A 54590-nucleotide genomic window follows, 5' to 3' on the forward strand; every position below is an offset into this window, starting at 1 on the left:
GGGGTCAGGCCCAAATCCAATGTGGGAGCGGGCTTGCTCGCGATAGCGGCGTAGCAGTCAATGAAGATGTCAGTGATTGCCTCTCACTTCTTCAACGCATCATGCGCTTCCAGCGCCCGCAGGGAGTAGATATACGCCGCGCCGGCATTCAGCGAAACCGCAGTGGCCAGGGTGGCGGCGATCTCTTCGCGGGTGGCGCCGGCCTTGATGGCCGCATCGGTATGCACGCCGATGCAACCATCACAACGGGTCGTGATCGCCACGGCGATGGAGATCAGCTCCCGGGTCTTGGCATCCAGCACGTTGTTATCGGCCGCAGCTTCATCCAGGGCCATGTAGGCCTTGACCATTTTCGGATTGCTTTTGCCCAGGGCGCCGAAGGCAGTTTTGATGGTGGGCAGCAGCTCGGACCAGTTGATGAACATGGGGTGACTCCATAAAGAGGGGTAGTTGTTAAACCCGTTCAGTCTTGACCATAAATAGCGTCCAAGTCTGTTAATTGATGAAAAGCGCTGCCCGCCATTGGAACTCAGGGTTCGGCTCCGACCGGCAGCAGCTTCAAGGTGCTGCGGGTATTGGCCATCACTTCTATTTCGGCCAGATGCGCCTGGTAGTACAGCCCTTCGATGTAAGCCTCGGCTTGATCCGCGTAATGCGCGTCGAACGGCACGCCGCTTTGGCCGACGGGGTTGACGGTGACGCTGTGGGCCGGATCGGCGAAGTCGATAATGCGCCGGGTGGAAGGACCATAGGTCACTGGCCAGGGCGCCGGGCCGATTTTGGCCGAGAGATTGTTGGGCACTTCATGGGTGCCGGGTGCAGCAAAGGGGCCGACGTTGAAGATCCGGTCCAGCGGCTTTTGCAGGCCCAGCGGATGACCATGGGTCAGGGTGTGCGCCTTGCCCCATTGCCATTGGCTGGCATCGTCACCCAGGGTGGCCTTCAGGTGCACCAGGCTCTTGCTCCAGGCGCTCATCACTATGTCGGCACGGGTCTCCTTGCCCGGGGTGGTGCGATCGTCCCACCAGGGCGAATCCTCTGAGGCCGCCAGGCGTGGCAGCGCGGCGTCGATCACTCGGGTCGACAGCGCGGTTTCGAAGAGCCCGTCGCCCAATTCATCGTGCAGCGCGGCGTCGGCCAGGTTGAAGAGGAACTGGTTGAACAGCGTGGCGCTGATGGAGTCCAGCGGATAGTCGCCCTGCCATTGGGCCAGTTGCTCCACCCATTTGCGCTCCCGGGGGTCGCTGACCCCATTACGCAGCACCGCCAGCAAAGGCGCGAGCAGACGCGGGCCGTAGGCGGTGGTGGTACCCAGTTGCAGTTTCTGGGTGGTTTGAAGGTCCCACTTCGCTTGCTTGTCGCTGAGCTGGAGATTGAGTTGCTGGCCGCGGTCGGCGAGGTTGTAGTAGCCCGGTATCTCAATGCCGCTGGCCGGTACCGGCTGGAAGTTGGCCGAGACGATGTAGCCCCACGCCGGATTTTCTTCCTGGGGGTTGCTGCTGAACGGGTAGAACCCTTCCTTTTCCGCTTCCGGGCTGCTGCCATCGAGCATGAAACCGGGCTTCACGCCGACCGGCCGCTTGGGCAATTGCGCTGCGGCCCACCAACCGATGTCGCCCTTGGCGTTGGCCCACACCACATTCAGCCCTGGCGCGTGGATCTTGGTTGAGGCGCTGCGAGCCTTGGTCAGGGTATCGGCGCGGTTGAGCTGGTAAAAGGCGTCGAGGATCGGGTTGCGGCTTTCCAGAAAACCCCACCACATGGCGATCGGTGTCTTGCCGGCGTTGGCGCCGAGAGCATCGTTGACGATCGGGCCGTGGGGCGACTGGCGCAGCACCAGCGTCACCGGCGCCTGGCCCTTGACCGCGATCTGTTGTTCGCTGCGGGTCATGTCCACCCATTGGTCGCGATACCAGACCTGCTCGGGATTATCCGGGTTGACCCGTTCGACGATCAGGTCCAGGTCGTCGTTCTGGAGCATGGTGATGCTCCAGCCGAAGTCCTTGTTCATGCCCAGCGTCGCAAACGGCATCAATGCCTGGTAGTGCCCGTAAAGCTCGAAACCCGGCGCGGACAGATGCGCTTCGTACCACACCGATGGCGCGGAAAAGCGGATGTGCGGATCACCCGCCAGCAACGGTTTGCCGCTGTGGGTGCGGCTGCCGGAGACCGCCCAGGCGTTGCTGCCTTCGAACTGCGGCAGGCCGTGTTCGGCCAGGGCTTGTTCACTCAGGCGGGCCAGGGCGTTGAGGTCTTTCCAGTCGGCGGCGGCCAGGGGTAGGCCGCTCTTGCGAGTCTCGACCAGCACGCCCTTGGGCTGCCAGTCGAGGTCGAAAATGTTCAGGTAGTCGCTGCCCAGTTGATCGCGCACGTAAGTCAAAAGCGGCTCGGTGCGAAACGCTGCCGCAAAACTGTAGGCCATGTAGCCAGTGATGCTCACGGTATCTTCGGCGGTGAAGGGACGCTTGGGGATACCCAACACATCGAATTCCACCGGCCTGGCGTGGGTTTCCTGGTAGCGGTTGATGCCATCCAGGTACGCCTGCATCGCGATCCAGTCCGGGGATTGTGGGTCTTGTTCGGTCACATAGGTCGCGGCGCGCTCGCGGATGCGCAGGCTGCGCATCAGTTTGTCGGTGTCGAGCAGCTTCGGCCCCAGCACCTCGGCCAGTTCGCCACGGGCGAGACGGCGCATGATCTCCATTTGAAACAGCCGGTCCTGGGCATGGACATAACCCAGAGCGCGGTACAGATCGGTTTCGTTTTCAGCACGGATATGCGGCACGCCGCGCTCGTCATAGCGCACGGTCACCGAGCCCTGTAACCCCTGCAGTTGCACCGTGCCCTGGCGGGTGGGCTGCTTGCTGTAGAGGTAGCCGCCCGCGACGATGATGGCGGTGACGACCAATGACAGGAAGGCGATGAGGGTGCGTTTCATGGTGATTCCTTATTCTGGTGACAGCGGTCCCATGGTCTCGCTGTTGATTCCCTGTTTAGCATACGGCCGCTTCCCGGCGCATCGTCCGTCGGAGGGATTTTCTCCAGGCTGCTTCATGGGTCGGAGTATAAGCGGTGCAAGATATCGGGCGGCGGCTGGGCTGGCGGGGCTGGCGCCGAAAATCGCAAAGCTATCGTTGATCGGCACAACAATCACGTCTGCCGTCGTCGAAGCGCAAGGGCTGTAAGTCGGCGTGTGTCAGGGGGGGCCGGCCGCAGGAAGCTCCTGCGGCCGGTGATGGGAGGGGAGGTTTAAGCCGGTGACCGTCGAGCCATCAAAGAATGGTCCGACGGGTCATCAGCTTGGCCGGGTAGCCGGCGCCGGTTCGGTGGACGGCCCGCCCTGGGGTGGCGCTTCGCCTCGTTCGGCCAACTCCATCGTGTTGCCAGCCGCCGTATCCTTAGGCCGTACTACCACGCTCTTGACCCACTCGGCACCCAGGTTGAGCCCAGCGACCGTGGCTTGCGGAACCAGTTGAGAAGCACCTCGAGTGCCGTGATAGAGGTTCTCGCCTGCGCGCCTCCAACCGGGGGGCTGGGTATGGGGCAGGCTGTCCCGATTTGCATTCGTGAGGTTCTGCCATGGAACGTTGGCGCGTGCGGTCAGATCGTCCTTGCCGTCGTTCAACGCTTTGTTTTCCAGTGGTGCCGCTACGCTGTTGGCGAAGAACGGAAGCAGGGTCAGGCCCGAGGAGAAGAAGGTCGTGATGATCTGCTGCATTTTTTCCAGTGTCTCGGCATCTTCGCCTGGCGCGGCGGCGTCTCCCACTGCGGTGCGCATGGTAATACCTGCACCGACGCCAATGATTCGGTTGGCATAGTCACTGATATTGGCCATGTTGGTCGGGAGCACTTTGCTTGATTCGGCAAATGCCTTGGGCAGGAGCTCTTTCCATTCGCGCGTTTCGTTTTTCACCCGGTAGGTTGGGATCTTCTCGTCACCGTGGGTTTGAGAGTATTTGAACACTGCCTGACCGCCGGCCATAAGCGTGCCACCGACAGCGGACGCCAGGCTGCGGGCGCCGATGCCCGAAGCGTTCACGCTGGTGAATTGATTCAGGACTTCTCGTACCGCATGAGCCGCACCGAAAGCGATGTAACCGGTGAAGTCGCCGCTGATGGTGCCAAAGTTATTGGCGTTTTGTTTAAGCAGGAAATCGGTGCGCTTGTCTTCCTGCGTCTTGTCGAGCGCCTCGCGGTTAGGATTGGCAACCCGCCGCCCATTCATCGTCACCTCTTGCAGGGCCTTGGGGTACACCGACAGCGGATCGACCTTCTCCAGGCCACTGCCGATGGTTTTATCGACGATGGTCTGGATGATGGGGCGGGCGCTGTCGCTGACCACTTTATGGGCGGCCCCCAGGACGGCCGAGGTCCCAGCAGCGTGGGCTGCAAGGTGCGTACCGGCCAGCTCATCGTCGATTGCCGCGGTGCTGGCGCCGAAGTGAGTCGAGGAGGCGAAGCCTTGCGGGATGCCCGCATCGGCAAATACCGCCAGCCCCGTCCGGAATCCACTGTGGGTCTTGAGGTCAGCGACATAGTCCTGGCGACCGACGTTTTTGAGTGCCGTGTCCAGCACCTCGTTTTTCTTCGTCGCCTTCGTCAGCTCGCTGGGGGTGTCGTCCTCCTTGTCCACTAACTCCTCAAACTCCACCTGAACCTTGATCAGTTGGTTCAGTTCAGAGGTCGCCTGGTCTCGTTCGGGCTGGGAAAGGCTCTCGTTGTTCATCACACTGCGTGCGTGCTCGATGCGGCTTTCCATAAAGGTATTCAAGCGATCGGGCAGCTCTTGCGTCATGGCTTGCATGACGCCTTTGGCGTAGCCGCGGAAGGCTGCATGACTGCTTTGCAGTGACTTCAGGTCATCTCCCTCGGGGGTGTTGTCGATGACCTCCTGGCACAACGAATGATAGGCGCCGAGGGTGTTACCCACGCGCTCGCAATGTTTATCCCAGACGGCTGCGAAACCGCCGCTTTCTTTTCTGGCTTCCTTGCTCATGCCCAGGTATTCATTGAAATCCTTGGCGAATGCCTCGGTTTCCTCCTGGCCCGACAGCATCGGATGGGGCGCGCTGCCCAGGCCGGCCAGATGCTTGCGTACCTCTTGGTAGTGGGTGCCCGGCGCGTAGTCCAATGCCTTGCCTTCCAACGCCATGTGCGCCCGAGCGAAGCCGATAGGGTCGCTCTCGGGGTCCATTTTGCCGAGCTTTTTGATATCCGCCGTCAGACGACTCTGCAGGGTGGTGAATTTTTCCGCCGTCGCATTGCTTGCCTTACCGGCGAAATGGTAAGGCACCAATGATGCGGTGGAAGGGCGAACCTGCTCGGACAGGCGGGTGCCTATCGGTCTGATTTCATCGTCCTGTTGTTGACGCAACGCCGCCGCGCTGGTGCTTTGGCCTACTGATAAATCTGGCATGTCATGGTCTCCTAGAGCGACAGGGTGCTGGTGAGCCCTGCGCTACGCGGGGTGGGTTTGTGCTGGACGGTGCTGGCGGCCTGGCCTGGGCTGGCGCCATCGAAGAAGTAGCCGTTTCGCCAGATGAGCGCCATGTCGGCGGCACCGCCCATCACCCCGAGCAGGCGCTCGGCCGTGAGGGTTTCCAGGGGGACGTGGCCGATCAGGATCACCTGTTGGCTGTCACGGTTGTACGACAGCGAAGGGCAGAACGCCCCGCTCAGCAGGTACAGGTTGGTTTCCAGCAATCGCTGCAGGACCGCTTCGCGATTCGCCTCGGGCAGCGCCCCAAAGCTGCAGTAGATGAAAACATCCCCCTCGCCCACACCCGGCGTGTGCTTCAGGGAAAAGTCGACTTCCTTGACCGACAGGTTGGCCTGTTCGTAGAACGCTGACGGGGTTGGAATCATCGTGAGTTCGCACAGCTGATCGATCAGCTTGCAATAGGTGGGTGACGCCATGATTGACCTCGCATTGTCATCCAGGCACCGATGAGCGCCTGCTGCCCCTGATGAGTGACAACTGCGCCATTTCGGTTCCACCCCACCGCGTGGAACCGCTGGCGGGTGATCCGCCACCCAATGGCGCCACCTCATTCAAGGTTGACCGCCCATGCCCCGATCACTTGCACCTTTGCCGGCCCTGCGATTCGTCCCCAAAGGGTTGTCCATGCTGGCCATGGGGACCTTGCTATACGGATGCCAGCACCTCGAACCGCAGCTGACCATCGGCGATCGTTTCGCCAACGAGCCCTACCGTGCCCAGCCGCGCTGGCTCGAGCCGGTGCCCACGGACACGCTCATCGAGATTGGCGAGTCATCCCCGCAAAGCGGCGGCAGCCTGTGGGCACGCATGCGCCAGGGATTTTCCTTGCAGGGAAAAACCCAGGGCGTGGCGCGCATCGACGAACAGCGCCGCTGGTTGATGCAGCGCCCGGCTTTTCTCACCCAGACCGGACGCGCCGGCAGTCGTTACTTGCATTTCATCGTGGGCGAGTTGAACAAGCGCAACATGCCGCTTGAGCTGGCGTTGCTGCCGGCGATCGAGAGCGGGTTCAATCCCAATGCACATTCGCCTGCCCAGGCCATGGGACTCTGGCAGTTCATTCCAGCCACCGGTCGCCGTTACCAGTTGCAACAGCGAGGCGACTACGACGAACGTCGGGACATTCCGTCATCCACCCGGGCCGCCCTGGATTATCTCTCCTACCTCCACGAATACTTCGACGGTGACTGGCTGCTGGCGCTGGCCGCCTACAACGCCGGGGAAGGGCGGGTACGCGAGGCCATTACGCGTAATCGTGCTCGTGGCCTGGCGACCAACTATTGGAACCTGGCGTTGCCCGGTGAAACCCAGAACTACGTGCCACGGTTGCTGGCGTTATCGCAACTGGTCAATACACCCGAGCACTACGGGGTGAGCCTGGCGCCCATCGCAGACCAACCCTATTTCCAGATGGTCGCGCTGGCACAGCCGGTGGACCTGTCGCAGTTGGCGCAATTGTCGGGTGTTCATGAACGGGAGTTGCGCATGCTCAATCCAGCCGGGCGTGGCCGGGTCAGGGGACGCTTGCTGATGCCCGTGGAAGCGTCGCGCAGGCTCCTGGCGCAACCGGACATGATCGCCAAAGCGGCGCTGCCCCGCGTGAGCCCAGGCGAAGAGCAAGTGGTCGCCTCGCCGGATACGGTCGAGCCGCAGGTCGCCGAGGCGGCAGTGCCGCCTGGGGTGTGAGTGGACTGGCCGGGATGCGATTTATCTCAAAAATTAAATGTATTTGTGGCGAGGGGATTTATCCCCGTCGGTTGCGCAGCAACCCAGAACGTTGAACGCGACCAACCTGGCACACTGCTGTGGCAGGCTCCAGGGTCGCTTCGCAACCCAGCGGGGATAAATCCCCCCGTCACAAGGTTCAAATACCCTGGCGACTAGCCGGTTCTACAAACAATCCATCGCGACGTCCGCCAAACCTCGTGCGCGAGGGTCCATCAGGACGTAGGAACCAATGGTGTTGCAGGCGAAGCCGAACGCTACGCCGCGCTCGGGGTCGGCAAAACCGATGGTGCCGCCGGCGCCCATGTGGCCGAATGCATCGGTTCCCATGCCGTAACTGCCATTCGCCACGTCCGATTGGTTGAGCATGATACCCAGGCCGAAACGTGTGTGGGTCTGGAGGGTCGGGTCGTATTCAGCGCTGTGCTCGCGCAGCATTTCGTTAAGCAGGGGCGATTCCAGTAAACATCCGTCGAGCAGCCCGGCATAGAACTTCGCCAGGCTGCGCGCGTTGCCGTGGCCGTTGGCCGCTGGCTGGGTCATGCGCTTCCAGCCCGTCTCGTTACTGCGCCCCAACGCCATCGGTGGATTGGCGAAGGCCAGTGAACTCATGGCGGTGGGATCGTTGAGCACGTACTGCAGGACCCGACCAAAGGCCTCATCGTCAACTTCATCCTTCGTCCGTGCCATGTAGGCGCATCGAGCAATGGTCGCGTCGTCCAGACCCAGGTGGAAATCCAGCCCGAGCGGTGCCGCCACCCGTTGGTGGATGCTTTGCGCCGGTGTCAGGCCGTCCACCCGGCGCAGCAATTCACCCAGGATCCAGCCGAACAGCAACGGCGAATACGTCTGCTGATGTCCCGCGTCGGCCCACGGCTGCTCCTCGGCGATCAGGGCGGTCATGGTCTCCCAGTCGTAAAGGGTTTCCGGTGCCAGGGGCGTGCGCAGTGCCGGCAGCCCGGCGCGGTGGCACAGTACTTGGCGCAGGGTAATGGACGCTTTGCCTGCGTTGGCGAATTCGGGCCAGTAGCGGCAGACCGGTGCGTCCAGGTCCAGGCGCCCTTCGCCGACCAACTGCATGATCGCCACCGCCGTGAAAGGCTTGGTACACGAGAACAGGTTGAGCAAGGTGTCGCGTTGCCAATGCCTGTCCGGTTCCGGCCCGGCTATGCCAGACCACAGGTCGATCACCGTTTCCCCGTCGATCTGGATGCAAAGGGCTGCGCCGCGTTCGAAAGGGCTTTGCATCAGCCCGATAAACGCCTCTTTGACCGGCTCGAAGCGAGGGTCACAGTGGCCGTGGATGGAAAGTGCATGCGTCATGTCGGCTCCACACAAGGTTGAGGTTTCCCCTTGAGTGACGGTGGCCGGGCAAACGGTTCACCCCGTCATTCAGTGCGTCCGATGGAATCTTTTCGCCGGGCTCCGCCACTCAGGAGCAACGATGGCTACCCCCGGAGAGTATTCATGGCTTACGAGCGTACCCTTGATTTGAACAGTGACGCGTTTCGCGGCGAGGCGTATCGGCATTACGCGGCGCTGCGCCAGGCTTCTCCGGTGTTTTTCAGCCAGCCCGAAGGACAGTTGCCGATGTGGTACGTCACCGGTGCCCGGGAAGTCGAGGAGGTGTTGCTGGACAACGAGCGTTTCGCCCGCGACCCATCACGGATCAACCCGCAGTTCGCGGCGATGCTCGGTGGCGAGCAGTCCATCGCATTTCTCAATGAGCACATGCTCAACCGCGACGGGGAGCGTCATCGTCGGCTGCGTCGCCTGGTCAACAAGGCCTTCACTTTGAAAGCGGTGAACGCCATGCGACCGCGTGTCGAACAGATCGCCGAGTCGTTGTTGGACGCCGTACAGGCGGGCGGACACATGGACGTGGCAAGCCAGTATGCCTTCCCTTTGTCGATCACCGTCATCGCCGAACTGCTCGGCGTCCCCGCCCGGGACCATGGGGATTTCCGGCGCTGGTCCCATATGATCGTCCGGCAGGTGGGCCACGACCTGAGTGAGTTGCAGCGCTGCTACAGCGAATTCGCCGACTACATGCTCGCCTTGATCGACCAGCGTCGGGCACACCCGGTCGACGACCTGGTGTCGGCGCTGGCCCAGGTCGAGGAAGAGGGCAGCATGCTCAGTCGCAGTGAGCTGTGCAGCATGATCGCGTTGCTGATCATCGCCGGGCACGAGACATCGGCTTCGATGATCGGCAACGCCGTGCATACGCTCCTCCAGCACCCAGAGGCGTTGATCCGGCTGCGCGATGAGCCGGCGCTGATGGCCGACGCGGTCGAGGAGTTCTTGCGTTATGACTCGTCGGTGGAACGGGCGATGGTCCGCTTCGTCACCCGGGACACAGAGTTGTCCGGGCAGCGTTTGCAGCGTGGGCAATTGATCGTGGCGGTGGTGGGCTCGGCCAATCGTGACGAGACGCTCTGCGCCAACGCCGACACGCTCGACATCACTCGCCCGGCCTGCCCGCACATGTCGTTCGGCAAAGGCGCTCACTACTGCCTCGGGGCTTCGTTGGCCCGGCAGGAGCTGGAAATAGCATTGAATACGCTGCTTCGGCGCTGTCCGCGATTGCGATTGGCGGTTGATCCCGGCGCGATACGCTGGCGCTATGTGCCTAACTTCAGGGGGCCGGATGCGTTGCCGGTGTGCTGGTCGGTGGATTGAGGCGGGTCGTGCAAAAAATGGCATGACCCGAAACGCAGAGGATCATGCCCGATAAAAGATACGGCTCGCCCGACATTCCTGGCGAGCGAGCCGTGAACTCAGGCCAGGCTGGCCTCCATGGCCTGCGTTGGCGCCAATGCGCGGGGAGATGCCGTTTCGATGGGCAGCAGGTGCAGCCCATAGAGCACGACATCCGCACGCTTGTCAGCGAAGCGGGCGATACCCGGGAAACGTCCCCATTGCGTCGCCCCCAATCCTTGCACGCCGCGTTTACTCGCCTCGTTGTGCTCGATGATCCAGGCCACCAGCGTCTCGAAACCATATCGCCTGGCCAATACCACTGCGGCCTGGCCCAGGCGAATGCCCACGCCGCTGCCGATGTGGTCGTTGCGAACGTAGATCGACACTTCGCCGGTCAACCGGCAGGCCTGGGCACCCCAACAGAAGCGATTGACGATCAACCAGGCGACGACTTCGCCGCCGCGTTCGAGCACATAGATCGGATCGCCTTCCTTGACGAAACAGTCGACGAAGAACGTCATTTCCTTCAGGGAAAACGCTCTGAGCACGGGAGAACTGGTGCCCCCCAGAGCGCTTTCGTTGAAGATATTCGTCATCACAGGCAAGTCATCGGGGGTAAACCGGCGTACGCCGCGTGGCAGGTCGGGTCGGTTGTTCAAACGATTATGAGTCATGGCCGGGCTTCTCCATAAACGCTTCGCTTGAGTTGTTCACGAGCACGGAACAACCGTGAGCGCACGGTGCCAATGGGTACGCCCAGCCGTTCGGCGGCATCGCGGTAGCTGCTCTCGGTGTCCACGGCGGTCCACAGGGTTTCACGCATGTCCTTGGGCAGCGCGTCCATGGCCAGCAACGTGCGGTCCAGCAACCGCCGGTTATCGCACTGTTCGCTCAAGTCGATGTCATCGCTCGATTGGTTGAAATCGCTTTCGTCGAAAGTGCTCAGCGGTGGCTGCGCATAGAAGCGTCGAAAATGATTGCGGATGAGGTTCAGAGCGATGCCGCACAACCAGGTGTCCGGCTTGGCCAGGCCCTTGAATTTCTCCTGGTTGCGCCAGGCTTCCAGATACGTGAGTTGGATGATGTCGTCGGCGTCGTCTTGATTGAGCACACGCTTCTGCACAAACAGACGCAGCTTGCGCTCCTCGCCGAAGCTGGCGCCGGGTGCGCCTGGGCGGGTCGTTGAGGTTCGCGGCGGGAGCAGCATTACGTTCAGGCTGTTCATCAATAAATCCCTCTGGATGGGTTCCATGGCGTCGACCCGTATGTCGACGTTTTCCCCTTCAGCAGGACCTGTGCCAAACCGAATTTATCTATTATCTATTTGATATATAAGGATTTATATCTAGTGTTTTTGCTCTATTCGTGCAAGGACGTGCACGGCTTTCACGGACTTCACTGCATGAAATTGCACCGGTCGTGCCGTTGAAGAACGGCGCGTCAGGGGGGCCGCCGGATGTTTGAAAAAGGACGCGATCGGCAATGGAACCGAACGGCGTATCACCGCCACCCATTGAGCGTCCGAAACCACGCCCTTTGGTCATCATGAAAGTAGAAGCCCCGACAAACGCACACATTGCCGTCAATCTCGCCCAGGCCGCTTCGGCCGTCGCGGGCATCGGCAGGCCTGTGGAAGCGTCGCAGGCCGCGCAGTCCAATTCGATGGAAGAGGTCGGCATGACTTTCAGCCATCATGTGGAACGCAATACCAAGGCGCTGAGCCAGCGACGGATTCGCAGCGCCCGCAGTGAAGTGGGTCGCACGCGAGTCGAGACCCGTGAGCAACTGGAGGAGTGGTACGACCAGCTCGGCCATCCAGGCAAGCAAAGCCTGGGGGCAATGGCGGCCCAGGCTGGCGTGTTGCTCTGCGGCCAGCCGCGGCTTGAAGAGGTCGTGCAGTCCACGGGCGATGATCCGGCCCGGACCGACCTGATCTTGCAGCAAGTCTTGCTGGATGCCGAGGAGCAAGGCCGTCGCGTCGAAGCCAAGCGTGCCCGCGACTATCTGCAGCTATTGCGCGAGCGTTATGGGGCGCAGATTCAAGCCGGGATGAACATCGCCGAGGCTCTGCGTGCTTCGGGCGGCGATCCGGAACTACGCCAGGCGGTACGGCGGCTCTATTACGACACCGTCGTCCTCAAGCAGTCGTTGCCCACCATGATGCAAGCGTTGCTTGGCTTGTTCGGCGAAGCCGCGTTCGTGTCGGGACTGGACATGATGCGCCGCGCGCTGGCCGACGACATCGCCGCCCATACGCCCTCGCGCCCTACCGCCCTGCTGCGCACGCTGTTGATCGGCCTGGCCGCCTCGACGCAACTGGGCAGTGTCCTGCAAAGCTGTCGCGGTTTGCTTGAGCAACTGGCCTACAGTTGCCCGGCCAGCCAACTCACGGCCGTGTTGCTGCTGCAGCGGATGCTGGGGTTCGTCAGCAGTGGCCTGTCTTCGGCGGAGGTGCGCCGCATCGGCCGGGAGCTGGGCGGAGACCAGGAGCGCGATCAGTTGGTCTCTCTCAATGGTTTATATCCCTTGCTCAAGCGCTTGCCACTGGCACTCTGGCGTGATGCCAAAAGTCGCCAGGCCGCCCTGAAGAACCTGCTGGTGCTGCTGGATGAGCGTTCCCGTGGGGAGACCCGCGCACAGACCGCCGAACCGGTCATTGGAGCGCGCCCATGATTGCGCTGCTGAACAAGGTTGCCAGTGCGGCGGTGAGCCGTATCGAGGTGGCCGGTGCGTTCGTGGTACTCGGCATTGTGTTCATGCTGATCCTGCCGTTGCCGACATCGGTGGTCGATGCGCTGATCGCCATCAACATCTGCATTTCCTGCCTGCTGATCGTACTTTCGCTGTACCTCCCACGGCCGTTGGCGTTTTCCTCGTTTCCAGCGGTGCTGCTGCTGACCACGTTGTTCCGGCTGGCACTGTCGGTGGCGACCACTCGATTGATCCTGCTCCAAGGCGATGCCGGTCATATCGTCCAGGCGTTCGGCAACTTCGTGGTGGGAGGAAATCTTGCGGTGGGGCTGGTCATTTTCCTCATCCTGACGGTGGTCAATTTCCTGGTGATCACCAAAGGCTCCGAGCGCGTGGCCGAAGTTGCTGCGCGGTTCACACTGGACGCGCTGCCGGGCAAGCAGATGTCCATCGACAGCGACCTGCGCGCCAACCTGATCGATGTCAGCGAGGCCCGCCGCCGTCGCGAGGAACTGAACAAGGAAAGCCAATTGTTCGGGGCGATGGACGGGGCGATGAAGTTCGTCAAAGGCGATGCCATCGCCGGGCTGGTGATCGTGGTGATCAACCTCATCGGCGGCTTTTCGGTCGGCATGGTCCAGCATGATATGAGCGCGTCCGAATCGATGCACTTGTATGCCGTATTGACCATCGGCGACGGTCTGATCGCGCAGATTCCGGCCCTGCTGATCTCCCTCACCGCCGGCATGATCATCACCCGCGTGTCGCCGGAAGGACAGCCGGCCGGCAGCAGCGTTGGCAAGGAAATCGCCAAGCAATTGACCGCCGAACCCAAGGCCTGGGTGATCGCTTCGGTGGGAATGCTCGGCTTCGCCGCGTTGCCCGGCATGCCCACGCTGGTGTTCATTGTCATCGCCTTGATCACCGGCACGGCCGGCCTCCTCCAGTTGTACGGCCGTGCCCGACAGGCCCGTCAGGGCGAGCAGCCAGAGGTGGTTGTGACCCCCGAGCAGAACGGCGCCGAGGACCTGCGCAGCTTCGACCCGACCCGTGCCTATCTGTTGCAGTTTTCCAGGTCGATGGAAGGCAACCCGGCCGCCGAAGCGGCCATCCAGGCGATCCGCAAAAAACGCAATGGGCTGGTGGCGGGCTTTGGCCTGACCTTGCCGCCCTTCGAGATCGAGTACAGCGCGCTCCTGGAGGACGACGAGTTCCGTTTCTGTGTGCACGAGGTGCCGATGTTGCGGGCGACCTTCGGTGAGCGCATCGCCGTAGCGCGCGGTCCGTTGCCGTTTGAGCCGCAGGACGCGCAGGTAGGCAGTGAAGTCCGTGATGAGCATCAGTGGCTGTGGCTGGCACCCGATGATCCGCTGCTGGCGGACGAGCGAGTGGAAGCGGTGCCCGCGGGGGAGTTGCTGGTGGAGCGCATGAGCCGCGCCATGTTTGCCACGGGCCCGCAGTTCCTTGGATTGCAGGAGAGCAAGTCGATTCTCAGTTGGCTCGAAGCGGGCCAGCCAGAACTGGTTCAAGAGCTGCAAAGAACCATGCCCCTGGCCCGTTTTGCCGCGGTGCTGCAACGCCTGGCCGGAGAAGGCGTGCCGCTGCGGGCGGTGCGATTGATCGCCGAATCGTTGATCGAGCATGGGCAGCACGAGCGCGATGTCGGCGCGCTGACCGACTACGCGCGCATCGCCTTGAAGTCGCAGATCTATCACCAGTATCGCGACGAAGACGGCCTGCACGTGTGGCTGTTGACACCGGAAACCGAAGGGCTGCTGCGCGACGCGCTGCGTCAGACCCAGACGGAAACGTTTTTTGCCCTGGAAAGCGTGCATACCCGCGCCCTGGTCTTGCAGCTGCGCGAAGGTTTTCCGTTGCGGGCCAAGCGCGTGGCCGTGCTGCTGGTGGCCCAGGATCTGCGCGCGCCGCTGCGTGATTTGCTGCGCGACGAGTTCAATCACGTGCCCGTGCTCGCCTTCAGCGAGCTGCACAGCAACGCCCAGGTCACCGTGCTGGGGCGTTTTGATCTCGAGCAGGAAAACCTGCGGATCGAGGATGCCGCATGACGGGTTTTTCGCCTGGCGCCCGATGTGACGCCACGCGTAACGATGTAAATCCAGGCGCGTTCCATGGCCTGGCTGTGACAGTGGGTGAGGGCCGCCCGGACCTCGTCGTTCAACCGGATCGTGGGCGCACACCTGCCGCGCCTTGAGGAAATTGGCCATGTTCGAGCTGCGTGTATTGAGTGGTCTGCACCGAGGTGCGGCATTGCCGCTGGTAGGTGAGCGATGGGTGGTCGGGGCGGCGGAAGACGCCGACCTGGCGTTATACGATCCAGGCATTTGTGGGCGTCACGCAGCCCTCAGGCAAGTCGAGGGACAATGGCTGCTGGACGCGCTGGAGGGCGCGGTTTGCGATGGACAAGGCCAGCCCTGGGCGTCGACCGAGCCTTTGCCGAACAATGCGCCCTTTGCCATCGCTGGCGTCTGGTTGTGCCTGGCTCCGGCCGATCAGCCTTGGCCCGATGACGCCGCGCTGGATGCTGCTGCGCATCTCACGGCGGAGGAGCGCGAGGGCGGCCGGCCTGCGGCGCGGCCGTCATGGCTCAAGCGCCTGGGAATCGCCGCGGCAGTGGTCACTGTCGCTTCCAGCGCCTGGGCCTTCACCAGCCAACCGACGCCGACCGTGGCGCCCGACCCGGCGCAACCGTTAAAGCACGCCGAGGCGGCATTGAATACAGTCGAGGCGGTCCGCCTGGAGCTGGATCGGATGCTTCAGGAGCGCGACCTGGGAGCCGCCGTGCGGGTCGAGTCCCAGGACGACCGACTGGTCCTGGTGGGCGAGCTGCCGCGCCAACGCCTGGCGGTGGTGGAACGGCTGATCGAGCGCTTCCATGCTCGCTACGATACGTCGATCAGGGTCAGCACCAGTGTCAAGGAACGGTTGACGCAACTGCCGTTTCAGATCGCCCAGATTGTCGGAGGCAAACGTGGGCACGTGGTTACATCCGACGGCCGTCGGTTGTTCCTGGGCGACCAGATCGATGGCCTGCGCTTGACCGCGATCGACAGTGGCAAAGTCACTTTCGAAGGCGAGCAAAGCTACGAGGTCACCTGGTAATGACACAGGTGGCCATCGCACGATTGCACGCCTGGGAGGCTGGGCAGCGGGCACGCCTGCGCCGATTTGCGCCGGTCATGGTGCGCGGGCGTGTGCAGCGGGTCAGCGGTATCTTGATGCAATGCCGGCTGCCGGGGGCGCAGATCGGCGACCTCTGCCAGGTCGAGCGTGACGCGCGCGAGCCGTTGCTCGCCGAGATCGTCGGATTCGACCGACACGATGCCTTGCTCAGCGCCCTGGGTGGCCTGGAAGGCATCCGTGTTGGCGCGGCGGTGGAGCCGCTGGGCATGCCTCATCGGGTGACTGTCGGGCCGCAGTTGCTCGGCCAGGTGTTGGACGGTTTTGGCCGGCCCCTGTTGGAGGGCGGCGTGGGCGCGTTCGCCGGACCGCAGGTGTTGCATGCCTCGCAGGTGATTGGCGAGGCGCCCGCGCCGACAGCGCGACCACGCATTCACCGACCCCTGATCACCGGCGTGCGCGCCATCGATGGTCCGCTGACGCTCGGCGAAGGCCAACGTGTCGGGTTGTTCGCGGGTGCCGGTTGCGGCAAGACCACCTTGTTGGCGGAGATCGCTCGCAATGTGGATTGCGATGTCATCGTCTTCGGCTTGATCGGTGAACGCGGGCGCGAGCTGCGCGAATTCCTCGACCATGAACTGGACGATGAATTGCGGGCCCGTGCAGTCCTGGTGTGTGCCACGTCGGACCGTTCCAGCATGGAACGTGCCCGCGCGGCCTTCACCGCCACGGCATTGGCCGAGGGCTTCCGGGCCCGCGGCCAGCGGGTCCTGCTGCTCATCGATTCGCTGACCCGGTTTGCCCGGGCCCAACGGGAAATTGGCCTGGCCGCGGGCGAACCGTTGGGTCGCGGCGGCTTGCCCCCATCGGTGTACAGCCTGCTGCCGCGTCTGGTCGAACGGGCCGGGCTGAGCAACGAGGGCGCGATCACCGCGCTTTATACCGTGCTCATCGAACAGGATTCCATGAACGATCCGGTGGCGGACGAAGTCCGTTCGCTGCTCGACGGTCATATCGTGCTCGCGCGCAAACTCGCCGAGCGCGGCCATTACCCGGCTATCGACGTGTTGGCCAGCTTGTCGCGAACCCTGGCCAATGTCGCCGAAACCGATCATTTGCGGGCGGGTATCAATCTGCGTCGGTTGTTGTCGGCCTACGACCAGATCGAGCTGATGCTGCGCTTGGGCGAGTATCAGGCCGGCGCCGACCCCGTGACCGACCTGGCAGTGGAGTCACGCGGCGCCCTGGACGCTTTCCTGCGCCAGGACCTGCGCGAGCCTGAGCTTTTCGCGTCGACGCTCGCCCACATCCAACAGTTGACCGCCTATGTCCCGGGCTGATCTGGACGCTCTGGCGCCGGTGCGCCGACACCGCGAAGCGCAGGCCGAAAGGGCCTGGCGCCTGCAGCGCGATCTTTTGCGCGAGCATGAAGCGGCGGTCGCCGCCGCGCGGGCGCGCTGGCAGACGGCGTGCGAACAGCAGGCGGTGCAGCGCGAGGCGCTGTACGGCGAGCACCGTGGCCGTGGGCTGAGCGTTTGCGAACTCAATGCCTGGAGCACCGAGGAACGGCGCTTGATCGGCGAGCTGGCGGAGCAAGCGCGGGCGTTGCAGGCGCTCGACGAGCAGCAGGCGCAACAGGCACGGAATACCGAAGCCGCCCAGCAGCGGCTGCAAGGGCGCAGGCGTGACCTGGAAAAGCTCAGCGCCATGATGGAGTACCTGATGGAGGCCCCAAGTGATGAATGAACGCACCGTGCGCGGCGGACTCTCTCCGCATGGCCCCTCTGCGGCTGCACCCGTTCACCACACGCCGCGGGCCTATGAGCAACCAGCGGTGCAGGTGAACCGGACCAGCCGTCCGCTGGCCCGTGAGCCCATGCCTGCACTCGAGCGCGATCCTGAGGTGACGGCCGAGCGCACTGACGGCTACTGGTTTCGCCAGTGGGTGGATGCGCCACGGGGCGGTTCCGAGGACGACACGGCGGGCACCGGTTTCCTGTCAGGGCTGGTGAGCCAGGAGCGTGGCGAAGTGGAGGCTTTCGTCGATCAGCTTTCGCCACGCTTGCGCGCCACGCTCGACCAGCAATTGGATCTGTTGCTGCACCTTCCTCACCTGGGGCGGATCAGGGTGTCTGCGCAGCGTCGGGGCGAGGCGTCCGGCTGGGACATTGGCCTGAGTGGCGAAAATGAAGACGTCCAGGCGCGGCTATCGAGTCGATCCGGTCGCCTTGAGGAAGCTCTGGCCCAAAACCTGGGCCAGCCGGTGACCGTGCGTGTGGAACGCGAAGAAGGAGCAAGCGTGACATGACGATACGTGCATTGAAGCTGCCCCAGGTTTGCAGCGAAGACGTCAGCGCCCGTCGGCTATTGGGCGCGGGTGTCAGCTTGCCCTTCCAGGTGGCGGGCGAAACGGGCCTGCTGGAATTCATGCCGTGCAGCGGCGCAGCTCGAGGCACGCCCTGCGTGCTCGAGTGCGCGCATGGTGCCCTGGCTCTCGACGAGCCGGGCCCGGTATTGAGCCTGTTCGGCGAATGTCCGGTGGTCCTGCCGGCCGAGCCAGGCCTGGACGATGCCTGGTTCTGGGCTCTGTTTCATCAAAGCCTGAGCGAGTCCCTGCGCCAGGCATTCGGCTTTCTCAAACCGCTGGCCGGGCCAGCGGTCAGGGGCATTGCTTGCCGAGTCGAAGTGAACGTGGGCGTGGCTCGCGTCACGAGTCATCTGGAAATGCCCGGTGCGACGTTGCTGGGGCTGCTTCGCGCGGCGCCCTGGCAGCGCCGGACGGGGCCCTGGCGCGAGGATCATGTGCTGAACGTTCCACTGCCGTTGGGACACCTGGCGCTGACTGACGGACAACTGGCCGCGCTGCGTCCCGGTGACGTGTTGGTGCCGGAAACCGCCTTGTTCGATTCATCCGGCCAAGGCCTGATTCGCCTGGGCCGGCATTGGTTGCAGGTGCGGGTACACAGCCGTGCCGCGCCGTTGCGCCTGACCCTGCTTGCTCTGGAGGAGACCGCTATGAGCACCACCGCCGATACCGACATCCTGGTGCCCGACTGGGACGATGCCAGCCGTTACGAACCAGACATCCAGGCGCCCGAGGCCATCGACCCTCCGGCACCTGCCGATGCAGAGCCTGAAGTGCCGGAGGTGGCGATGGCCGAGTCAGGCGCGGCTCACATCGCCGAGCGTTTCGACGACCTGCCCTTGGCGCTGACGATACGCTGCGGTCACTTGAGTCTGACCTTGGGCGAGCTGCGCAACCTGGCGCCGGGGGCTGTGCTCGAGGTACAGGGCGTGGCCCCGGGCGCGGCGGCCTTGTTTCATGGCGAACGAGCCCTGGCCCAAGGCGAGCTGGTGGAGATCGATGGCCGGCTGGGCCTGCAGATCACTCGCCTGGATGTGGCTGGATGAGCTTCCAGGGGGTCGACCCCTTTCTGCTGGCGCTGTTCATCGGTGGGATTTCGTTGGTTCCCCTGTTGCTGATCATTTGCAGCGCCTTCCTGAAGATCGCCATCGTATTGACGATCACCCGCAATGCCATCGGCGTGCAGCAGGTTCCGCCCAACATGGCGCTGTATGCCATTGCGCTGGCCGCGACGCTGTTCATCATGGCGCCGGTCGGCCACGACATCGCCGCAGAGCTGAAGGAGCGGCCCTTGGATTTCAGCAGTACCGAGGCGTTGCAGGGTTCGGCCTTGAACGCGGTCAAACCGCTGCAAGCCTTCATGTCCCGCAACACCAATCCGGACATCCTCACCCACCTCCTGGAAAACACCCGGCGCATGTGGCCAAAGGAGCGCGCCGAGCAAGCCAGCCGGGACGACCTGATGCTGCTCATCCCGGCGTTCATGCTGTCGGAGCTCGAAGCCGGCTTTCAGATGGGATTCCTGATCTATATCCCGTTCATCGTCATCGACCTGATCGTGTCCAATCTGCTGCTGGCGCTCGGCATGCAGATGGTCGCGCCGATGACCATTTCCTTGCCGCTCAAGCTGCTGGTCTTCGTCCTGGTGCAAGGTTGGACGCAACTGCTCGACAGCCTTTTCTATTCCTATCTTTGAGGGCAAGCGATGGACGCGCTGACATTATTCAAGGAAGGCATGTTGCTGGTGGTCCTGCTTTCCGCGCCGCCCCTGATCGTGGCGGTGATCATTGGCGTGCTGACCTCGCTGGTGCAGGCCCTGATGCAGATCCAGGATCAGACCCTGCCTTTCGGCCTCAAGCTGGTGGCAGTGGGGCTGACCCTGCTGGTTACTGGCCGCTGGATCGGCGGAGAGTTGCTGGGACTGCTGCGCCGGGCCTTTGAAATGATGGCCAACACCTGATGACGGCCCAGGCATTCGTTCCGTACTTCGACCTGTTGCTATCGATTGCCCTCGGCATGGCGCGCATTTACCCGGTGGCCTATCTGGTCCCGGTGTTCTGCTTCCAGCACCTGCGAGGCTTGCCGCGCCATGCCGTGGTGTTCGCCTTGGCCATGTTGCCGGCGCCGGGCATCCGCCAGGCCTTGATCGATGCCCAGGTGAACTGGCTGACGCTGGGTGCTCTGATGTTCAAGGAGGTGGTGCTGGGCCTGCTGCTCGGAGTGCTGCTGGCAATGCCGTTCTGGCTGTACGAGTCGGTGGGGGCCTTGCTCGACAACCAGAGGGGTGCGCTTATCGGTGGCCAGTTGAACCCGGCACTCGGTACCGATACGACGCCCTTGGGCCACCTGTTCAAGGAAATGACGATTCTGCTGCTGGTCGCCACCCTGGGCATCGGCACACTGACGCAGGTGATCTGGGACAGCTACCTGGTGTGGTCGCCGACGGTTTGGTTGCCGTTGCCCGGCGCGGATGGCTTCGGGGTGTTTCTGGGACTGCTCGCCGAAATGTTCATGCACATGATTCTCTACGCCGCGCCTTTTATCGGCCTGTTGTTGCTGGTGGAGTTCGCCTTGGCCTTGCTCAGCTTGTACAGCCCCCAATTGCAGGTGTTCGTTCTTGCCATGCCCGCCAAGAGCCTGGTTGGGCTGGGCTTCCTGCTGTTCTACCTGCCCACGCTGTGGGACGCGATGGCGGGGCGTCTCGGGCGATACGGGGAAATCCGGCACCTGCTTCACCAACTGTTGCAGGCGCCCTGAAGGAGAGGCTCGTTCATGAGCGAGGACAGCGGCGAGAAGACCAAGCGTGCGACACCGAAGAAAATCCGCGACGCACGCAAGAAAGGCCAGGTTGGCCAAAGCCAGGACCTGAGCAGCCTGCTGGTGCTCACGGCTGTCACCGAAGTGGCTTTGACCCAGTCTGATAACAGCATGCAGGTGTTGGGAGAATTGGTTGCGTTCCCGCTGCATCGGCTGGATGTCGACTTCGTGCGTGCCTTCGAGGAAACCCTGGCCCATGCCGGTGGCGTGCTGTTGAGTTTCACCTTGATGACCGTGGGGCTGGCGATTGCCACGCGCCTGATCGCCGGTTGGGTGCAGTTCGGCTTCCTCTTCGCACCTGAGGCCCTTCACCCCGACCCCAATCGCTTGAATCCGTTGAATCAGGCCCAGCAGATGTTTTCCGCCCAGGCGCTGATCCAACTGTTCATGGGGCTGGTCAAGGCGGTGTTTATTGCCAGCGTGCTTTATCTGGTGACCATGCCCGCCCTCGGGTCATTGATCAGCCTGGTCAACGGTGACCTCAACACCTATTGGCGCGGGCTCGCCGGCTTGTTCCGACACATCATGCATATCTGCCTGGGTGTGTTGCTGGTGCTGGCGATTCTCGATTTTGGCTTGCAGAAGTATTTCTTCGCCAAGCGCCTGCGCATGAGTGAGGAGGAGGTGCGCAAAGAGTTCAAGGAAATGGAAGGCGACCCGCACGTCAAGATGCACCGCCGCAGCCTGGCCCGGCAATTGATTGACCAACCCGCCAGCAAGGACACCCAACCGGTGGAGGAGGCCGACATGGTGGTGGTCAACCCGACTCACTTCGCCGTCGCGCTGCTTTACCGCCCCGAGGAAACCCCGTTGCCGCAGCTGATCGTCAAAGGTGTCGATGCCGACGCCCGCGCGCTGATCGAGCGAGCCAAGGCTGCGCGAGTCCCGGTCATCCAATGCATCTGGCTGGCGCGGACGATCTATCGCGAAGACGTCGGTGCCTATATCCCCAGGGAAACGCTCCAGGCGGTTGCGCATATCTATCGGGTGTTGCGCGAGTTGGATGATGAGGCCAAGGCCGATGTGCTCGAAATCCCGGAATTGAACCTGCGTTGAGTCGATGGAACCGGCGTGCGAGGGAATACCACTCAACGAGTGAGCCAGGCTCGCCCGGGTGATACCGGCTTGTCGACCTGGCACCGTATACACAGTCAATCGTGGAGATTTCCCATGCCTGAACCTAGCTCGCTATCCAGCTCCATCAGGGGCACGGGTGCCCTGCATGGCACCGAAGGCCTGCACTCGTCACGTTCACCCTCATTGAGCCAACAGCCTCGCGAGGCGCAGCAGCGCACCGGCACTCAAAGTTTGCATGGGCGAGGACGCTCGTCCTCGACGCCCCCTGCGGTGCATCAGCGCGGTCGGACCCGAACCCGGGACTCTCACCGCCCGGCTGCACCGTCCGGCGATCGGCCGTTGGATGAAGCGCAGAGCTCCAGCCCCACTCCGGAACCGCGCACGCCGGACTCGTTCATGAGTGAAATGGAAACCCGTCAAAAGCAGTTGATGGAAAAGCAGTTCGACATGCAGATGCGTATGGAGGAGCGCCAGAGCGCCATGACGCTCGTCAGAAGCTCTGCCGATATGGCCAAGTTGATGAGCGACACGGTGACGGAGATCACCAAGGGTTTCATGGACACTGCAAGGAAAGTACAGGAGAGTGGCGAAGCGATGAAGCTTCGATAAAGCGATGAGCCTGCGTAAAACTCTGTAGGAGCTGTCGAGTGCAACGAGGCTGCGATCTCTCCCCAACCACTTGAACCTCAAGCGAAAGATCAAAAGATCGCAGGCTTCGCCAGCTCCTACAGCGCTATCCCAGTCGGGCGCGGCGGGTATTGAGCGAGGCCGGACGAGGGGCACTGGGCGTCGCAGGCAACGCCAAGTGTGTCCGAACTTCACCGACCTGGGCGACGAAGCCTACGATCCAATGGCAGAACCGCGGCTCATCGAGCATCGACAACGGACAATGAGCACACAAGCGAACGCTGCCCTTATCGTCCAGGGCCAGCCAGCTGCCGCCGAGCAAATCCAATCGAAAGTTGAGTTCCAGCAGGCGTTTTTGCAGACCGGGCGTGTGGGAAGGTACGTCGAGCGAGCAATGGAGAATCGCGACATCGCCGTGATCGGGCAGCTCAATGATCACGGCTTCGCGGTTGCTCGCGTCATACAGCGCGCATACGCCGCCCTCCAGCTGCAGAACCGCGTGCAAATGTTCCGCGAGAGCCTGGATCAGGCGCTGGGCAAACGGTGTGACGGACATGGGGAATCTCCCTCAGTAAGTTACCGAATAGTCATCGAGGTCTTCCAGGCCCAGCAGCGACAACTGCCGGGACTGGATTTCATTGAGCATCTGCGAAGAGATGGGTGGCTCAGGCAGAGCCTGCCAGACCACCAGCGCCCGCTGCGGATCAAGAAACAAGAACAGCTGAGCGAAGTCACTCGGATGGGCAAAGCGCCGTTCGAGCGCGCGCTGGATCTGGTTGAGGCCCAGCGCCTGGCTTTGTACCTGTAGCGCCAGCCCCACGCTGTGAGGTTCCCGGCGCAGACAGAACTCAATGCCCGGGGCAATTTCCCAATACGTCGCGATGCCGGCGATGATGTTTTTCTGAAAGGCCTGGCGCGTGCTTACGCTGTGTACCGAAAAAGACATACCGTTCAGTCCTCCAATGGGACGATCGAATGGTCGAGCGGGTGTTCGGGGGAGCCCAGGCCGCCGCGCATGCCAGGCGACCACCAGATCACCAATCGGCCGTTGTCGGGTTCGGCGCGGCTACAGGCGTCGCCCTGGCAGCCCCAGCGACTTGCACAGCCGGCGAACACCGGCAGACTCAGCAGTAAGACGAGCAGCATCGGCGTGCGACTCATGGTGCGATCCTCGCGCTGGTTTGCAGAAGAGACGAGCGTGCGCCGCCTGGCGTGCGCTTGGGTTGTTTCATGACGACGAACACTTCCGTTTCCTCGCCGGGTTCGAGCCACACCTTCGGCCAGGCGGAGGTGGCCATGGTCCAGCGGCTGCTGCAGCTCGCTTCGTCGAAGCGCAGCCGATTCGCGCCGTCGTTGTGCACCACGCCCACGGCAATGCCATAGTCGGGGCCGGCGAACCATTGCGCTCGGGAGGCGTCGAGCGACAGACCGGGCGGTAGCGCGCACAGGGTATCGGGCGAGTAGGGAGTCGAGGCGGCCTGTTTGAATGTCGCGGGAATGTTGCCGTCGGCAAGTTGCGCGAGAACATCGCTGATTTCGAGGCGCCCGATGGGGCGAGTGCCGTTGCGACGTTCTTCGAGGCGTGCCATGGCGCTGTCGACCTGTTCACGATCAAGGGCGGAGATATAGCGGGCCGGGTCGACCTGATCACCGATCAGGCGGGGCGTCAGGATGAATACCCGTTCGCGGCGGCTGGTTTCGCGCGTGGTCGAGGAAAACAGCAGCGGCCCGACCAACGGGATGCGTCCCAGCCACGGCACCCGTTCGAGGTTGTCGCCGGTTTCTTCGGTATGAAACCCGCCCACCACCAACGACCGGCTTTCCCCCATCACTGCTTGGGTGCTGACCACGCCCCGCCGGACGCTGGGCGTCTGCTGGCCCACTTCGGAGGGTTCGATGCGGCCATCTTCGATGTCCAGGAACATCTGGATCTGATTACGGCCTCCGGTCTCGATGGTATGGGGCACGACCTGCAGGCTGGTGCCTGCCGTGATGGGCTCGACGGTGGCCACGCGTTCACCGATGGCGGAGATGTACTCGGTCCGGCTGAAGTCAATGACCGCGGGTTGGTTCTCCAAGGTCAGCACCGATGGATTCGCTACCACCGAGGCCAGGCCGCGACCTTCCAGGGCACGAAGCTGCGCGGAAAAGTCGCCGTAGTCCTGGATGAACACCGTCGAACTGGCGCCGGGGCGAATCATCGAGGCGCCGCCGATCAAATCGCCGCTTTCGACGTTCCAGTTCGAGGCCAGCTCGGCCAGTTGGGTGCGGTCGATGTCGAGGATGATTGCGTCGATCTCCACCAGTTTGCGCGGTACGTCCACATCACGAATCAACGGTGTGTAGAGTTCCCGCCGTTTGGGTGAGTCGTAGATCAGCACGGCGTTGTTGCGCACGTCGGCTTCGACACGGATCCGTCCCCGTCCGCCCTTGCCGCCGCTTTCGCCGGCCTGTACACGGTGGGTGTTGGGGCGTCCCATGCCATTCAATGCCAATTGCTCGATATTGCCCATGGTCATGGCCTGCTGGGCCTCCATGTTCTGGAACGACGCTTGCGGAGAAGTGGTCTGCATGCCTTGGGACACGGCGCTGCGGCTTTCCAGTAGGCCTTTGAGAATGCTGGCGACTCCGGGAATGACCAGCGTATCGCCTCGGTACTTGACGCTGCGGTCGGCGGCGGTGGCGTAGCGCAGTGGAAAGCTCATCACTTCCTGCTTCTCTTCGGGCGTTTTGCGCGCTTCGGCAAATTGCGCCACCAGGCGCACGTAGCGTTCCGGGCCGGAGACCAATACCACGCCTTCGTCGGGCAACTCACCCCAACCGAAACGCGGATCCAGCAGGCCGATATCGGTCAAGGCTTGCTTCATGTCCGGCGCGGCATCGGCAGAGACCTCCAGGCGCGTGGAGTCTTGGTTCTGCAAAGGGCTGACGTACAAAGAGTTGCCATACGTGAACCATTGGAAGCGATTCTCCAGCCCGAGTCGGTCGAGGAACGCCTGGGGGCTATCGGCGCGCATCCGACCATCGACGGTCCCTTTTACGGTCCCGTCGAGCACCAGTTGCACCCCGAAGGTGTTGGCGAAGTCACCCAGCACCTTGGGTAGGGGAGTGTTCTGGGCATCGTAGGCGTATGGCGTGTTCTTCCAGTCGGTCGGTATCGCTGCCTCCAGCGGCATGCCCGCGCCAAGTGCGCCGGCCAATGCCAGCGCGAGCAACGAAGATTTCTTCCAGCAGCGCGCGATCGACAAGTTGCCCGCGAGCATCGAGCGGTACGGTGCAAGCCACCTGTTAGGCATGACGGATTCCTGTTCCGAGCGGGTGAAAGCGCGTGGGGCGTCGAGCCCCGGCACGTTGGTCTTTATTGAGGATCGATTGCCAGGTGTCGCGCTGGTTGAGCAGCGCTTCCAGCACTTCGAACACGTCGTCGATGTGCGCGGCTGGCGCCAGCGGTGCCAGTAGCCATAACCGCTCGTCCTGCGGCGAGCGGGCGAGTGCACCGGGGAATCGCGAGAGGCTTGGGTGCGCCAGTCGAAGCAGGTCTTCCACAGACGTCTCCTGTGCTGGAGCAACGGTCAGCTCGACCGATACCAGCAGGCCGTCGTCGAGTTTGTTGAAGATCGCTTCGCCATCGTCGATGACAATGGCGAAATGCTCCGGGCCGTCGGCGCTGGCGTTCCAGCGGGCGAGCTGTGATCGCAGCTCATGGCATTGCATCGATGATCGCCTTGGCGAGGTTGTGGTGGGCGGCGGTTTGTTGAGTCGCCGCGTTCACTGCGACCGACATGCCGTTCATGCTGGTCACGAACGAATGCATATCGTCGAGAGACTGGCTCTCTGCCGCGTTCATCGCAGAGTTGTTGACGTTGTCCGTCGCGCGCTGGAAGTAGGTGTCGAGGCGGCGTTGGACGGCTTCGATAGAAGACATGGGCGGTTCCTCCGAGGTAGGCGTATTCACCGGATGAGTGGTGACTATGCCGACGGCGGTTCCGCAAAAAATGAGGAAAAGGTCACGGGTTCCGGGTCGTTGGGGCTTACCACTACGGCTCAGGCAGGCGCAACGCCTCGACAGCCGTGGCCCAGTCGAGCAGAAACGTGCCACCTGGTGTCTCCAGCAGCAGCTGATGCACCGCCATGTCGGCGTCTGCCACCGCCGTCCAAGGACGTTCGCCGACGGTACCCAGGCTTCGGGTCAGGTTCGCCAGGTCATCGGGATGACAGCGAAGGGTGGCACTGACCGGTTCGTCCTGTCGCGACGCAAGCTGACGGACAAGCGCATCGATGCGTGCCTGGTCCGGAACATCATGCAAAAGCGTCCCCAGCGCCTCGTTGACCAACTGGGCGGCGCTCGTTTCGATCCGCTGCCACATGTCCTGGCGCTGGGCTTCCCAGGCAGCGAGCACGGTTTCGGCTTGCTCCCAGAACTGCGCTTGAGCCGCGATCACCGCCGCGTCTGCTTGTTCGGCGGCCTGCTCGATCAACCGCGCGGCTCGCATTTGGGCCTGTTCAAGAACGGCCTGCGCCCGGCCGCAGTCAACCAGGGTTTCGCGAGCAACATAAGACTGCAACAGGCCTTGGCCATCGGGGCGCAGTTCAAGCGAACGCCGAGCGAACATCATGCATCTCCATTCGGGTGGGCGCCGGGGCCGCCAGGCTTTGCTCGGCTTTCCAGCTCGCGGACTGCCAAAGCATGTTGAGTTTGGCGGCGGGAGGTTGGGGGGCGGGCAACGACTCGATGGCGTCAATTCTGCTGCGTGGAAATGCCAGGCGAGCACGTTCCCAGGTCCGAACGTCCAGCCAGGCGCGCAGCAGTACAAGGGGATCCTGGTCTAGCTCGAGCCAGTGGCCGGGACGCAACGCTTTGGCGGTGCGCTCGCACCAGGCTCGGTCCTGTGCCGACAGCGTCCCCGTCGTCGTTGACGGCGAGCACGTGTTTGCCACCAGTTGGCAGGCAAGGCTCAAGGTCCGGGGCGTGCCGCAACACAGCGATTGTACTGACGGAGTCGGCTTCGGCGCAGTACAAGGGGTCATGCCGAAACTGCGGGCAAGCGCGGCATGATGCCCTCGGGCCAAGGCGTCGATTTGTCGTTCGGTCAACAGGCGAAGTATTGGCGGATACCAGTCACGGTCCGCTTCGCGCCACGCATGATTCCACCAGCGAGCCCATTCAAGCGCCACGCTCATGCGGCGCTCCCATTGCTATCTGGCTTGGCTTCCGGGCTTTTTACCGCAAACAGCGAAGGCGTCGGGTGGCTGGGCGGTGCGGCGGGGGCTGCGGTCTTGCGGTCGATAAATCGTGGCAGCACCAATACGCCTTTGCGCCATAACCTGTAGAGGCCGTACAAGACGCCCATGAGCATGGCAAGCAAGGCAACGCTGACCGACACGGTCACTGCCCTCCAGAAGCCGACATCGTCGGCCCGCATGAGGAAAGGCCCGAAGTACGCCATCTTGCGCCGTTCCTGATACGCCGCGGCGGGAACGAATACCACCGACAGCTTGGTCGCATTCTGGGCCGCATCGGCCATGCCCGGGATCCCGCTAGCGACCAGGTTGCGTACTCGCGGCGTAATGCTGTCCGGGTCCAGGGCGCTGGTGTGCTTGATGAATACCGACGCCGATGCGGGTTGGACCGGCTCACCCGGGGCCACCCGTTCCGGCAGCACCACATGGACCCGGGCAAGCACCACGCCGTCAATCTGTGACAGTGTCGATTCGAGTTCCTGGGACAGTGCATAGATGTAGCGGGCACGCTCTTCCATCGGCGTGGAGATCACCCCTTCCTTGCGGAAAATCTCACCCAGGCTGGAGCGCGCCCGACGCGGCAGCCCAGCCGCTTCGAGTACCTGCACGGCGCTGTTCATGTCGGCCGGCTCGACCAGCACGGTCAGTCCGTCCTTGTCGACCTGCTTGCTGGCCTCGACGTTTTTATCCGCCAACGCGGCAATCACTTCATTGGCATCCTGCTCGGAGAGGCGGCTGTGCAGCGCGGTCCTTTCGTCGCAACCGGCGAGCAGCAGGCACAGCACAATGGGTGAGAAGACGCGCATGCACATAGCCGGATTTCCCTTTACTGGAGATTGGTGAGCTTCTCGATCGCCTGGGAACCCTTGCTGACGATTTTCGCAGTCATCAGACTTTCCAGGTGGAAGGAAGACAACGATCGGTTCGACTGCAACATGTCCTGCGGGTCGGCGGTTCGGATGGCTTTGAGCATGTCCCGGTTGGCGCGATCATTCAGCCGCTGCAACTCGCCGGAGCGGTTGGATAACGAATCGATGATTTTGGCCGCGACATTGTTTTCGCTGTCCGGAGCGGGGGCTTTTTCACGCATTTGCGCATTGAACCAGCTGACGTCGCTGGTCTCGGCGCCCGTGCTTGGCCTGGCGCCGGTTCTAGCAGTGGAGGGGGCAGCACTGGTAGGGTCGATAGCCTGTATGTTCATGGAGTCTCTCCAATTCAGAAAATGGGCTCTTCAGGCGCACATCAGCCTCAAGACATTGCGAGCGCTACCCGTAACGCTCAGGTGAAACTCGATTTCCTCCCGGCTACGCCTGCCGCGCCGCGGCGTCGGGAGGTGCTGGCCGGCCAAGCGGGCCAGGGCGAAGTCCAGGTCTTCAAGGGCGAGTTGGAACAGCCGCGTTTCGCGAGCGTCCAGCCATGTGCCGCAGGCAATACGTTCGGTCCAGGTCCACGTTGTTGCCTCCGGGCTCGCCGGAGGGGGATATCGCGCCGGGTGCTGGTCCATGAAACCCGCAACCTCGAACAGCAGGTCCAGGTCTTCCTGCTCATAACGCGCCTCGCCCTCGTCTTCGTCGATGTCCAGCAACGTCAACAGCTTCCTTCGGCCCAGGACCGCGATGATCTTGAGGAGCAACAACAGGCTCGTGTCATGACGACCACGCCGCCTGGCACGGTCGCCTTCCATCTCCCAGGCGCCGAACAGTGCGCCGCAGAATGGGTTGTTGGCGTTGCCGAAGTCGCTCTGGTTGCCGACATCGTTGTCGCCGATGGGCTGCCGACCGTGGGCGATCATCTGCGCCAGATCGTTGAACAGGTCTTCATTGGAATACGCATCGTCGCTATCGGCGTCGAGCGTGGAGCCGGTACCGCCATTGATCTCTTCGATAATGTCTTCGAGGACCAGGTGCAAGGGGGCTTCGGTCTGCGCGGCCTGCCTGTCTTGTGGGCTCGGCAAACCAGGTCGCGAATGCCCGTCGACCGACCCATGTTCACTGCCCCATTGGATGAGCGACTCGCGTAGCCGGCTACCCGCGCCATGCAGCGTCAGGTGCTCGGCGACCCGATTCGCCAGGCCGACCGGGGTCGAGGGCTGGCGCTGCGTCGAATCCTCGCTGGGCCGTTCCCTGGGAATATAAAGGCTGTCTGGCGCATGAATCTGCATAGGGCTCGCTCTCATGACGCTTGAGGTTCCCCGCCGGAGCGGGGCTGAAGCGAGAGGTCAGAATCGTATGCCTTTCGACGCCTCCCCCATGGCGGTGATGGCCTTGGTTGCAGAGTCCATCGAGCCCGCCGCAATCGCGTTCATGGTATCGGCGACCAGTTTTTTCTGGTCGAATTGGGATTTCATGGTTGTCATCGCAGCTGAGGTCGCGTCCATCTGCTGCATGGCAGCCATGGAAGCGGCGAGAGAAGCTCCACCAAAACTCATAGTCGTATCTCCGGATTGTGGAAGGGCGAGACGATCGCGAGCGTCTCGACCCATAAGTGGCGACCGTTGCGAAAACGGTTCCACCGATCCACTCAACTCGTCGATATTTGCAGGCATTTCATCCGGTAATACAGCGTCCGTCGGGCGATGCCCAGCTCGGCGATGACTTTGTCGATGCAGTGGTGGTGACGGCGCATGCAGTCTTCGATCAGGATCTTTTCGAACTGTTGCAGATGCTCTTTCAACTTGAGTGTCGAGCTGTTCTGCTCCAACTGCTCGGCGCGGGGCAATGGCGGTAGGCCCAGCACGTAGCGCTTGGCGGCGGATTGCAGCTCGCGGATGTTTCCAGGCCAGGCGTAGCCGAGCAGCTGGCGCAACAGCGCTGGCGACGGAGCGATATAGGGCCGATCGAGCGCCAGGGCTTCCCGGTGCACGAGGGACTGGAACAGCGGCACGATGCGTTCCTTGCGGCTGCGCAATGGCGGCAATTTGAGGCTGATGATGTTCAGCCGAAAATAAAGGTCCCGGCGAAACTCGCCGCGTTCGACCATTTCCGCCAACGGGCTTTGAGCCGAGGCAATGACCCGCATGTCCACCGGGATATTCTGGGTCGAGCCCAGCCGCTGCACGGTCCGGGACTCCAGGACACGCAGCAGCTTGGCCTGCAGCCCCAACGGCATGCTGTCGATTTCATCCAGGTACAGCGTGCCGTTGTGTGCTGCTTCGACGAATCCTGCGCGATTCTGGCTGGCTCCGGTAAACGCACCGGTATTGGCGCCGAAGAGCTGGCTCTCGGCCAGGGATTCGGGAATGGCGGCGCAATTGATGGCAACGAACTTGCCGGCGCGACCGGACATACGATGGATCTTCTCCGCCAAGGTATCCTTGCCGGTGCCAGTTTCGCCGCGCAACAGCACGTCGACCCCAAGTGGGGCCACGCACTGGGCAAACGCCTCAAGGTTGAGAACATCCTCTTTGTTGGAAGCGGAAAGTGCAGCGCATAGCAACTTTTGCATCACTGACGATTCCATTTTTTGTTTGGTTTAGGAGGGTCGACAAGTAGAACGATGAAAAGGCGTGTACAACTTCCTCGCTATATAGGGCCGCCATGCAACGTAGGAGAACCACCAATTGCTGTACGAGGTTTAGAGAACCGATTAAAGAAAAGTTCACGTTACGCGGGCGGATATTAAACGATTCAGCTTGCCGGTCAGGACGCCCCGAAAACCCCTCTGATACCCGTCTGGCATGGGGTACAGGGGAAAAAAACGGGCGCATCGAGCGCCTCTGGAAAAATTGGATCCGACAAACGGTTCAGCCAATGAGGTCGCTTCGAGCAATGACTCTAGAAAGCAAGCAAGCGCTCCAACTTGCAGGGCCCAGGACGGCAAGTTGAAAATACGTATCGTAGTTTGACTGGATCAGTTCGAAGTCGACCAGGGACAATAACAACCCACTGCCAGTGTATGCGTTGCATTAACTTCCCGGATAACACTTAGTGCCTCGAGAATCGGCTCGATAAAGCTGTTGCTCGAATTGCAGGTCAAGCCTTCGCTGTAGGGACCGAAATACGCCAGCTTGCCGCTACGGTCCCAGATCGCCACGGCGGGGCTGGCGGGAATCTGCCCGGAGCCTGGCAACGCCGCGAGGGGTTTGAGTCGGTTGAGGGTGGCAGGCAGATAACCTTGGCTGCCGGTCTTTTGCACTGCGTAGAACTCGACGCCTTGCGATGCATATTTATCGACCAGTTCGGCCAGGTGCTGCTGGTTGCCGACATTGCATGGGCAGGCGGGATCCCAGAAATGTACCAGGCGGATCGGGCCGGGGCCGGCCAAGTCGGGGGGGAGGCGCAAAGGGTCGCCGGAAAATACCGCCGTGTGTTCGCTGAACGCTCGCAGAAAACGTCCCTGGAACCAGTCGTAGGCGATCCACAACACGGCGGCGCATCCGAGGGCAAGCAGGCTGGCAAGCAATGTCGTGCGGTGGGACGGGCGCATGGAGTCGATCCTCTGAGGCCGCGTAGCTTGCCATGCCTGGCGCGACAGATGAATATCGCAGGCCTACAAAGTCTGTTTCGCGCTTTGCGCTTTGGTCTGGAAATCCTATGCCCGTCAGTTTCGACCCCGATCACCTGCGTGCCAGCCTGCAACCTTTGGCTCAGTGGCAGCCGTTGTCTGCGCAGGCGCTGGCATATCAGCGGTTCTACGGCCTGGATTTTCCCCACCGCACATTACGCAAGGGTCTGGGGCGTTTCGAGATAGACGGATATGAGCTGGTCGGTCAGGTCTGGTGGCCGGAAAAAGCTGTAGCGACGCTGTTTCTGTTCCACGGCTATTACGACCATATGGGGTTGTACCGGCACTTGATCGAGTGGGCGCTGGAGCAGAAATTCGCCGTGATCGCCTGTGACCTGCCGGGACACGGCCTGTCCAGTGGCGAACGCGCCAGCATCGGTGATTTCGCCGAGTACCAGGCCACGTTGCAAGGCTTGCTGACCGAGGCCGGGACGCTGGAGCTGCCGCAACCCTGGCATCTGTGTGGGCAAAGCACCGGCGGAGCCATTGTGGTTGATCACGTGCTCAACCAGGGTGCACACAGTCCGGCCCAAGGCCAGGTCATCCTGCTATCGCCCCTGGTGCGGCCGCGGGCCTGGGGCTGGTCGCGCTTGAGCTATTACTTGCTCAAGCCCTTTGTAACCGGCATCGCCCGACGTTTCAGCGAGAACTCCACCGACCCGGACTTCCTGCCGTTCCTGCAAGCCGACCCGTTGCAACCGCTACGCCTGCCCACCGCCTGGGTGGGCGCATTGGGGCAATGGATCAAGCGTATTGAAGCCGCCCCGAGCAGCCCGCGCCAGCCCTTGATCGTGCAGGGCCAGGCGGACATGACGGTGGATTGGGCGCATAACCTGCAGGTGTTGCGCAGCAAGTTCGATCGGCCCCAGGTGCTGATGTTGCCCGAAGGCCGGCATCACTTGGCCAATGAATCGCTGGCGATGCGTCAGGAGATGTTTGGGTTTCTGACGAAGCGGATGAGCCGGGTTCGGCGGTGACCGTGCTATTGCTATCGCGAGCAGGCTCGCTCCCACACTGGTTTTTCGACGATCACAAAATCCGAGTTCACTCAAACACCCTGTGGGAGCGAGCCTGCTCGCGATAGCGGTGTCAGGGGCGCTGAAGATCTATCTATTGCCCCAGAGTCTGCCCCACCGCCAACCCCGCCCGAATCGCTGCCAAGGCCGCTTGATAATAGGCCTGGCCCTCCGCCGACTCGGCGAAGGTGGCGAACTCTTCCAGCTCGGTGTCCGTCAGGTCGCGGTAGACATACAGCAGCGTGTTGTTCAGGTCTGCGCCGATCTGCTCCATCAGACGCTGGCGCTGACCGTTCAGCATGCCCTGGGCCTGGCCGGCACCCAGCAGGCCGGGGATCATCGAGCTCAGGCTGTCCGCCGCCACGCCGGCGATCGCCAGGCTGACTTCGGCGCCGGCCTCGCGGGCGGGCAGGGACTGGGCCAGATGGCCGATGATCAACAGGCGGTTGTCGCTGACTTGCATCTTCGGCAGGCCCTTGGCGTTCTTCGCCAATTGATCGCGACGGGTCGCCAGCAGCTCGGCTGCCACGACTTTGCGGCCCAGGGGCGACTGAAAAAAACTCAGGGCCGGGGCTGGGTCGGTGAGGTTCTTGCGCAATTGCGCCTCGGCCCGCTGGTCCATGGCCTGGGGGGCAAAGCGTTGATTGCTGTTGTTCACCAGCGCCTGGAATACCGCCGGTGGCAGGCTGCTCTGGTAACGCTGTTGCGCGGCGCTCAAGGCGTCATTGAAATGCGCCCGTTGTTCCGGCCAGCCGGCGACCTTGTACAACTGGTCGTAGCTGTCTGCCCAGGCGGGCAACGCACAGAACATCAACAATGAGAAAAGCAAACGGCGCATAGGGACTCCTGTCAGCAGCCGACTATTCTCCGTGGGGTGCGGGGACTTGTCGAGAATTCGTATCAAGTTCCTGCGCCTGCGCCATGAAGCGTGACAAACCCGCTGCGCGGCGCTGTCGGTTTTGCAGGCACAGGAATACTATGCGCGCCATGCAAATACCTTCTGATCACCCGCTGCTGTTACGTATCGTCGACGACCTGGCCGAGCGCGGCTGGTCGCAGCAGAATATCTTCCTGCCGGATGCGCTGACCCGCGCGTTGGCAGCCGAATGTCGCCAGCGCGCCGCCGAAGGCGAACTGGCCCCGGCCGCGGTCGGGCGCGGGCCGTTTTCGGAGATTCGTGAAGGGATTCGGGGTGATCATATCCAATGGATCGAGCCCGGCCAGGCGCAAGCGTGTGACCGTTACCTGGGCTTGATGGACAGCCTGCGGGAGGCGATCAATCGCGGATTGTTCCTGGGACTGGAGGATTTTGAAAGTCACTTCGCGCTGTACCCTCCCGGCGCCTTCTACCTCAAACACGTCGACCGCTTTCGCGATGACGATCGACGCATGGTGTCGGCGGTGCTTTACCTCAACGACGCCTGGTTGCCGGAGCATGGCGGCCAGTTACGCATGTACCTGGACGATGGCGTGGAGCACGATGTGGTGCCCACCGGCGGTTGTCTGGTGGTGTTCCTGTCGGGGGACATCCCCCATGAAGTCCTGCCGGCTGCGCGGGATCGCCTGTCCTTGACCGGCTGGTTCCGGCGCCGCGGCACTGAGTTGTTCTGATCATGGAAAAGATTCTGGTCAGTCGTTGCCTGCTTGGGCACCGCGTGCGCTACGACGGCGGTGCCAGCGGCCCGTTCGATCAGCTTCAACGCTGGCTCGATGAAGGTCGGGTCGTGCCGCTGTGCCCGGAAGTGGCCGGCGGCTTGCCCACGCCTCGGGCGGCGGCGGAGATTCCCGGCGGGCAGGGTGGGCAAGTGCTCGATGGCCTCGCATCAGTGATCACTGCCGACGGCGAAGAGGTCAGTGCGCAGTTTTTGTCAGGTGCGCATCAGGCGCTGGCGTTGGTGCGCGAGCACGGCATCCGGGTCGCCGTGCTCAAGGCCAACAGCCCATCGTGCGGCAATCTGTTGACCTATGACGGGACGTTCAGTGGCGTGAAGGTCAGTGGCGAAGGCGTGACGGCGGCCTTGCTCAAACGTCATGGGGTGAGGGTGTTCAGTGAGTTGGAGTTGCCTGAAGCGGCTTTGGCGCTCAAGGGATTGATCAACGAGTAATTACGGGGGAACGCTGCTTTTGGTGGCGAGGGAGCTTGCTCCCGCTGGGCTGCGCAGCAGCCCCACAGACCCGACACCTCGGTGTGCCAGGTCTACCACGTTCCGGCATTTTGGGGCCACTGCGTGCCCCAGCGGGAGCAAGCTCCCTCGCCACGGGGGCGGGGTGGTTTCAGAACTCCTCGGCCAACCGCTCAATCTGCTCCTGCCGCTCCGCCTGGCTCAATCGTGACTTGGGATTAAGCGACGACCACTGCGGATACGCCCTAGCCCTGTTCAAGGCTTCGGGCAGCTTGCCCTCGCGCCAGGCCTTGTCCTGGGACGGGGCGATGTGGATGCTGTCCATTGCCGCATGGCCGCGCTGGTTGAGGGCTTGCAGCAGTTGCCGTTGGCGCAGGGCCAACAGGCGCAGCACGCTGTCGTCCACGGTCAGCTCCCGTTGACCCTTGAGCTTGCCCATCAACCGATTGCCATAGCTGCGGGCGGTTTGCAGGGCGCCACCGGCAATGGCGCCGGCCAGGGCGGCGGCGCCGAGGGTCAGACCGCCCACCAGCAAATCTACGCCGGCACCGGCCGCTGCGCCCGCCGCGATCCCGCCACCCACACGCACGCCCAGCTGTTTGAGGGTGTCGGGATTGAACAGGTCGTCGCCCCAGCGGCCGTCGAGTAGAGGTAAATCGCTGGCCGCGGCATCCTGGGGGCGGAAGGCGTAGAGCTTGAGCAAGGCTTCGACGCAGCGCTGCTCCCGTTGACGCACTGCGTTGCGCAGCTCGCTGATGGCCTGTCGTTCCAGCTCGGCATCGCTGGCTACGCTGCGTCGGCAAGCGGCGCAATCGATCAGCAGTTCGGCGATCAAGCGCTTCGCGCTCTGCTGACGGGCCAGGCGTTGGGCCTGTTGATCGGCGACCAGTCGTTCCAATTGCCCACGGGCGCTTTCCAATAACAGCGCGAGGCTTTCATACAGGCGTCGCTCGCCATCCTCGGGCGGGGCGACGCTGTCGAAACGCACCAGAGCGTGCAGCCCCAACCGTGCCAGGGCTTCGCGCCAGTCGGGCTCGCGGTGGCTGGCGCTGCTGACGAAATTCAACACCGGCAGCAGCGGTTTGCCGCAACTGGCGAGCACTTGAAGCTCATCCCGGTACTTGGCCAGCACCGGCTCTCGCGCATCGATCACATAGAGTCCGGCATCGCTGGCGAGTAATTGCCGCAGCACTTTGGCTTCCTGTTCGAAGCGTTGTCGTGCTTCGCTGCCGTCCAGGAATCGCGCCAGGCGTGCCGGCCCGTCCAGGCGTTCACCAGGACGCTCCAGGCGCTCGAGATAATCGAGCAGGGCGATGGCGTCTTCCAGGCCAGGCGTGTCGTACAGTTCCAGCAGGGCTTCGCCGTCCACCGACAGGCGCGCGCCCTCGACGTGTCGGGTCGTACTGGGGCGGTGGGAAACTTCACCAAAGCCGACATCCCGGGTCAGGGTGCGCAGCAAAGAGGTTTTGCCCACATTGGTGTGGCCAACCACGGCCAGTTTCAGCGGCTTGCTGGGTTCAGTCATGGCCGGTCTCCAGCCAGTTCAAAGGCGCGCAGTCCGCGAAGGGTAATTGCAACTGTTGCAGCGCGTTGTGCCAATCGCCCAGGCGTTCAGCGTCCAGCGCTTGCCCAGGCGGTGCCTGCAACAGCCAGATACGGGTGGCACTGGCGCTGCGGGCCAGCTCGGCAATCAGCGCCAGGCTGCCACGATCCGGTGAACGTCGTGGGTCGCAGGCAATCGCCAGGCGCGCGGGAGGAAAGCGTGACAGTTGCTCAAGAAGTTTGTGGCGGGATTCGCGGCTGTCGAGCACCCCGGCATTTTTCACCGTGCCTGGCAATTTCGGTGGCCAAGGCCGGTCGTCCAGTTCGATCGCCACCAGCAGCGCACCGTCGCTTTGCAGCGCGCCGACGTTACTTTCAATTTGATGCAATTGCGCGGGCGCGGCATCGCTGATGCCCAGGCGCTCGCTACTGGGCATCAGCCGCTCCCGCAGTTGGGCATAACCTGGCAGATTCAAGTCCAGGCGCAGCGTGGCGCGGCCGCGACGCCAGCGCCACAGGCACAACAGCGCCAGACACAGGCGCGGCAACACGCCGTAGACCAGCGTCACGCCCACCAGCCAGGCGGCCCAGGCCTGGCGGGCGCTTTCGATATTCAGCGCAGCGTCGCCACTGGCGCGAATCATCTCTTCGGTTGGCCCGCTCAAGCCCAGCAGGGCGGGCAGGGCGCCGAGGGCCTGGGTCATGACGACGAAGGTCTCACCGCCGAGAATGGTGGTTTCCCATACAAAACCGTAGCGCCGGGTGGCCATCAGCATCAGTACGATGACCAGCGCGCTGAGCATCGCCAGCAGCCACAAACCATTGACCAGCGCACCGAGGGCCCAGCGATTGAGCTTGTGCCGTTGCAATAACAGCAGCAGGGCTGGCGCCAGTTGCGCAGCCTTGGCATCGCGGGCGAGTTTTTCGCTGAGCCACAACCACAGGCGCCCCAGCGCTGCTCCTTGCTCACCCGCAAAGAACAGGCCCAGGGCCCAGCCGATAAGCAAGATCAGGTTCAACGCCAACAGGCTGCCCAGGGCCCAGAACACATTGACCGGCGTTTGTCCGTCGCCGAGTGCGGCAAACCCCAGGCCAGCGCCACTGATGATGGCGAGTACAGCCATTATGATCAGCGCCAGGCGCGCCCCTTGCAGCCAGTGATGCAAGGCCTGGCTGAGACCGTCGCGCTCGGCCAGCCAGCGGGCGCGGTGGCGGATACGGCTGGATAAATCGCCGCCCGCCGCGCGGGCCAGGCGATTGGCTTCCTGATCTTCGAGCGGGCCGGCGTGTTCTTCACGCAGGCGTACCGTCTCGGTCAACCAGAGGTCGTGCAGCTTTGTCAGGGGTTCAGACACGGGCGTTTCCGTTGCAAATGAGGGTTGAGCATAACCGCTGTGGCGTCTGGTATCCTCGCCGTCATGAAAAAAACACTCCCTTTAAGCCTGATCGCAGCCCTCGGTGAAAACCGTGTGATCGGCGTCGACAACAGCATGCCCTGGCACTTGCCGGGGGACTTTAAATACTTCAAGGCCACCACCTTGGGCAAGCCGATCATCATGGGCCGCAAGACCTGGGACTCCCTGGGGCGGCCGCTGCCGGGGCGCTTGAACATCGTGGTCAGTCGTCAGTCTGGCCTCGTGCTGGAGGGCGCGGAAGTCTTTTCCACGCTGGAGGCCGCGGTGGAGCGGGCCGAGGCGTGGGCGCTGGAGCAGGGCGTCGATGAGTTGATGTTGATTGGCGGCGCCCAACTGTACGCCCAGGCCCTGGAACAGGCGGATCGGCTGTACCTGACCCGTGTGGCGTTGAGCCCGGATGGCGATGCCTGGTTTCCGGCGTTCGATTCGAGCCAGTGGAAATTGGTGTCGACCCAGCCGAATCCGGCAGAAGGAGACAAGCCGGCCTACAGCTTTGAGGTGTGGGAAAAGCTGTAAGTCATGTGGGAGCAATCAAGCCTGCACCAACTCCCCATGCTCCTCGGCATCCAGCAAAGCCTTGTCGGTCTGCTGCATCACCTGGCTGGTGATCGCCCCGGCGGTGATCGAGCCGCTGACGTTCAACGCCGTGCGGCCCATGTCGATCAGCGGCTCGACGGAAATCAGCAGCGCCACCAGGGAAACCGGCAAGCCCATGGCCGGCAGCACGATCAACGCGGCAAACGTTGCGCCGCCACCGACGCCGGCCACCCCGGCCGAGCTCAAGGTCACAATCGCTACCAGCGTTGCGAGCCACACCGGATCCAGCGGGTTGATGCCCACGGTCGGCGCGACCATCACCGCCAGCATGGCCGGGTAGAGCCCGGCGCAGCCGTTCTGGCCGATGGTGGCGCCGAACGACGCGCTGAAGCTGGCAATGGCCCGTGGAATGCCGAGGCGGCTGGTCTGGGCTTCGATACTCAGCGGGATGGTCGCGGCGCTGGAGCGGCTGGTGAAGGCGAAGGTCAGGACCGGCCATATCTTGCGGAAAAAGCGTAGCGGGTTGATTCCGGCGGCGGACACCAGCAGACCGTGGACCACGAACATCAGGCCCAGCCCCAGGTACGACACCACCACGAAACTGCCAAGCTTGATGATGTCCTGCACGTTGGAGCCGGCCACCACTTTGGTCATCAGCGCCAGCACGCCGTACGGGGTCAGCTTCATCACCAGCCGCACCAGACGTGTCACCCAGCTTTGCAGGGTGTCGATGGCGTTGACCACTTTCTGACCTTTTTCCACGTCATCCTTGAGCAATTGCAGCGCCGCGACACCCAGGAAGGCCGCGAATATCACCACGCTGATGATGGAGGTCGGCTTGGCCCGGGCCAGGTCGGCAAAGGGGTTCTGCGGAACGAACGAGAGCAGCAGTTGCGCAATGTTCAGGTCAGCGACCTTGCCGGCATAGTCGCTCTGGATCACCTGCAGGCGCGCGATTTCCTGGGTGCCGGCCACCAGGCCTTCGGCAGTGAGACCGAACAGGTTGGTCAGGCCGATACCGATAAGGGCGGCGATGGCGGTGGTGAACAGCAGCGTGCCGATGGTCAGGAAGCTGATCTTGCCCAGGGAGGAGGCGTTATGCAGGCGCGCTACCGCGCTGAGAATTGAAGCGAAGACCAGCGGAATCACGATCATCTGCAGCAACTGCACGTAGCCGTTGCCCACCAGGTCAAACCAGCTGATCGAGGCTTTCAACACCGGGTTGCCGGCGCCGTAAATCGTGTGCAGGACGGTGCCGAACAGCACACCCAGCACCAGTGCCAGCAGCACTTTTTTGGCCAGGCTCCAGGTGCTGTGACGGGTTTGCGCCAGACCAAACAGCAAGGCGAGGAACACCAGCAGATTGAGGATCAGCGGAAGATTCATCAAAAAAACTCCGATAGAACGTGTGCCAGTCGCCTGAAGCCGCGACTGCGAGGCGGGAAGCCTAACAGCCTGATATCTAATGAATTAATAATAAAAAGGTATGTAGATTGTCGTTTATGGAATAAGGCAATGACGTTTATGGGCATGCCGCTGGCGGTATCAAGACGCAAGCGGTCGCGGGCAGGAGAGAAACGTCACAAGCATTTGTTAGCGTCGAGTTCTTTGAACCTTGGAGAAACGCCGATGAAGCTTGCACCTCACCTTCTCGTTGTCGCCTTGGGCCTGGGTCTCGTTGGCCAGGCGCTCGCTACTGAGCTCAAGCACTGGCCAGCGGAACAGGCCAAGGCGCTGGATGCGATGATTGCGGCCAACGCCAACAAAGGTAACTACGCGGTGTTCGACATGGACAACACCAGTTACCGCTACGACCTGGAAGAGTCGTTGCTGCCGTTCATGGAGAACAAGGGCCTCATCACCCGCGAAACCCTCGACCCATCTCTGAAGCTGATGCCGTTCAAAGACACGGCCGAACACAAGGAAAGCCTGTTCAGCTACTACTACCGTTTGTGCGAAGTGGACGACATGGTCTGCTACCCCTGGGTTGCCCAGGTGTTTTCCGGCTTTACCCTCAAAGAACTTAAAGGCTACGTCGACGAACTGATGGCTTCTGGCAAGCCGGTCCCGACCACGTATTACGACGGCGACAAGGTGGTCAACTACAACGTCAACCCGCCGAAGATTTTCACCGGTCAGGTCGAGCTGTACAACAAACTGATGGAAAACGGCATCGAGGTCTATGTCATGACCGCGGCTTCGGAAGAGTTGGTGCGCATGGTCGCCGCCGATCCGAAGTACGGCTACAACCTCAAGCCGCAGAACATCATCGGTGTGACCACGCTGCTCAAGGACCGCAAGACGGGCGAACTGACCACGGCCCGCAAGCAGATCACCAATGGCAAATATGACGAGAAGGCCAACCTGAGCCTTGAGTACACACCGTATCTGTGGACCCCGGCGACCTGGATGGCCGGCAAGCATGCGGCAATCCTGACGTACATCGACGAATGGAAAAAACCGGTGCTAGTGGCTGGCGACACGCCCAGCAGCGACGGCTACATGTTGTTCCACGATGTGAACGTGGCCAAAGGCGGCATTCACTTGTGGGTCAACCGCAAAGATAAGTACATGGACCAGATCAACGGCATGATGGCCAAGCACGCAGCGGCCCAGGCCAAGGAAGGACTGCCGGTGACGGCGGACAAGAACTGGGTGATCGTCAAGCCGGAAGATATCCAGTAGGCGCTGGCGAAGCCTGCGATCTTTTCATCTATCGCTTGAAATTTGAGCGGTAGGGAAAAGATCGCCTTGCCTGATCGCGGCTCGGCGACTTTTCGTATAAGCCTGTAAATGGGTTATCAAAATCAAAAAATGCAGGCAAAGCAAAATCACGAATTCTTTGTTTTGATTGCGGGGGAAATGACAATCGGTTCGCCCGACTAGCCCCCACCTACTTCCACTATCCGATTGTTCAATGGCTGAAGCGGCCGAGCATTCATTTTGTAATGCGTTTTAAAAGCTTGTATCTGCTCTTTGGAGATCTCAACAGGCTCCGTCATAATCCGCCAAGTAACACCATCGCTGCACGGAGGTGTTGTAAGTGAGCCCGTATATTTATAGTATTCCCTGCCCTGGGGAAACAGGCTGTGCAGATTGTAATAGGCGACTTTGTTGACTTGGCCGGCTGTTGGGAATGCATTAAAAATTTGCGTAACTCCAAAATTTTCATGCCCTTCTTTAAATAGAACAGCCGTCACCGAAATCCTGCCATCACGAGTCACGTGAACAAAGTGGGCATCTAACGGGTAGGCCACTCCATCAATCTGTTCTTCACTGGGAGAATGGAAATGAAACTGTTTAAGATCCGCTTCTTCCCCGCCCACGTATAGTTTGCTGCCTGGTGCGACGTTTACTTGTATCGTATGTTCATTGTTTATGATCTCAACATGGTCTGCGATGTAGTACATATCTAGCTTTGGTAGAGGGACCCTCTGAGCAAGACCTGACTCAATGTTAATAGGGGATTGTTGATAGCTTGTCATGCACGTCGCATACTCTGGAGTTAAATTTCCCCAGTGCTCTGGTCCGTGACTGCCGTCATAAGTCCATGAGGCGCTGAAACAACTTTCATATGCACCCAAAGTTGCCAAAAATATGAAGGTATCAATTTTTCTGCTCATCACCGTCTCTCCCTGTGAGGTATGAGGAAAAATATCAATCTCCGGGCACTTCCAGACACTGTTATAACTGACAGTTTTTTATGCTTATTAGAGATAGGTTTTGTTACTTAATGAAATAAGTAATCAGGCATAAAAAATCCGATGCCAGGGCCTGGCATCGGATCTCGGTAAGCCCGCCGATGATGTCAATGCTTACGTAACAGCATTATGTACTTAGGCGGGCATTGTGATTGAGATGTTTGACTTACAGCCCGTCCAACATCGCTTTGTTCCGCACCGCGCCCTTGTCGGCGCTGGTGGCGAGCAGGGCGTAGGCCTTGAGGGCGGTGGTGACTTTACGCGGACGCACTTCTACCGGCTTCCAGCCTTTGTTGTCCTGTTCAACACGGCGCCCGGCCAGTTCTTCATCGCTGATCAGCAGGTTGATCGAGCGGTTCGGAATGTCGATCAGGACTTTGTCACCGTCGCGCACCAGACCGATGGCCCCGCCAGCAGCGGCTTCCGGTGAAGCATGGCCGATGGACAAGCCCGAGGTGCCGCCGGAGAAGCGTCCATCGGTCAGCAGGGCGCAGTCTTTGCCCAGGCCTTTGGATTTCAGGTAGGACGTGGGGTAAAGCATTTCCTGCATGCCCGGACCGCCTTTTGGCCCTTCGTAGCGGATGATCACAATATCGCCAGCTTTCACTTCGTCGGCGAGGATCCCGCGCACGGCGCTGTCCTGGCTTTCGAAAATCTTGGCGTTGCCCTCGAACACATGGATCGATTCGTCGACGCCGGCGGTTTTTACTACGCAGCCATCCAGGGCGATGTTGCCGTACAGCACGGCCAGGCCACCTTCTTTGGAGTACGCGTGCTCGACGCTGCGGATGCAGCCGTTTTCACGGTCATCGTCCAGGGTTTCCCAGCGGGTCGATTGGCTGAACGCCGTTTGCGTCGGAATGCCTGCCGGGCCGGCCTTGAAGAAATGATGCACAGCTTCGTCAGTGGTCTGGGTGATGTCCCACTTGGCGATGGCCTCGGCCATGGTTTTGCTGTGTACGGTCGGCAGATCGGTGTGCAACAGACCACCACGGGCCAGGGAGCCGAGGATGCTGAAGATCCCGCCAGCGCGGTGTACGTCTTCCATGTGGTACTTCTGGATGTTCGGCGCGACCTTGCACAACTGCGGCACGTGCCGGGACAAACGGTCGATGTCGCGCAGGTCGAAATCGATCTCGGCTTCCTGGGCGGCGGCCAGCAAATGTAGGATGGTGTTGGTGGAACCGCCCATGGCGATGTCCAGGGTCATGGCGTTTTCGAACGCCTTGAAGTTGGCGATGTTACGCGGCAGCACCGACTCGTCATTCTCGCCGTAGTAGCGTTTGCAGAGCTCGACGATGGTCCGGCCGGCCTGCAGGAACAGCTGTTCGCGATCGCTGTGGGTGGCGAGGGTCGAACCGTTACCCGGTAGGGCAAGGCCCAAGGCTTCGGTCAGGCAGTTCATCGAGTTGGCGGTGAACATGCCGGAGCACGAACCGCAGGTCGGACAGGCGCTGCGCTCGTACTCCGCGACCTTCTCGTCAGAGGCGCTGGAGTCGGCGGCGATCACCATGGCGTCGACCAGGTCAAGGCCATGACTGGCGAGTTTGGTCTTGCCGGCTTCCATCGGGCCGCCGGAAACGAAGATCACCGGGATGTTCAGGCGTAAGGCAGCCATGAGCATGCCGGGGGTGATCTTGTCGCAGTTGGAAATACATACGATGGCATCGGCGCAATGGGCATTGACCATGTATTCGACCGAGTCGGCGATGATCTCGCGACTGGGCAGCGAATAAAGCATGCCGTCGTGGCCCATGGCGATACCGTCATCCACGGCAATGGTGTTGAACTCTTTGGCTACGCCACCCACGCGTTCGATTTCCCGGGCAACCAGTTGGCCCAGGTCTTTGAGATGGACATGGCCTGGCACGAACTGGGTGAAGGAGTTGGCAATGGCGATGATCGGCTTCTTGAAGTCGTCATCCTTCATCCCCGTGGCGCGCCACAATGCACGGGCGCCGGCCATGTTGCGGCCATGGGTGGATGTTTTCGAGCGGTAATCAGGCATGGAGCACTCCGGGCGGCAAATCAGGTACGTATCAGGTATCAATGGGAAGTGAGCTTCTGTCGACGTCTGGAACACTCGGTTTTGGCCGTGTGTCCGGAAGTGGCCGATGACTTTGCAGGATCACTGCGCGCCTGGGCATGAGCTCATAAACCCGCCGGGGATGAATGGCGATGAATCTCGCGATTCTACACCGCTGGCGTCAGGATGAAATGACGCAAAGCGCTGATCGGGCGCCAATGTCGCGCTCGGGATGACGACTGGCAACGTTCAGCCTGCCAACAGCTCCCTGTGACGATGCCGGAGCAGACCATTGAGTGCCAGCCCCAGGAGGCTGAGCAATATCAGGCACAGGGCCAGGGTGGTTTGCAGGTCCAGCGGCGTGAGGCTGAGCGCAGCACTGGTCAAACCGCCAACAATGAAGATCAGCACGCTGCCTGCCGAGGCCGATGTACCGGCTTGCTCGGGGAATATGTTCATCGCCCGGGTGTGGGCAGCCGCACGGGCAATGGTTGTTCCGGCGGTGCATACGATCATGGGCAGCAACAGGGTAGTGATCGACAAACCGCGCTGGCTGGAGAGCCCAAGCATCAATACGCCCGCCGTCAGGATCAGGCACAGCCCCGTGAGGATTTGCGTCTGTGGGTCGATCCTGTTGCTCAGCACGGTCGCGACCGCGCCCCCGCCGATATAGGCCAGCCCGTAACCGAGCATCGACAGCGCAAATGCCTCGGGCGACAGCTGCAACTGATCGATGAGAACCAGCGGCGAGATGACGATGAAAGAAAAATGGCAGGAAAAAGCCAGCGCCGACGTCAGCCAGTACGCCATGAAGTTGAAGTCACTGCATACCTTCCGGTAGGACGCAATGAAGTCCGGGCGCCTGGGTTGGCTATCCGCTGGCAAAGGCTTGAGTAGAAGGCTGGCGCTCAAGAACACACTGACAGCCAGGGCAATGAATACCAGGAAGCTGCCGCGCCAGCCCATCCAGCTTTGCAGGCCGGTGCCGGCCAAGGGCGAAACGGAAATGAAAATGCCGCCGCAGGTGACCAGGAAAATTCGTAATCGCTGCTGCTCCTGGCCTGTAAACAGGTCCTGGATCAGTGCCTGAGAGAGCACGAAACAGCCGCATCCCACGGCTTGGATGACCCGGAAAAGCAAGAAGGACCAGTAATCATTGGCAACGACGCACCCGGTTGCGCCAATGGCCGAGACGATGATTCCGATCAGCAGCAGGTTCTTTCGGCCCATGGCGTCGGAAAGCGGGCCGACCAGCAGTTGGGATACTGCGATCCCCACTGCGAACAGGCTGATGGACAAGGCAATATCGGACGAAGGACGCTCGAAGTGTTCGGACATTGCCGGAAACGAGGGGAGCACCACATCGATGGGGAATACGCCGAGCAAGGTCAGCGTCAACAGTAAACCGACAGTGGCCGCTTTGCGTGTGGTGAGATCGTGAGTGTCAGTCATCGATAAACCCCGCCTGAAAGAACATCTGCCGATTGGCGCCGTCGTCGAAGAAACCTGCCTGCTGCATGGCCGTGAAGGTCGAGGCTGCTCCCGAGCGAACTCGTCGGGCGTGAGCGTCCGGTTGCAGGAGGTTTGCAACGATCTTCAAAGCGTCCTGTTCGTCGAAGCCGACGCTGGCGAGGCTGCGCATTAACCAGGGGATGTCGGGCTCGAAGTAAAGGCCGATGATGTCCAGCAGCAACCTTGCGGCCAGGGCGCGCTGCTCAGGGGCCAGGGCGGACCACAGATACTGGAACACCTCGCTGAAATAGCGACTATGGCGTGCCTCATCCTCGAGATGATTCCTGAGCATCTGGTAAACCGTAGAAACCAGGGTCTCGCGGGTAATGGACAGCAGCTCCTTGGCGATGATCGTTTCGGAGACGAACCCCAGCAGAAACCAGGCCAGGGGGCGATCCGCAAGGCTTGTGGCGTCGATCACGCCCAGCAGGCGGTCGATGCGCCTGGGCAGCGACCGGTCGCGGATGTCGTACAGGGCGACGATCTGTTCGGCCACTTCATTGGAAAACAGCGCGTGATAACCCTCGTCGGTGTAGAGCTGCAGGGCGGCGGTTTTCATCTGGCCGGGGATGGGGGCGGCCAATTCGCCATGGACGATGGTTTCCACCGCGCGATTGACCACTCGGTGTTCGAGCAAGGTGGTGTAGTCGAGGAAATACACCAGGTGATTGGCCGCCAGGCGTTGGGCAATGGCGCGCCCCGCCTTATCGATCAGTGGATGTTCGATATAGGGTATGAAGGCTGGCGCAAACCAGTTCCGAGTGGCGAGTTGCTGCTCCAGATCGTCGGGTAGGCGGTAGTCGTTTTTGCGCACGCGCACCGCCGCTTTGTTATCCCAGTCGCCCAAGGTGTAGCGAGGCCTCTGAGTGAAGGTCGGGCCGGTCATGGTGCAGAGTCCTGGCCATTGACCAGCGCCATCAGTTCCTGGCAGTGAACCTGCCCATCGCCATGACCGCAGCCGACAAAAAACAACGGCTGTTCGGGAGTGTCTTCAAGGTCAAGCAGCCGTTCTACCTGGCGGTCGCTCAATGCCCCGGTCAGCCAGGTGTTGAGGCCCAGCGCAGTCGCCACCATTAAAAAGGTCTGAGACACGTGGCCTGTTTCGACAAAAGCCATTCGATAGGCGCGCGAGTGTTCGTACTTCCACCAGAGCTTGTCGAAGCGCGAAGTGATGAATAGCCCGAACGGCAACGGATTGATGAAATGCTGTCCGGCTAGCAATTGGCCCAGGGGTTCATCCGGAAGCGACCGGATCAGGCTCAAGGCATGTTCGGCCGGATGGTAGGCGTAGATTCCCGGTTCCAGCCCGGCAACGTGACGCACGTACAGGTAGCCTTCGCAGGCATTCAGGCCGCCGCCCGAGGGGCTGCTGCGTCGCGCGCCCAGCGTTTCGGCATGGCCGGTCTCGTGAGTCAAAGGGCGCTCGTTCAGGTAACCCAGGGTCAGGTAGAGGAGGGTGCTGACCTGCTCGATTGAAATGGCTCGTTCGCTGAATGAGCGAGAGGTGCTTCGACTCACAAGCGCCTGTCCCAGCGAAACATCCTCGATGTCGGCCAGGGAGCAGGGCGTCAAGGCAATCCGGTCAACCGGACACGGTTTTATACGGCAGGCCGGCGGCGGTGATGATAGAACCTCTTGGCAATGCTGCAGATACAGGGTTGCCCATTCATCGACATCTTGGGGAACACTTTCGCAAGGAATATTTTTTGTGCCGATGTGAAATATTCTGGATAACTCGTCCCACCGCCATTCGAGGGCTTTTTTGGGTTCTGCAGTCAATATGCCGGCATTCAGGAATTCAATGTCGATGGGGTTGCAAGTGTCGAAGTGTGAAGGGTTGTGAATAAGTTGTGCCAGTCGCGTTGAATAATGTAGGTCGAGCTCGAACTGCGTGTGCTGCTCATAGTTCCATACAATCTGGTGCGGCGGGCGCGCAAGTATGAAAACGCACGGATTTATATGCATTAAGGTTTTCCGCTTAGGGGGCGAGCATGGATGGGCTGAGGCGCCGGCACTCCTCAGCGCCACCCTTTACTTACTTAGCGGCCTGTTGGAACGATCAGACCGGCCAGGTTTGCGATTTTGTTAGCTTCCAGATGGATTGCTTTCATGATGCAGCTCCTTTGCTTGAACAATTGGATTGAGTAAGTGTTGTATTTTTCGATAATCATCACTTGCGAAGTGACAGTTCAATAATAGTTTTTAATGAGTGCTTGGCAAGAGGATATTGAGTAGGAAAGTTCCAGTAATAATGTGGGATGGCTCATACAAAAAAGTTGTTTTGTAGGTTTTGCTTAAGCGCTTGGTAACTTTTCGCACGTGCAAAAAAAAACGCAGCCAGGGCTGCGTTTAATAAAGGTCCGTGTGCAGGGCAGGAGCCTTGGCTCCAGCCCTGCAAATGATTCAGCTGTTGGGCAACAACCGGCAGGTGATGCTCTTGATATAGCGGGTTTCGGCGATGGCAGGGTGTACCGGATGATCCGGTCCCTGGCCCCCGCGTTCGAGCAGCTGGATGTTGCGGTCCAGGTGCCGGGCGCTGGTCAGCAGGATGTTTTGCAGGTCGTCTTCGGGCAGGTGCATCGAGCACGAAGCGCTGACCAGAATGCCATCCTTGCTGAGCAGGCGCATGGCCTGTTCGTTGAGGCGGCGATAGGCGCCTTCACCGTTTTTCAGGTCTTTCTTGCGTTTGATGAACGCTGGCGGGTCGGCAACGATGACGTCGAAACGTTCCTCGCTGGCCTTGAGTTCTTTCAGGGCTTCGAACACGTCGCCTTCAATGCAGGTCAGCTTTTCGGCAAAGCCATTCAGCGCCGCGTTGCGCTCTACGCCATCGAGGGCGAAGGCGGAGGCGTCGACGCAGAATACTTCGCTGGCACCGAACGCCGCGGCTTGCACGCCCCAACCGCCGATGTAGCTGAACAGGTCCAGTACGCGCTTGCCCTTGGCATACGGCGCCAGGCGTGCGCGGTTCATGCGGTGGTCGTAGAACCAGCCGGTTTTCTGACCGGCCATGACTGGAGCTTCGAACTTCACACCGTTCTCTTCCAGGGCGACCCACTCCGGTACGAGGCCGAACACCGTCTCGACGTAGCGGTTCAGGCCCTCGGCGTCGCGGGCGGCGGAATCGTTCTTGAACAGAATGCCGCTGGGCTTGAGGACCTGGGTCAGGGCGGCGATCACATCTTCTTTATGGGCTTCCATGGTGGCGGAGGCGATCTGCACCACCAGAATGTCGCCGAAACGGTCGACCACCAGGCCGGGCAACAGGTCGGAGTCGCCGTAGACCAGGCGATAGAACGGTTTGTCGAACAGGCGTTCACGCAACGACAACGCCACGTTGAGACGATGCACCAGAAGGGATTTGTCCAATGGCAGTTTCACGTCACGGGACAGCAGGCGGGCGCAGATCAGGTTGTTGGGGCTCATCGCGACGATGCCCAACGGCTTGCCGCCAGCGGCTTCGAGGATGGCCTGGTCGCCGGCCTTGAAACCGTGCAGCGGGGTAGCGGCTACATCGATTTCGTTGCTGTAGACCCACAGGTGGCCGGCGCGCAGGCGACGGTCGGCGTTGGCTTTGAGGCGCAGGCTGGGCAGGGACATGACGTCGCTCCGGAAAAAAGAGCGGGAGTATAGCGTGTTGCAGCCCGTGTGGGGCTTGTGATGGACATGTGGCGTGATTTGCCCAACGGTGTATCGGATCCATCTTTAAGGGTTAGAATCGCCGCCTGACCCAGAGTGTATGCCCATGTCCCAAGAGCTTTCCGCCGAACAGATCCAACAGTCCCTGCAAGGCATCAGTGTGCCGCCCCAGCCGCAGATCATGGTGGATCTGCAGATGGAGCAATACATGCCTGATCCGGATCTGGAGACCATTGCCAAGCTGATCTCCCATGACCCGGGCCTCTCGGGTGCGCTGCTCAAGATCGTCAATTCGCCGTACTACGGCCTGCGCAACAAGATCACTTCGATCCAGCGCGCGGTGAACCTGCTGGGCAGCCGTTCGATCATCAACCTGATCAACGCGCAGTCGATCAAGGGCGAGTTGCACGATGATGCCATCCTCACCCTCAATCGCTTCTGGGATACGGCCCAGGACGTGGCGATGACCTGCCTGACCCTGGCCAAGCGCGTCGGCCTGGAAAACGGTGATGAAGCCTACGCTTTGGGGCTGTTCCACGATTGTGGCGTGCCGTTGATGCTCAAGCAGTTCCCCAACTACATGAGTGTGCTGGAGCAGGCCTACGCCAATGCCAGCGCCGAGTGCCGGGTGGTGGACACCGAGAACCGCGAATTCAACACCAACCATGCGGTGGTCGGGTATTACACTTCCAAATCCTGGCGCCTGCCGGACCATGTCAGCCAGGCCATCGCCAACCACCACAACGCCCTGGCGATTTTCAGCGATGAGACGTCACGCAACAACAGTCAGCTGAAAAACCTGCTGGCGATCCTGAAGATGTCCGAAAACATCTGCGCATCGCACCGGGTCCTGGGCAATCAGCCGATCGATCATGAGTGGGCCTGTGTCGGCGCTCTGGTGCTCGATTACATCGGTTTGTCGGAATACGATTTCCAGACCCAGAAACAGGAAATTCGCGACCTCGCCACGCGCTAAGCATCGAAAACCAGCACCAGGCCTTCACCTTATTCGAGAACACCATGCCAGAACTGCCGGAAGTCGAAACCACCCGCCGCGGAATTGCGCCCCACCTGGAAGGGCAGCGTGTCAGCCGCGTGGTCGTGCGCGACCGGCGCTTGCGCTGGCCGATTCCCGAAGACCTTGACGTGCGACTGTCGGGGCAGCGGATCGTGTTGGTGGAACGACGGGCCAAGTACCTGCTGATCAACGCCGAAGTCGGCACCTTGATCAGCCACTTGGGCATGTCCGGTAACCTGCGCTTGGTGGAAGTCGGCATGCCCGCCGCCAAGCATGAGCATGTGGACATCGAGCTGGAATCCGGCCTGGCCTTGCGCTACACCGACCCGCGCCGCTTCGGGGCGATGCTCTGGAGCCTCGACCCGCTCAACCACGAACTGCTGATTCGCCTCGGGCCGGAACCGTTGACCGATCTCTTCGATGGAGAGCGTCTGTTCCAGCTTTCGCGAGGACGCTCCATGGCGGTCAAGCCGTTCATCATGGATAACGCGGTGGTGGTTGGGGTGGGCAATATTTATGCGACCGAAGCGCTGTTCGCTGCCGGGATCGACCCGCGTCGCGAGGCCGGGGGCATTTCCCGGGCGCGCTACCTGAAACTGGCGATCGAGATCAAACGCATCCTTGCCCATGCCATCGAGCGCGGCGGTACAACCCTGCGTGATTTCATCGGGGGAGACGGCCAGCCGGGTTACTTTCAGCAGGAACTGTTCGTGTATGGCCGGGGCGGTGAGTCCTGTAAGGTCTGCGGCACGGGGCTGCGGGAAATCCGCCTGGGTCAGCGAGCCAGTGTCTGGTGCCCACGCTGCCAGAGCTGATCCGTCCTACGGTCTATAGTCAGTAGTCATACTGCTAGCCCGAAGGATCGCCCCATGAATCTGCTTCGACCTGTCGTCCTCGCGCTGCTGTTGTGTCTCGGTTTGCCTGCCCAGGCAAACAGCGGCAGCGGCGACCCGCGCTACACCATCCAGAATCCACCTGCCTACGCCATGATCGGCGACCTGCTGATCGCCCGCCCATTGCTGCTCGCCGCCACGGTGATCGGTACCGGGGCATTCGTGCTGTCGTTACCCTTCACTGCGTTGGGCGGTGGCGTCGGTGATGCGGGGAAGGCGTTGGTGGTGGACCCGGCGAAGGCGACGTTTGTGCGGTGTCTGGGGTGTGTGGGGGAGGGGTTTGAGCAGCAGGAGTGAGGCCGGCAGTTGAATCTCTGGGGTTGCTGATGGCCCCTTCGCGAGCAAGCCCGCTCCCACAAGGGATTTGCTTAAGACACAGATACTGTGGACATAGCCGATCCCTGTGGGAGCGGGCTTGCTCGCGAAGAGGCCCGCACAAGCGCTACAGAGTCTTCTGGCTCAAGCCTTGCCAGTAATCTTGCGATATTTCGCCATCAACTGTTCTTCCGTTTCCGGATGGGCCTCGTCCAGCGGAATGCAATCCACCGGGCAGACCTGCTGGCACTGGGGTTCGTCGTAGTGGCCGACGCACTGGGTGCACAGGTTCGGGTCGATGACGTAGATCTCTTCGCCTTGGGAGATGGCCTCGTTCGGGCACTCAGGTTCGCAGACGTCGCAATTGATGCAGTCGTCGGTGATGATCAGGGACATGCAGGCTCCTGCCGGGGCATTGAGCCCGGGCATCTGAAAACGAATGCGCAATTGTGCCGCATTGGCGAGCGCAGTGCACGCGGGTGCGATGGACTGCGCCTGTGTCAGCTGCGACGGATCGCAGCCGGCGGGTTATTTCTTGAAGCGTAGGGTCAAGGCATCGGCCACGGCTGGGTGGACGAACTTGGTGATATCACCGCCCAGGGCGGCAATTTCCCGCACCAGGGTCGAAGAAATGAAGGAGTAGCGCTCCGACGGCGTCAGGAACAGGCTCTCGACGTCCGGCGCCAACTGGCGGTTCATGTTGGCCAGTTGGAACTCGTATTCGAAGTCCGAGACCGCACGCAGGCCACGCAGGAACACATTGGCGTTCTTTTCCTTGGCAAAGTGCGCCAGCAGCGTCGAAAAGCCGACCACTTCCACGTTGGGCAGATGTTTGGTGACCTCGCGGGCCAGCTCAACACGTTGCTCCAGCGGGAACAGCGGGTTTTTCTTCGGGCTGGCGGCGACGGCGATGATCACATGGTCGAACAGGCGCGAGGCGCGTTCGACCAGATCGCCATGGCCCTTGGTAATAGGGTCGAAGGTACCTGGGTACAACACTCGGTTCATCGCGTCGTCCTGGCGGGTGTCCGTTGGGGAGTCGGATGGTATCGCAGCCTACTCGGTCGGCCAAGTCGGCTGTAAGGTAAGTAAGCACTATAGACAGTGCGAATAATCCATATATTCATGATTTTTTCAGACGTTCGGCCAGCGCTGTCGCCAGTTGAGCGGTCAGGCCGTACACCGATAGCTGGGGGTTGGCACCGATGCTGGTGGGGAACAGCGAGCCGTCATGGATGGAAAGATTACTCAATTGATGATGACGCCCAAGGCTGTCGGTGACGGCGCTTTTCGGATCTTCGCCCATGGCGCAACCACCCATCACGTGGGCGCTGCCCAGGCGTGTGCGGTACAGGGCGAGGTCCAGGCCGTCGATCAGCGTACGGGCCTGGGCCAGGGTTTTCACGTAACCGGCGTCGCTGTGCATCGGCATGACCGCCCTGGCGCCGCCGGCAAACTGAATCTCGGCCATGCTGTGAAACGCTCGGCGCAAACCGTCCCAGGCGTAGGGCGACACTGCGTAGTCGAGCACAGGTGTGCCGTCACTGCGCAACTGAACGTTGCCGCCGCTGCTGTCCGGGTGAAAACCGTCACGCATCAGCGCCAGCATGGCGTGGGTGTGGGGCAGTTGCGCCATATGTTCGGCATTCTCGCTGCCAAACCCGCCCAGTAGCGCGGCGGCGAGGGCCGGGTGCAGGGGTGGGACTTCCAGTTTGTAGGACATCTTGCCGGTGGCACCGTCCTGCCACTGGAAATGATCTGAATAAATCGATTGTGGTGCGCCGTAGAACGGATTGATCACTTCGTCGAATTGCCCGGCCGACATGTTCACCAGGTGCAGGAAGGTGCGTTTCCCCAGGCGCTCGTGCGGGTCCGGCGCTTCGGAGCGCAACAGCAAGGCCGGGCTGTTGATGCCGCCGCCGGCCAGCACGTAATGCCGCGCCTTGACTGTGACGTGTCGCCCTGTCGGCGCCACGCAGCGCTCGTCCATGGCCAGGCATTCCAGGCTGACAACCGCATCGTTTTTGATCATTAGTCGTTCGGCCCGTGCCAGGTAAAGCAGCGCGCCGCCCTTGTCCAACGTGGCCGGAATGGTGGTGACCAGCATCGACTGCTTGGCGTTGGTCGGGCAGCCCATGCCGCAATAGCCCAGGTTCCAGCAACCGCGCACATTGCGCGGGATGACGTGCCAGCTATAGCCCAGTTGTTCACAGCCTTTGCGGATCACGTCGTTGTTGGCATTGGGCGGGACCAGCCAGGGCGCCACACCCAGGCGTCGCTCCATCTGTTCAAACCAAGGCGCCATTTCTGCGGGGCTGTGACCCTTGACGTTGTGCTCGGTCGCCCAGTGGTCGAGGGTCTGGTTGGGCGTGCGGAAGCAGGAGGTCCAGTTGATCAATGTCGTGCCACCCACCGCGCGACCCTGGAGAATGGTGATGGCACCGTCCTTGCTCATGCGTCCGAGGC

56 protein-coding genes (1 of these 56 running past the window's edge) are annotated in these 54590 nt (G+C 61.6%); 22 read left to right on the forward strand and 34 right to left on the reverse strand.

Translation table 11 applies throughout. The annotated features are described in order from the left end of the window. Positions 1-83: 83 nt before the first annotated feature. From HU811_RS02965 to HU811_RS02980, 4 genes are all read right to left on the reverse strand, one after another. Positions 84-425, reverse strand: a complete 342-nt coding sequence (locus HU811_RS02965; RefSeq protein WP_092395299.1) for a carboxymuconolactone decarboxylase family protein — start codon at positions 423-425, stop codon at positions 84-86. A gap of 104 nt (positions 426-529) precedes the next feature. Continuing rightward, entirely contained in the window at positions 530-2938 is a 2409-nt protein-coding gene (locus tag HU811_RS02970) for a penicillin acylase family protein (RefSeq protein WP_186653846.1), read from the reverse strand. A gap of 357 nt (positions 2939-3295) precedes the next feature. After that, positions 3296-5416: a type III effector gene (locus HU811_RS02975; RefSeq protein ID WP_186653849.1), complete on the reverse strand. Its 2121-nt coding sequence runs from the start codon at positions 5414-5416 to the stop codon at positions 3296-3298. Between the two features lie 11 nt (positions 5417-5427). Next, positions 5428-5916, reverse strand: a complete 489-nt coding sequence (locus HU811_RS02980) for a CesT family type III secretion system chaperone (protein WP_186653852.1) — start codon at positions 5914-5916, stop codon at positions 5428-5430. A 151-nt stretch (positions 5917-6067) separates the two neighbouring features. On the opposite strand from HU811_RS02980, the gene HU811_RS02985 reads away from it, so the two are divergent. After that, the gene (locus HU811_RS02985) at positions 6068-7186 is read left to right on the forward strand and encodes a transglycosylase SLT domain-containing protein (RefSeq protein WP_186653855.1); all 1119 of its coding nucleotides are present in this window, start codon (positions 6068-6070) and stop codon (positions 7184-7186) included. Positions 7187-7390: 204 nt separating this feature from the next. Here HU811_RS02985 and HU811_RS02990 read toward each other — a convergent pair whose 3' ends face one another. Then, entirely contained in the window at positions 7391-8548 is a 1158-nt protein-coding gene (locus tag HU811_RS02990; protein WP_186653857.1) for a serine hydrolase domain-containing protein, read from the reverse strand. A 144-nt stretch (positions 8549-8692) separates the two neighbouring features. On the opposite strand from HU811_RS02990, the gene HU811_RS02995 reads away from it, so the two are divergent. Next, on the forward strand, positions 8693-9907 hold the full coding sequence (locus HU811_RS02995) for a cytochrome P450 family protein (protein ID WP_186653859.1): 1215 nt from the start codon (positions 8693-8695) through the stop codon (positions 9905-9907). Positions 9908-10005: 98 nt separating this feature from the next. Here the strand turns inward: HU811_RS02995 and HU811_RS03000 are convergent, their stop codons facing one another. Both HU811_RS03000 and HU811_RS03005 read right to left on the reverse strand, forming a co-directional pair. After that, positions 10006-10602 carry a GNAT family N-acetyltransferase gene (locus HU811_RS03000; protein ID WP_186653860.1) on the reverse strand — a complete coding sequence of 199 codons (597 nt, stop codon included), beginning with the start codon at positions 10600-10602 and terminating at the stop codon, positions 10006-10008. Further along, positions 10599-11153: an RNA polymerase sigma factor gene (locus tag HU811_RS03005; protein ID WP_092395324.1), complete on the reverse strand. Its 555-nt coding sequence runs from the start codon at positions 11151-11153 to the stop codon at positions 10599-10601. The genes HU811_RS03000 and HU811_RS03005 overlap by 4 nt, the downstream gene beginning before the upstream one ends. A 257-nt stretch (positions 11154-11410) precedes the next feature. Between HU811_RS03005 and sctW the strand changes: the two genes are divergently transcribed. From sctW to HU811_RS27330, 12 genes are all read left to right on the forward strand, one after another. Continuing rightward, positions 11411-12601: a type III secretion system gatekeeper subunit SctW gene (gene sctW / locus HU811_RS03010; RefSeq protein ID WP_225248372.1), complete on the forward strand. Its 1191-nt coding sequence runs from the start codon at positions 11411-11413 to the stop codon at positions 12599-12601. Continuing rightward, positions 12598-14685, forward strand: coding sequence for a type III secretion system export apparatus subunit SctV (gene sctV / locus HU811_RS03015; RefSeq protein WP_092395327.1), 2088 nt, complete (start codon positions 12598-12600; stop codon positions 14683-14685). The genes sctW and sctV overlap by 4 nt, the downstream gene beginning before the upstream one ends. A gap of 157 nt (positions 14686-14842) precedes the next feature. Beyond that, entirely contained in the window at positions 14843-15739 is an 897-nt protein-coding gene (locus HU811_RS03020) for an FHA domain-containing protein (protein WP_186653862.1), read from the forward strand. Continuing rightward, on the forward strand, positions 15739-17097 hold the full coding sequence (locus HU811_RS03025; RefSeq protein WP_186653864.1) for a FliI/YscN family ATPase: 1359 nt from the start codon (positions 15739-15741) through the stop codon (positions 17095-17097). The genes HU811_RS03020 and HU811_RS03025 overlap by 1 nt, the downstream gene beginning before the upstream one ends. Then, positions 17084-17503, forward strand: coding sequence for a YscO family type III secretion system apparatus protein (locus tag HU811_RS03030; RefSeq protein WP_092395336.1), 420 nt, complete (start codon positions 17084-17086; stop codon positions 17501-17503). The genes HU811_RS03025 and HU811_RS03030 overlap by 14 nt, the downstream gene beginning before the upstream one ends. After that, positions 17496-18065 (forward strand): type III secretion system HrpP C-terminal domain-containing protein, encoded by a 570-nt coding sequence (locus HU811_RS03035; protein WP_189673966.1) that lies wholly within the window; start codon positions 17496-17498, stop codon positions 18063-18065. The genes HU811_RS03030 and HU811_RS03035 overlap by 8 nt, the downstream gene beginning before the upstream one ends. Next, the gene (locus tag HU811_RS03040; protein ID WP_186653867.1) at positions 18062-19168 is read left to right on the forward strand and encodes a FliM/FliN family flagellar motor switch protein; all 1107 of its coding nucleotides are present in this window, start codon (positions 18062-18064) and stop codon (positions 19166-19168) included. Before HU811_RS03035 ends, HU811_RS03040 begins: the two co-directional genes overlap by 4 nt. Further along, the gene (gene sctR / locus HU811_RS03045; RefSeq protein WP_092395342.1) at positions 19165-19818 is read left to right on the forward strand and encodes a type III secretion system export apparatus subunit SctR; all 654 of its coding nucleotides are present in this window, start codon (positions 19165-19167) and stop codon (positions 19816-19818) included. The genes HU811_RS03040 and sctR overlap by 4 nt, the downstream gene beginning before the upstream one ends. A gap of 9 nt (positions 19819-19827) precedes the next feature. Further along, positions 19828-20082 carry a type III secretion system export apparatus subunit SctS gene (sctS, locus tag HU811_RS03050; protein ID WP_092395344.1) on the forward strand — a complete coding sequence of 85 codons (255 nt, stop codon included), beginning with the start codon at positions 19828-19830 and terminating at the stop codon, positions 20080-20082. Beyond that, the gene (gene sctT / locus HU811_RS03055) at positions 20082-20879 is read left to right on the forward strand and encodes a type III secretion system export apparatus subunit SctT (RefSeq protein ID WP_092395347.1); all 798 of its coding nucleotides are present in this window, start codon (positions 20082-20084) and stop codon (positions 20877-20879) included. Before sctS ends, sctT begins: the two co-directional genes overlap by 1 nt. A gap of 15 nt (positions 20880-20894) precedes the next feature. After that, complete coding sequence (sctU, locus tag HU811_RS03060; RefSeq protein ID WP_186653870.1) at positions 20895-21995, forward strand: type III secretion system export apparatus subunit SctU; 1101 nt, start codon at positions 20895-20897, stop codon at positions 21993-21995. A 417-nt stretch (positions 21996-22412) separates the two neighbouring features. Continuing rightward, positions 22413-22625, forward strand: coding sequence for a type III secretion system major pilin HrpA (locus tag HU811_RS27330; RefSeq protein WP_225248373.1), 213 nt, complete (start codon positions 22413-22415; stop codon positions 22623-22625). 124 nt (positions 22626-22749) lie between these two features. Here the strand turns inward: HU811_RS27330 and HU811_RS03070 are convergent, their stop codons facing one another. The 14 genes from HU811_RS03070 to HU811_RS03135 all read right to left on the reverse strand — a co-directional run bounded on the left by HU811_RS03070 (position 22750) and on the right by HU811_RS03135 (position 32309). Next, positions 22750-23199, reverse strand: coding sequence for a type III secretion system chaperone (locus HU811_RS03070; RefSeq protein ID WP_092395356.1), 450 nt, complete (start codon positions 23197-23199; stop codon positions 22750-22752). A gap of 12 nt (positions 23200-23211) precedes the next feature. Continuing rightward, positions 23212-23589 carry a transcriptional regulator gene (locus HU811_RS03075; RefSeq protein ID WP_092395359.1) on the reverse strand — a complete coding sequence of 126 codons (378 nt, stop codon included), beginning with the start codon at positions 23587-23589 and terminating at the stop codon, positions 23212-23214. Between the two features lie 5 nt (positions 23590-23594). Continuing rightward, positions 23595-23804, reverse strand: a complete 210-nt coding sequence (gene hrpT / locus HU811_RS03080) for an HrpT family type III secretion system protein (protein ID WP_092395362.1) — start codon at positions 23802-23804, stop codon at positions 23595-23597. Continuing rightward, a complete protein-coding gene (gene sctC / locus HU811_RS03085) occupies positions 23801-25939 on the reverse strand; it encodes a type III secretion system outer membrane ring subunit SctC (protein ID WP_186653874.1) in 2139 nt (712 codons plus the stop codon). The genes hrpT and sctC overlap by 4 nt, the downstream gene beginning before the upstream one ends. Further along, complete coding sequence (locus HU811_RS03090; RefSeq protein WP_186653876.1) at positions 25932-26357, reverse strand: type III secretion system chaperone; 426 nt, start codon at positions 26355-26357, stop codon at positions 25932-25934. Before HU811_RS03090 ends, sctC begins: the two co-directional genes overlap by 8 nt. Next, positions 26344-26568, reverse strand: coding sequence for a type III secretion protein (locus tag HU811_RS03095; protein ID WP_092395371.1), 225 nt, complete (start codon positions 26566-26568; stop codon positions 26344-26346). The genes HU811_RS03090 and HU811_RS03095 overlap by 14 nt, the downstream gene beginning before the upstream one ends. A gap of 112 nt (positions 26569-26680) precedes the next feature. After that, positions 26681-27256: a type III secretion system stator protein SctL gene (sctL, locus tag HU811_RS03100; protein WP_186653878.1), complete on the reverse strand. Its 576-nt coding sequence runs from the start codon at positions 27254-27256 to the stop codon at positions 26681-26683. Next, positions 27234-27824 carry a hypothetical protein gene (locus HU811_RS03105; protein ID WP_186653880.1) on the reverse strand — a complete coding sequence of 197 codons (591 nt, stop codon included), beginning with the start codon at positions 27822-27824 and terminating at the stop codon, positions 27234-27236. The genes sctL and HU811_RS03105 overlap by 23 nt, the downstream gene beginning before the upstream one ends. Further along, on the reverse strand, positions 27821-28696 hold the full coding sequence (gene sctJ, locus HU811_RS03110) for a type III secretion system inner membrane ring lipoprotein SctJ (RefSeq protein WP_186653882.1): 876 nt from the start codon (positions 28694-28696) through the stop codon (positions 27821-27823). Before sctJ ends, HU811_RS03105 begins: the two co-directional genes overlap by 4 nt. Before the next feature lie 14 nt (positions 28697-28710). Beyond that, positions 28711-29085, reverse strand: a complete 375-nt coding sequence (gene sctI, locus HU811_RS03115) for a type III secretion system inner rod subunit SctI (protein WP_092395383.1) — start codon at positions 29083-29085, stop codon at positions 28711-28713. 30 nt (positions 29086-29115) lie between these two features. After that, positions 29116-30060 carry a harpin HrpZ family protein gene (locus HU811_RS03120; protein ID WP_225248374.1) on the reverse strand — a complete coding sequence of 315 codons (945 nt, stop codon included), beginning with the start codon at positions 30058-30060 and terminating at the stop codon, positions 29116-29118. Positions 30061-30102: 42 nt separating this feature from the next. Further along, a complete protein-coding gene (locus tag HU811_RS27855; RefSeq protein WP_496198541.1) occupies positions 30103-30429 on the reverse strand; it encodes a type III secretion system major pilin HrpA in 327 nt (108 codons plus the stop codon). After that, positions 30405-31328: a sigma 54-interacting transcriptional regulator gene (locus HU811_RS03130; RefSeq protein WP_186653886.1), complete on the reverse strand. Its 924-nt coding sequence runs from the start codon at positions 31326-31328 to the stop codon at positions 30405-30407. The genes HU811_RS27855 and HU811_RS03130 overlap by 25 nt, the downstream gene beginning before the upstream one ends. Before the next feature lie 405 nt (positions 31329-31733). Continuing rightward, positions 31734-32309 carry a DUF6436 domain-containing protein gene (locus tag HU811_RS03135; protein ID WP_186653888.1) on the reverse strand — a complete coding sequence of 192 codons (576 nt, stop codon included), beginning with the start codon at positions 32307-32309 and terminating at the stop codon, positions 31734-31736. 107 nt (positions 32310-32416) lie between these two features. Here HU811_RS03135 and bipL point away from each other — a divergent pair, with 107 nt between their 5' ends. Further along, positions 32417-33364, forward strand: a complete 948-nt coding sequence (gene bipL, locus HU811_RS03140; RefSeq protein WP_186653890.1) for a phospholipase BipL — start codon at positions 32417-32419, stop codon at positions 33362-33364. A gap of 133 nt (positions 33365-33497) precedes the next feature. Here the strand turns inward: bipL and HU811_RS03145 are convergent, their stop codons facing one another. Further along, positions 33498-34241: a DUF2059 domain-containing protein gene (locus HU811_RS03145; RefSeq protein WP_047226045.1), complete on the reverse strand. Its 744-nt coding sequence runs from the start codon at positions 34239-34241 to the stop codon at positions 33498-33500. Between the two features lie 140 nt (positions 34242-34381). Here HU811_RS03145 and HU811_RS03150 point away from each other — a divergent pair, with 140 nt between their 5' ends. Both HU811_RS03150 and HU811_RS03155 read left to right on the forward strand, forming a co-directional pair. Further along, entirely contained in the window at positions 34382-35014 is a 633-nt protein-coding gene (locus HU811_RS03150; protein WP_186653892.1) for a 2OG-Fe(II) oxygenase, read from the forward strand. 2 nt (positions 35015-35016) lie between these two features. Continuing rightward, positions 35017-35508 carry a 2-thiouracil desulfurase family protein gene (locus HU811_RS03155; RefSeq protein WP_186653893.1) on the forward strand — a complete coding sequence of 164 codons (492 nt, stop codon included), beginning with the start codon at positions 35017-35019 and terminating at the stop codon, positions 35506-35508. 169 nt (positions 35509-35677) lie between these two features. Here the strand turns inward: HU811_RS03155 and HU811_RS03160 are convergent, their stop codons facing one another. Together HU811_RS03160 and HU811_RS03165 are read right to left on the reverse strand one after the other, a co-directional pair. Beyond that, a complete protein-coding gene (locus HU811_RS03160; RefSeq protein WP_092395400.1) occupies positions 35678-37051 on the reverse strand; it encodes a GTPase/DUF3482 domain-containing protein in 1374 nt (457 codons plus the stop codon). After that, positions 37044-38411 (reverse strand): DUF2868 domain-containing protein, encoded by a 1368-nt coding sequence (locus HU811_RS03165; RefSeq protein WP_186653925.1) that lies wholly within the window; start codon positions 38409-38411, stop codon positions 37044-37046. The genes HU811_RS03160 and HU811_RS03165 overlap by 8 nt, the downstream gene beginning before the upstream one ends. A 75-nt stretch (positions 38412-38486) precedes the next feature. On the opposite strand from HU811_RS03165, the gene HU811_RS03170 reads away from it, so the two are divergent. After that, positions 38487-38999: a dihydrofolate reductase gene (locus HU811_RS03170; RefSeq protein WP_092395402.1), complete on the forward strand. Its 513-nt coding sequence runs from the start codon at positions 38487-38489 to the stop codon at positions 38997-38999. Between the two features lie 15 nt (positions 39000-39014). Here the strand turns inward: HU811_RS03170 and HU811_RS03175 are convergent, their stop codons facing one another. Further along, complete coding sequence (locus tag HU811_RS03175) at positions 39015-40406, reverse strand: L-cystine transporter (protein WP_186653894.1); 1392 nt, start codon at positions 40404-40406, stop codon at positions 39015-39017. 243 nt (positions 40407-40649) lie between these two features. Between HU811_RS03175 and HU811_RS03180 the strand changes: the two genes are divergently transcribed. Beyond that, positions 40650-41705 carry an HAD family hydrolase gene (locus HU811_RS03180; protein WP_092452705.1) on the forward strand — a complete coding sequence of 352 codons (1056 nt, stop codon included), beginning with the start codon at positions 40650-40652 and terminating at the stop codon, positions 41703-41705. 197 nt (positions 41706-41902) lie between these two features. On the opposite strand, the gene HU811_RS03185 is transcribed toward HU811_RS03180, so the two are convergent. From HU811_RS03185 to HU811_RS03210, 6 genes are all read right to left on the reverse strand, one after another. Further along, on the reverse strand, positions 41903-42643 hold the full coding sequence (locus HU811_RS03185; RefSeq protein ID WP_186653895.1) for a carbonic anhydrase: 741 nt from the start codon (positions 42641-42643) through the stop codon (positions 41903-41905). A 244-nt stretch (positions 42644-42887) separates the two neighbouring features. Continuing rightward, positions 42888-44729: a dihydroxy-acid dehydratase gene (gene ilvD / locus HU811_RS03190; RefSeq protein ID WP_092452702.1), complete on the reverse strand. Its 1842-nt coding sequence runs from the start codon at positions 44727-44729 to the stop codon at positions 42888-42890. A gap of 267 nt (positions 44730-44996) precedes the next feature. Beyond that, positions 44997-46199 carry an MFS transporter gene (locus tag HU811_RS03195; RefSeq protein ID WP_186653896.1) on the reverse strand — a complete coding sequence of 401 codons (1203 nt, stop codon included), beginning with the start codon at positions 46197-46199 and terminating at the stop codon, positions 44997-44999. Next, positions 46192-47145 (reverse strand): diiron oxygenase, encoded by a 954-nt coding sequence (locus HU811_RS03200; RefSeq protein WP_186653898.1) that lies wholly within the window; start codon positions 47143-47145, stop codon positions 46192-46194. The genes HU811_RS03195 and HU811_RS03200 overlap by 8 nt, the downstream gene beginning before the upstream one ends. After that, positions 47142-48224: a SagB family peptide dehydrogenase gene (locus HU811_RS03205; protein WP_186653900.1), complete on the reverse strand. Its 1083-nt coding sequence runs from the start codon at positions 48222-48224 to the stop codon at positions 47142-47144. Before HU811_RS03205 ends, HU811_RS03200 begins: the two co-directional genes overlap by 4 nt. A gap of 438 nt (positions 48225-48662) precedes the next feature. Next, positions 48663-49859: a class I SAM-dependent rRNA methyltransferase gene (locus HU811_RS03210; protein WP_092395418.1), complete on the reverse strand. Its 1197-nt coding sequence runs from the start codon at positions 49857-49859 to the stop codon at positions 48663-48665. A gap of 199 nt (positions 49860-50058) precedes the next feature. On the opposite strand from HU811_RS03210, the gene HU811_RS03215 reads away from it, so the two are divergent. The 3 genes from HU811_RS03215 to HU811_RS03225 are packed head-to-tail and all read left to right on the forward strand — an operon-like array spanning position 50059 to position 52106. Further along, the gene (locus tag HU811_RS03215) at positions 50059-50874 is read left to right on the forward strand and encodes an HDOD domain-containing protein (RefSeq protein WP_186653927.1); all 816 of its coding nucleotides are present in this window, start codon (positions 50059-50061) and stop codon (positions 50872-50874) included. A gap of 44 nt (positions 50875-50918) precedes the next feature. Next, positions 50919-51731: a bifunctional DNA-formamidopyrimidine glycosylase/DNA-(apurinic or apyrimidinic site) lyase gene (gene mutM, locus HU811_RS03220; RefSeq protein WP_047226033.1), complete on the forward strand. Its 813-nt coding sequence runs from the start codon at positions 50919-50921 to the stop codon at positions 51729-51731. A gap of 54 nt (positions 51732-51785) precedes the next feature. Next, positions 51786-52106, forward strand: a complete 321-nt coding sequence (locus tag HU811_RS03225) for a multidrug transporter (RefSeq protein ID WP_186653902.1) — start codon at positions 51786-51788, stop codon at positions 52104-52106. Positions 52107-52268: 162 nt separating this feature from the next. Here the strand turns inward: HU811_RS03225 and HU811_RS03230 are convergent, their stop codons facing one another. The 3 genes from HU811_RS03230 to HU811_RS03240 all read right to left on the reverse strand — a co-directional run. Beyond that, positions 52269-52520 (reverse strand): YfhL family 4Fe-4S dicluster ferredoxin, encoded by a 252-nt coding sequence (locus tag HU811_RS03230; protein ID WP_003206534.1) that lies wholly within the window; start codon positions 52518-52520, stop codon positions 52269-52271. Between the two features lie 132 nt (positions 52521-52652). After that, positions 52653-53132: a pantetheine-phosphate adenylyltransferase gene (gene coaD / locus HU811_RS03235; RefSeq protein WP_007897855.1), complete on the reverse strand. Its 480-nt coding sequence runs from the start codon at positions 53130-53132 to the stop codon at positions 52653-52655. Between the two features lie 115 nt (positions 53133-53247). Next, on the reverse strand, positions 53248-54590 hold the 3' portion of the coding sequence (locus tag HU811_RS03240) for a GMC family oxidoreductase (RefSeq protein ID WP_186653904.1). 253 nt of this gene lie beyond the right edge of the window; the window shows 1343 of its 1596 coding nt (coding positions 254-1596); its start codon lies beyond the right edge, outside the window; its stop codon occupies positions 53248-53250.

Source organism: Pseudomonas tehranensis, from assembly GCF_014268615.1.
GTDB classification, from domain to species: Bacteria; Pseudomonadota; Gammaproteobacteria; order Pseudomonadales; family Pseudomonadaceae; genus Aquipseudomonas; species Aquipseudomonas tehranensis.

What these genes read in the sequence shown, in the direction of transcription:
- HU811_RS02965 (WP_092395299.1), bottom strand. Translation starts at nt 425, where the DNA reads ATGTTCATCAACTGGTCCGAGCTGCTGCCCACCATCAAAACTGCCTTC.
- HU811_RS02970 (WP_186653846.1), bottom strand. Translation starts at nt 2,938, where the DNA reads ATGAAACGCACCCTCATCGCCTTCCTGTCATTGGTCGTCACCGCCATC.
- HU811_RS02975 (WP_186653849.1), bottom strand. Translation starts at nt 5,416, where the DNA reads ATGCCAGATTTATCAGTAGGCCAAAGCACCAGCGCGGCGGCGTTGCGT.
- HU811_RS02980 (WP_186653852.1), bottom strand. Translation starts at nt 5,916, where the DNA reads ATGGCGTCACCCACCTATTGCAAGCTGATCGATCAGCTGTGCGAACTC.
- HU811_RS02985 (WP_186653855.1), top strand. Translation starts at nt 6,068, where the DNA reads ATGCCCCGATCACTTGCACCTTTGCCGGCCCTGCGATTCGTCCCCAAA.
- HU811_RS02990 (WP_186653857.1), bottom strand. Translation starts at nt 8,548, where the DNA reads ATGACGCATGCACTTTCCATCCACGGCCACTGTGACCCTCGCTTCGAG.
- HU811_RS02995 (WP_186653859.1), top strand. Translation starts at nt 8,693, where the DNA reads ATGGCTTACGAGCGTACCCTTGATTTGAACAGTGACGCGTTTCGCGGC.
- HU811_RS03000 (WP_186653860.1), bottom strand. Translation starts at nt 10,602, where the DNA reads ATGACTCATAATCGTTTGAACAACCGACCCGACCTGCCACGCGGCGTA.
- HU811_RS03005 (WP_092395324.1), bottom strand. Translation starts at nt 11,153, where the DNA reads ATGAACAGCCTGAACGTAATGCTGCTCCCGCCGCGAACCTCAACGACC.
- sctW (WP_225248372.1), top strand. Translation starts at nt 11,411, where the DNA reads ATGGAACCGAACGGCGTATCACCGCCACCCATTGAGCGTCCGAAACCA.
- sctV (WP_092395327.1), top strand. Translation starts at nt 12,598, where the DNA reads ATGATTGCGCTGCTGAACAAGGTTGCCAGTGCGGCGGTGAGCCGTATC.
- HU811_RS03020 (WP_186653862.1), top strand. Translation starts at nt 14,843, where the DNA reads ATGTTCGAGCTGCGTGTATTGAGTGGTCTGCACCGAGGTGCGGCATTG.
- HU811_RS03025 (WP_186653864.1), top strand. Translation starts at nt 15,739, where the DNA reads ATGACACAGGTGGCCATCGCACGATTGCACGCCTGGGAGGCTGGGCAG.
- HU811_RS03030 (WP_092395336.1), top strand. Translation starts at nt 17,084, where the DNA reads ATGTCCCGGGCTGATCTGGACGCTCTGGCGCCGGTGCGCCGACACCGC.
- HU811_RS03035 (WP_189673966.1), top strand. Translation starts at nt 17,496, where the DNA reads ATGAATGAACGCACCGTGCGCGGCGGACTCTCTCCGCATGGCCCCTCT.
- HU811_RS03040 (WP_186653867.1), top strand. Translation starts at nt 18,062, where the DNA reads ATGACGATACGTGCATTGAAGCTGCCCCAGGTTTGCAGCGAAGACGTC.
- sctR (WP_092395342.1), top strand. Translation starts at nt 19,165, where the DNA reads ATGAGCTTCCAGGGGGTCGACCCCTTTCTGCTGGCGCTGTTCATCGGT.
- sctS (WP_092395344.1), top strand. Translation starts at nt 19,828, where the DNA reads ATGGACGCGCTGACATTATTCAAGGAAGGCATGTTGCTGGTGGTCCTG.
- sctT (WP_092395347.1), top strand. Translation starts at nt 20,082, where the DNA reads ATGACGGCCCAGGCATTCGTTCCGTACTTCGACCTGTTGCTATCGATT.
- sctU (WP_186653870.1), top strand. Translation starts at nt 20,895, where the DNA reads ATGAGCGAGGACAGCGGCGAGAAGACCAAGCGTGCGACACCGAAGAAA.
- HU811_RS27330 (WP_225248373.1), top strand. Translation starts at nt 22,413, where the DNA reads ATGAGTGAAATGGAAACCCGTCAAAAGCAGTTGATGGAAAAGCAGTTC.
- HU811_RS03070 (WP_092395356.1), bottom strand. Translation starts at nt 23,199, where the DNA reads ATGTCCGTCACACCGTTTGCCCAGCGCCTGATCCAGGCTCTCGCGGAA.
- HU811_RS03075 (WP_092395359.1), bottom strand. Translation starts at nt 23,589, where the DNA reads ATGTCTTTTTCGGTACACAGCGTAAGCACGCGCCAGGCCTTTCAGAAA.
- hrpT (WP_092395362.1), bottom strand. Translation starts at nt 23,804, where the DNA reads ATGAGTCGCACGCCGATGCTGCTCGTCTTACTGCTGAGTCTGCCGGTG.
- sctC (WP_186653874.1), bottom strand. Translation starts at nt 25,939, where the DNA reads ATGCCTAACAGGTGGCTTGCACCGTACCGCTCGATGCTCGCGGGCAAC.
- HU811_RS03090 (WP_186653876.1), bottom strand. Translation starts at nt 26,357, where the DNA reads ATGCAATGCCATGAGCTGCGATCACAGCTCGCCCGCTGGAACGCCAGC.
- HU811_RS03095 (WP_092395371.1), bottom strand. Translation starts at nt 26,568, where the DNA reads ATGTCTTCTATCGAAGCCGTCCAACGCCGCCTCGACACCTACTTCCAG.
- sctL (WP_186653878.1), bottom strand. Translation starts at nt 27,256, where the DNA reads ATGTTCGCTCGGCGTTCGCTTGAACTGCGCCCCGATGGCCAAGGCCTG.
- HU811_RS03105 (WP_186653880.1), bottom strand. Translation starts at nt 27,824, where the DNA reads ATGAGCGTGGCGCTTGAATGGGCTCGCTGGTGGAATCATGCGTGGCGC.
- sctJ (WP_186653882.1), bottom strand. Translation starts at nt 28,696, where the DNA reads ATGTGCATGCGCGTCTTCTCACCCATTGTGCTGTGCCTGCTGCTCGCC.
- sctI (WP_092395383.1), bottom strand. Translation starts at nt 29,085, where the DNA reads ATGAACATACAGGCTATCGACCCTACCAGTGCTGCCCCCTCCACTGCT.
- HU811_RS03120 (WP_225248374.1), bottom strand. Translation starts at nt 30,060, where the DNA reads ATGAGAGCGAGCCCTATGCAGATTCATGCGCCAGACAGCCTTTATATT.
- HU811_RS27855 (WP_496198541.1), bottom strand. Translation starts at nt 30,429, where the DNA reads ATGCCTGCAAATATCGACGAGTTGAGTGGATCGGTGGAACCGTTTTCG.
- HU811_RS03130 (WP_186653886.1), bottom strand. Translation starts at nt 31,328, where the DNA reads ATGCAAAAGTTGCTATGCGCTGCACTTTCCGCTTCCAACAAAGAGGAT.
- HU811_RS03135 (WP_186653888.1), bottom strand. Translation starts at nt 32,309, where the DNA reads ATGCGCCCGTCCCACCGCACGACATTGCTTGCCAGCCTGCTTGCCCTC.
- bipL (WP_186653890.1), top strand. Translation starts at nt 32,417, where the DNA reads ATGCCCGTCAGTTTCGACCCCGATCACCTGCGTGCCAGCCTGCAACCT.
- HU811_RS03145 (WP_047226045.1), bottom strand. Translation starts at nt 34,241, where the DNA reads ATGCGCCGTTTGCTTTTCTCATTGTTGATGTTCTGTGCGTTGCCCGCC.
- HU811_RS03150 (WP_186653892.1), top strand. Translation starts at nt 34,382, where the DNA reads ATGCGCGCCATGCAAATACCTTCTGATCACCCGCTGCTGTTACGTATC.
- HU811_RS03155 (WP_186653893.1), top strand. Translation starts at nt 35,017, where the DNA reads ATGGAAAAGATTCTGGTCAGTCGTTGCCTGCTTGGGCACCGCGTGCGC.
- HU811_RS03160 (WP_092395400.1), bottom strand. Translation starts at nt 37,051, where the DNA reads ATGACTGAACCCAGCAAGCCGCTGAAACTGGCCGTGGTTGGCCACACC.
- HU811_RS03170 (WP_092395402.1), top strand. Translation starts at nt 38,487, where the DNA reads ATGAAAAAAACACTCCCTTTAAGCCTGATCGCAGCCCTCGGTGAAAAC.
- HU811_RS03175 (WP_186653894.1), bottom strand. Translation starts at nt 40,406, where the DNA reads ATGAATCTTCCGCTGATCCTCAATCTGCTGGTGTTCCTCGCCTTGCTG.
- HU811_RS03180 (WP_092452705.1), top strand. Translation starts at nt 40,650, where the DNA reads ATGAAGCTTGCACCTCACCTTCTCGTTGTCGCCTTGGGCCTGGGTCTC.
- HU811_RS03185 (WP_186653895.1), bottom strand. Translation starts at nt 42,643, where the DNA reads ATGAGCAGAAAAATTGATACCTTCATATTTTTGGCAACTTTGGGTGCA.
- ilvD (WP_092452702.1), bottom strand. Translation starts at nt 44,729, where the DNA reads ATGCCTGATTACCGCTCGAAAACATCCACCCATGGCCGCAACATGGCC.
- HU811_RS03195 (WP_186653896.1), bottom strand. Translation starts at nt 46,199, where the DNA reads ATGACTGACACTCACGATCTCACCACACGCAAAGCGGCCACTGTCGGT.
- HU811_RS03200 (WP_186653898.1), bottom strand. Translation starts at nt 47,145, where the DNA reads ATGACCGGCCCGACCTTCACTCAGAGGCCTCGCTACACCTTGGGCGAC.
- HU811_RS03205 (WP_186653900.1), bottom strand. Translation starts at nt 48,224, where the DNA reads ATGCATATAAATCCGTGCGTTTTCATACTTGCGCGCCCGCCGCACCAG.
- HU811_RS03210 (WP_092395418.1), bottom strand. Translation starts at nt 49,859, where the DNA reads ATGTCCCTGCCCAGCCTGCGCCTCAAAGCCAACGCCGACCGTCGCCTG.
- mutM (WP_047226033.1), top strand. Translation starts at nt 50,919, where the DNA reads ATGCCAGAACTGCCGGAAGTCGAAACCACCCGCCGCGGAATTGCGCCC.
- HU811_RS03225 (WP_186653902.1), top strand. Translation starts at nt 51,786, where the DNA reads ATGAATCTGCTTCGACCTGTCGTCCTCGCGCTGCTGTTGTGTCTCGGT.
- HU811_RS03230 (WP_003206534.1), bottom strand. Translation starts at nt 52,520, where the DNA reads ATGTCCCTGATCATCACCGACGACTGCATCAATTGCGACGTCTGCGAA.
- coaD (WP_007897855.1), bottom strand. Translation starts at nt 53,132, where the DNA reads ATGAACCGAGTGTTGTACCCAGGTACCTTCGACCCTATTACCAAGGGC.